This window comes from Actinophytocola sp., from assembly GCF_036378875.1.
Classification (GTDB): Bacteria; Actinomycetota; Actinomycetes; order Mycobacteriales; family Pseudonocardiaceae; genus Actinophytocola.
Genome location: NZ_DASUVO010000102.1, coordinates 1 through 45,145, shown reverse-complemented (window position 1 = coordinate 45,145; position 45,145 = coordinate 1). Strand labels below are relative to the sequence as shown.

Genomic DNA, 45,145 nt, shown 5'->3' with positions numbered 1-45,145 from the left:
ATCTACCAGAACTGCCCCATCTTCAACGACGGCGCCTTCGACGTACTGAAGGAACCCGGCGAGAAAGAGCAGAGGCTCATCCCGCTGGAGGACGGCAAACCCATCCGCTTCGGACCCGACGGCGAATACGGCGTCGTCCGCCCCGAACTCGGCGGACTCGAGGTGGGGCCGTACGACCCGGACCGCGTGGTCGTCCACGACGAGTCCATTGCGGACCCGTCCTACGCGTTCGCACTGTCCCGCCTGTCGACGCAGGACCTGTCCCACACGGTCACCGGTGTCTACCGCAAGGTCAGCCGCCCCGCCTACGACGACCTGGCCCGCGAACAGCTCGCTGCGGCCACGGCTCCCGCGGATCTGCGGTCACTGCTTCGGGGGAGCGACACCTGGACCGTCGGCTGAACAGCGCAGCCACACCGGACTCCGGGCACCCGACTCCCACTCGCGGTACGCGCGGACGACCAGCAAGTGGAAGCGGACCGGTGCCAAGGGGCCCGCGTCCACCGTGACCACCGTCGGTGTGTGGCATCTCGGAACCGTCGACATGCCCGCCTCCTCCCCGGCGCCACCTCCTCCGCAGCAGGCGCGAAGGACCAACGGTAGCCACCTCTGTACTCGGCGTCGCCGGGCTGAAACAACTGTCGAGCACGACACGAGCCGGTCTCCAGTGGCGGTGAGGAAACTCACAGAAGGTTCGTTATGTCGGACCCGCCGGGTCCCGTTCGGACAAACAGTTGTCGAGGAACGCCATGACACATATTGACTTACCAGTAGGTTCCGCGGATGTCCTTCCTCGCCTGGCAGCCACGGCGTGGCCGGACCGTGCGGCACTCCGCACCGGCACCAGCGCGGTGACGTTCGCCGAACTGGACCGAGCGGTCTCCCGGCTCGCGTTCGGGCTACGGCAGCACCTCGGCGGCGAGGGCCTCACCGTGGCCGTGTCGGCGTTGCCAGGCCTCGACTTCCCGACGGCGTTCTACGCGATCGTGCGCAGCGGCAACGTGGCGGCCCCGGTGGACCCGAGGATGCCGGCGGACGAGTTCGCCGACTTCCTGACCGCCACCAAGACAAGCGCGGTCATCCTGGGCCGCGCCATGTACGAACGGGTCCGCCCCGCACTGGGCACATCGCTGGAACTGGTGCTGCTGCTGGACGCCCCAGCCGAGGTCGGAATACTGACCTGCGCGGAGCTGGCGACGACCGGCACACTGCTGGTGGACCCCCGCGACCGCGACGAACGCGCCCCGGCCGCGATCCTGTCCGGCCTGATCACGCACCACACCCTGAAGGCACGGGCGGCGTCGGTCGGCCTGACACCCGAAACGGTGGTGCTGAACGCGACCCCGGTGTACGACGTGACCCAGCTCAGCGCCGGCATCCTGAGCGGCGCGAAGCAACTCCTGTCCCGCGACCGCTCCCTGGAACAGAACGCGACACACCTGCTGACCGAACAAGGCCTGGCAGCGTTGCGCGCCTCGTAGGGCCAGGTTGCCCACAGGTCTGCGGAGTTGTCCACAGCCTGTGGGCCAACCGGCGGTTCTTGTCGGTGCGCCTCGGTACGCTGGATTTCGGGGGCCGGAGGCCGGCCCCCGACGACTACGGCTGCAGGATGTCCTCACCCGGCGTGTCGGCGAACAGCGAGTCGATCTCGTGGGCGTACTTCTCCGTGATCGGCTTGCGGCGCAGCTTCATCGTCGGCGTCAGCTCGTCACCGCCCGGTTCCCAGGCCGACGCCAGCAAGCGGATGCGCTTCACCTGTTCGACGCGGGCGAGCTTCTCGTTGCCCGCCTTGACGCCGGCGAGCACCGCCGCCCGGATCTCCGGGTGCGCCACCAGCTCCGCCGCGGACGCACCGCCGAAACCGTGCTGCTGAGCGAAAGCCGCGGCCGCGTCCGGGTCGAGTGTCGCGATCGCCGCCACGTACGGCCGGTTGTCGCCGATCGCGACCACCTGGCCGACCAGTGAGGTCGCCGCCTTGATCGCGTTCTCGATGTTCGACGGCGACATGTTCTTACCGGACGCGTTGATGATCAGTTCTTTCTTGCGGTCCACGATCTTCACGTAGCCGTCGGCGTCGATCTCCGCGATGTCGCCCGTGTGCAGCCAGCCGTCGGCGTCGAAGGTCTCCGCGGTCTTGTCCGGGGCGTTGCGGTAGCCGCGCATCACTGTCGGGCCGCGGGTCAGCAGCTCGCCGTCCTCGGCCAGCTTGACCTCCATGTCCTTCATGGCCCGCCCGACCGTGCCGAGCTTCGTCCGGCCCGGCGCGTTCGCCGTGGTCGCGCCGCCGGTCTCGGACATGCCCCAGACCTCGTAGATGGGGATGCCGATGCCCCAGAAGAACTCCAGCAGGTCCGGGGAGATCGCCGAAGCGCCGGACGCCGGGGCCTTCGCCTGGTCCAGGCCGAGCTTGTGCCGCAGCTTCGACAGCACGAGCTTGTCGGCGACCCGGTGCTGCGCGGCCAGCACCGGTGGCACCGGCCTGCCAGCCAGCTCGTGCCGGACCGTCTTGATGCCCGTCTCGATCGCCCAGGCGGCGATCTTGCGCTTGACCGGGCTCTGCTCGGCCGCCAGCCCCATGTCGATCGCCGCCTTGAACTTCTGCCACACCCTCGGCACGGCGAAGAACGAGTGCGGCCGGGTGTCCCCGAGCGCCTCGGCCAGCTTCGTCAGGTCCGCGACACATGTGACCTGGATGCCGAACAGGATCGCGAAGTACTGCGCGGTGACGCGGTCCGCGATGTGCGCGGCCGGCAGGTACGACAGGATCCGGTCACCCGGTTCGGCGCGGAACAGGACCTTGGTGGCGTCGGCCTGCGCGATCACGTTGGCGTGCGTCAGCTCGACGCCCTTCGGCGGGCCGGTGGTGCCGGACGTGTAGATGATCGTCGCGAGGTCGCTCGGCTCAACGGCCTGCCACGCGGCGTCGAAGTCGAAGTCGGGGTCGCCCTTCGCCTCGAGGTCGGCGAACGTCAGCACACCGTCCACATCGGACACGTCGTCGGCGCACACGATGTGCTCGACCGCGCCGCGCACCTCCTGGATGCGGGGGAGGAACCGCTCGTCGCAGAACACCACCGTGTTGCCGGCGTTGCCGAACAGGTACGCGATCTGCTCCGGCGGCGAGGTGTTGTAGATCGAGAACGGGGTGGCGCCGAGGTGCAGGGCGGCGGCGTCGGCGAGGTGGAACTCGGGCCGGTTCGAGAGCATCAGCCCGACGGTGTCGCCTCTCTTCACGCCGAGCGCCGCCAGTCCCGCGGCCAGCTTGCGTACCCGCTGGTCCCACTCGCGCCAGGTGATCTCCGTCGCGCCGCCCGGCGTGCGGATGATCACCGCGTCCGGGCTCGTCTTGGCGAACTCCTGGAACGCCGCGCACAGCGTGGCGTACGAAGAGGGTGACTTGTTCATGTGTGCACGCTCCGATGCGCCGGGTCGGCCCCGTGGTTGGCCGTGATCGTAAGCATCCGTGTCCTACCCCGTCCATGCCGAACAGGGCATTTGCGGCATTCGGACGACGCTACCGGCACGCTTCGTGAGCGGTCAACGACGCTGCTGAGGTGTGGTTTCGATTCGGTACTGCTCGATCAACTCCTCGTGGTCGGCCGGTGCACCCTCGGTCATCGTCACGGGGTGCGGAAGTGAGCGCGCGGGTGGTTCTCGTCCGGGCGCAACATTCACGCGCCCCGCTCCTTCAGCGCCTCGTCTCCGCCGGCGATCCTGACCTCGTATACCTGCACGGGTCTCAGGCCAGGGCCATGGTGAGCAGGTCGCGGCACGCGGCGCTGATCTCCCGGCGGTCCAGCTCTGTCGGGGCGACCCTCGTCAGCTGGTGCAGGAGGAGTCCGTCGAGGTGGGCGACCAGCGTGCCCGCGCGTCGCTTGGGTTCGCTCGCGCCAGCCGCGGCGATGGTCTGTTCCGCCATCACCCGGAACGCCGCGCCGTGCGTCATCAACCTCATGCGCAGCGCCGGGCGCCGTGTCGACTCGAGTGTCAGCTCGTAGCGCGCCAGCGTGCGTTCCCGCGAGTCCGTCAGCCACCGCCACACCAGGGCCGTGACCAGCGAGGTAAGCGCATCCATGTCGACCTCGCCGCCGCGTTCGAGCGGTTCGCCGATGTCGAGGGCATCCAGCTCGGCCATCCTGGCGAGCGCGGCGAACATCAGCGCCTCGCGGGTGCGGAAGTAGTACGACGTGGAGCCCTCCGCCAGTGACGCCGCCCGGTCCACCGCGCGGTGTGTGAACCCGCGCAGGCCCTCGCGCGCGATGGTCGTTATCGCTGCGTCCGCGATCACAGTCCGACGGTCTGCCACACCGGCACTCTACGGGTGTAGAGTTACTACAGCTGTAGAGGAGGGGGTTGGCATGGAAGCCATCGTCGCGGGTGGAGGCATTGGTGGACTGGCCGTCGCGGCCGGGTTGCACCGGCGTGGCTGGACGGTCCGGGTGCTGGAGCAGACCGAGGAGTTCAGCGTGGTCGGCGCGGCGATCTCGTTGTGGCCCAACGCGTTCCGCGCGCTGGCGGCGGTCGGCGCCGAGGTCGACGGTGAGCGGTTGGCCGAGTCCGGCGGCCTGCGGGACTGGCGCGGCCGCTGGATCGCGCACATGGATCCGGCGGTCGTCGACGCCCACGCGGCCCGGGCCGCGATCGTGCACCGGCACGACCTGCGGACCGCGTTGCTCGCGCGGGTGCCGCAGGAGTGCCGGATGAACGGGGTCCGCGTGCGCGGCGCCCGGGTCGACGGGGACCGTGCGGTCGTCGAGTACGACGGTGGCGAGCTCACGGCCGACCTGCTCGTCGGCGCTGACGGGGTGCGCAGCGTCGTGCGTGAAGCACTGTGGCCCGCGGCCGCCCCACCTCGGTACTCGGGGACCACGGCGTGGCGGATCGTCCTGCCCAGGCCGAAGGGACTGGCCGGGGTCTGGGCCGAGACCTGGGGACCGGGTTCGGTGTTCGGCATGTTCCCGATGCCGCACGACCTCGTGTACTGCTACGCCACGGCATCCGTGCCACCCGGCGGGCGCGGTGCCGACGGTGAGCTGGCCGAGCTGCGTCGCCGGTTCGCTGACTGGTGTGAACCGATCCCGTCCGTGCTCGCCGCCGCGACCGAGGACCAGGTGTTGCGGCACGACCTGTATGCGCTTCCACCGCTGCCGACCTACGTGCGTGGCCCGGTCGCGCTGCTCGGCGACGCCGCGCACGCGATGACTCCGTTCCTCGGCCAGGGCGGCTGCCAGGCACTCGAGGACGCGGCCACCCTCAGCGTCGCGGTCGAGACACAGCCCGACCTGGTCACCGCGCTGCGCCGCTACGACGAGCTGCGCCGGCCGCGCACGCAGGCGATGGTCAGGAAGTCGCGGATGACCGGGGCGGTCGGCCACCTGTCCTGGGGGCCGGCGCGGGTGGTCCGCAACGCGTTGCTGCGTGCGCTGCCGATGTCGGTGTTCGCGCGGAACCTCGCGCGACCGTTCAGCTGGCGGCCGGAGGACGGGTTGGACGTAACACCGATCCGACCAGGTGTGTGATCAGCTACCCGCGTGGACTTGTTCGGCGGCCAGGGTGACCCACCGGCCACCATGGTGCTGGTGACGGCTGTCGTCGCACTGGTCGTGGTGGCCTTCAACGAGCTGTGGCGACCGGCCCGCAACGTGATCACGATCGTGCACGAGGCCGGGCACGCGCTGGCGGCGGTACTGGTCGGCCGGCGGCTGTCCGGCATCCGGCTGCACTCGGACACGTCCGGGCTGACGCTGACGAGAGGCAAGCCGTACGGGCCGGGCATGGTGATGACCGCGTTCGGCGGGTACGTCGCGCCGTCGCTGCTCGGACTGGGGTTCGCCGGTCTCGTCGGCGCGGACCGCATCACCGCGGTGCTGGTGGTCTGCGCGGTGCTGCTGCTCGGCGTGCTCGTGATGGTGCGCAACGTGTACGGGTTCTTCTCGGTGCTGCTCACCGGCGCCGTGCTGTTCGGCATCGCGTGGTGGACGAGCCCGCTGGTGCAGGCCGCGTTCGCGCACGTCATCACGTGGTTCCTGCTGCTCGGCGGTGTGCGGCCGGTCGGTGAGCTGCAGAGCAAGCGCCGGCGCGGGCGGGCGCGGGACTCCGACGCCGACCAGCTCGCGCGGCTCACCGGCGCGCCGGGTTGGCTGTGGATCGGCATGTTCTTCTTCATCAACCTCGGTTCGCTGGTGCTCGCGGCGGCGTGGCTGTTGGGGTGAGGCAGACTTACCGCATGACTGTGGTGTCTGAGTCCGTGTCGTCGGCCGTCTCCGCGTGCGCGCAAGCCGCCTACCGGGCCGCACCGACGCTGGCGGCGGCTCCCGACTCGGCGATCGACGGCGCGCTGTCGGCGATGGCGTCCCGTCTGCGTGCCTCGTCGGCTTCTCTGTTGGAGGCGAACGAGGCGGACGTCGCCGCCGCGACCGCCGACGGCATGAGCGCCGGCCTGCTGGACCGGCTGCGCCTGTCACCGGAACGCCTCGACACGATGGCGTCGGCGCTGGAACTGCTGGCCTCGACCCCACACCCGCCGCGGTCCGCCTTCGTGCGCGACCTGCCGGACGGGCTCAAGCTGTACGAGCGCCGCCGCCCGGTCGGCGTGATCGGCGCCAACTACGAGGCCCGGCCGAACGTGACCGTCGACGTCGCGTCACAGCTCGTGAAGTCCCGCAACGCCGGCGTACTTAGGACGGGTGGCGCGGCACTCGGTTCAGCGACGGCGTTGCTGCGCTCGGTCATCGCCCCGGCGCTGGAAGAGGCGTCTCTGGACCCGGCCGCGATCCAGCTGGTGCCCACCCCCGACCGTGCCGCCGCCTCGGCGCTGGTGTCGCAGCCGGCGCACATCCCGTTGGTGATCCTGCGGGGGAGCGGCGAGACCACGCGGACGCTCGGCCAGGAAGCCGCCCGGCACGGGGTCCGCACACTGGCCCACGCGGACGGCGGTGGCGTGCTGTACGTCGACGTCGAGGCGGACGTGTCGGTCGCCATCGACCTGGTGCGCAACAGCGTGGACCGGCTGGGCGTGTGCAACCGGCTGAACCTGCTGCTGATTCACTCGGACGTGTACGAGTCCTTCCTGCCCTCGGCGCGGTCGCTGCTGACCGACCTGGGGATCACGCTGTCGCTACCACCCCACAACCACCCGATCGGGTACGAATGGGCGCTGGACTCGTCCCGCGAGGCGACAGTGACCGTGCTGCCGGTGTCCTCGGCAGTGGAGGCCGCGTCGGTCGCGAACACGGAAACCTCGGGCCTGGCCGCGTCGATCGTGACCACGTCCCAGGCTACGGCGGAAGCGTTCATGGACGCCTACACCGGCACCGGCGTCTTCTGGAACGCGACGACCCGCCTACTCGACGGCTTCAAACTGCTCGCGGTCCCGGAGACCGGCATCAACATCGACAAGGTCCCAGGCCCCCGAGGCCCGGTCACCTACCCAGACCTGTGCCTGCGCCAGTACGCAATCCTCCCGGCCTAACCACTTGCCTTCAACATAAACTGTAAGCGTGACGTTTGAGCGGATCACCATAGATCCGGATGTGATGGGTGGTGCACCCTGCATCCGGGGGTACCGCATTCCCGTAGCCACGGTGGTGGCGATGTTCGCTGACGGAATGACCGCCGACGAGATCGTCGCTGACCTACCCGATCTCACACCCGAGGACATCACAGAGGCCCTCCGATACGCGGCGGAGGCCGTTCGAGAGCGGACGTTGCCACTGCGGCACACTGCGTGACGTGAAGTTCCTGATCGACAACAACTTGTCGCCTCAGGTTGCCGTGTTGCTCCGCGAGGCCGGGCACGACGCTGCCCATGTCCGTGACTACGGCATGCAGGCAGCACCTGATGATCAGGTGCTTGTTCGAGCGTCCGACGAAGGCCGGGTTCTGATCTCCGCCGACACGGACTTCGGGTTGCTGCTGTCCCGCCTGCACGCCACGGCGCCGTCCGTGGTTCTGGTCCGGCGACTCGTCGGCCGCCGCGCCAAAGGACATGACGGACGTGATCCTCGCGAACCTGGCGCCGGTCGCCGAGGATCTGGCGGCCGGCGCGGTCGTGGTGCTCGGCGAGGAATCGGTGCGGGTGCGGCGGTTACCGATCTAGCCGCAGGCGGCTCTCATGGCTTGGGGCGTCTCGCTGTTCCCGAAAACGTAACTCGTGGGGGCCGAACGCGAGACTCGCGGATCGTCAGGCCCGTGTGTAGGGCACCCGTTGGTTTTACCCACACCGAGTGCGGGATCTTCGACGGGTTGTGCACGATTTCCGTGTAGTACTCGCGACCCTGGCTGATCACCCAGTACGCGACGTCCTCGCGGCCGTCCTCTGACTCCTCCATGTGGTCGGCCCACGGGTAGTCGTGTGTCAGGCTCTGGGCGGTGTCCAGCAGTTCCTCATGGAAACGCACCAGCGCGTCGAGCGGCATGGCGTGCAGTGCGGCCACCGGGTCAGCGGACTCGACCACCGACCAGAACTCGTCACTCGGCTCGGGGGGCCGCGAGAGACTCACGGTGGATCACTTCTGCCGCTGCTTCCTCCACGCGCGGGGAATGCTGTGGGGCCTCCAGTGCGAGGGTGATCGCTCGGGCGCCGATCTCAACCAGTGGGAGGCGGACCGTGGTCAGGCGTGGGGTGACGTCGCGGGCGATGGGCATGTCGTCGAAGCCCACTACCGAAACATCGGATGGGACGGACAGGCCGCGGTCCCGCAAGGTCGACAGTGCGCCTATCGCCATGGAGTCGTTGAGGGCCACGATCGCGGTCAGTTTGGGGTCCGCGTCCAGTAGCGCGGCCGTCGCCGCGGCGCCGCCGTCCCGGTCGAACTCCGCGTAGGCGATGCGCCGTGCCGGGAGGCTGCGGCGGTGGTCGCGGGCCGCTCGCCGGAGGCCGGCAAGGCGGTCGGTCGTCGTGGTCAGCTGGCGCGGGGCCGCCACCACGCCGACGTGGCGGTGCCCGAGGGAGAACACCGCGGAGCCGATCAGGTAGCCGCCCTCCTCGTTGGCCGGCATCACCGCGTCGCCGGCCAGTTTGTGGCGGCCCACCACCGACACCCGGCCCCCGGTTGCCATGTACGCGGCCAGTTTCGCGTTCAGCGACTTCGTGAACGCGGGGTCGTGGTAGCCGGAGCCCGCCAGGATGATCGCCTCGACCTGGTGTGCCCGCAGCAGTTCCACGTACTCCAGCTCGCGATCCGGATCGCGGTAGGAGTTGCAGATGATCACCAGGCGGCCCTGCTCCGAGGCGACCCGTTGCAGCCCACGCGTGATCTCCGCGAAATAGGGGTCCGACACGTCGTGCACGATCACGCCGACGGTGGTGCGATGGGAGCGGGCCAACAGTTGCGCGTGCGCGTTGGGCACGTACTGCAACTCTTGTACCGCGCGTAGCACCCGTTCGCGTAGTTCGTCCGACACGATCTTCGGGCTACCGTTCACGATGCGTGACACGGTTGCCGCCGACACGCCAGCCCGACGCGCGACATCGGCAAGCGTCGCCATGCCAGACCTCCGATGTTTGACACCAAATACTTGCCCGCCTAGCGTCAGGCTACAAGGAAAGCCCTTTCCTTCGCCTGAAGGCGTGATTACCGCCAGTGTCCATTGTGCGGCCCCGCAACAGCAAGGCCGCCACGCCGAGGGGTACCGATGCGTGATCCACTGCCGGGCGCGGTAGGCGTCTCGAAACTCTCCGTGTACGACACCGCGACCCCCGACGGCCTGCCCGGTGGCACGCCACACCTACACCTCTGCTGCAGCGAGGCGTACGTGGTGACCGCCGGCGCGGGACAGGTCCAAACTCTGTCCGGCCAGGACGGGTTCCAAGAGCACGACCTCAAGCCCGGAGCCGTCCTCTGGTTCACCCCGGGCACGATCCACCGCCTGATCAACCGAGGCGGCCTGGAGATCACGGTGCTCATGAGCAACACGGGACTGCCGGAGGCCGGCGACGCCGTCCTCACCTTCCCGCTCGACATCGTGCGCGACCCCGACCGCTACGCCGAGGCCGTCGCGCTCCCGAACGGCGGCGCGCCCGGCACCGACATCACCTCCGCCTACCGCCGCCGCGACCTCGCCGTACAGGGCTTCCACGAACTCCGGGAGCACGGCACCCTCGACGAGTTCTACGCCGCCGCCATGCGACTCAAGCAGCCGCTCCTCGACGGCTGGCGCGAGCGGTGGGAGCGGGGCGCGCGACGGGCCGCTGAAAGTACCGGGCGGCAGATCGACGCGTTGGCCGGCAACGACCCCAGCCATCTGCGGGAATCCCGGGTCAGCGGCAAGCCGGGGCCCGACGAGGAGGGTCGGCTCGGGATGTGCGGACTTCTCGACACATACCGTTACGACCCATAACGGGAAAGCCCTTGCCGCGACCAGGTTCGGACAAATAGAGTCCTGGGAAAGCGCTTGCCTGGCAGTGACGCCCACGGCGGGAGGACTTTCGTTGAGAACCCGGAGCTACGTCATAGCGTTCTGTTTGTCCCTGGTCATCGGCACCATGGTGGCGCCGCTCGCCGCCGCGCAGGCTCGTTTCTCCATCCTCGTCTTCTCCAAGGTCAACGGCTACTACCACGACTCGATCCCCGCGGCCCAGCAGGCGATCACCGAACTGGGGCAGGAACACGACTTCGACGTCACGGTCTCCGACGACGCGAACCTGTTCACCGACGCCGGCCTCGCCCCGTTCGACGCGGTCGTCTTCAGCAACACCAACAGCCGCGACGGCGCGATCCTCAACGCCGCCCAACGCGCCGCCTTCGAGCGCTACATCCGCGCGGGCGGCGGCTACGCGGGCATCCACTCCGCGAGCGGCACCGAGTACGACTGGACCTGGTACGGCCAGCTGATGGGGGCCTTCTTCGACAAGCACCCGGCGATCCAGCCGCTCAAGGTGCAGGTCGACGACCGCGCCCACCCGTCGACGAAGGGCCTCCCGCAGGTGTGGGAGCGCACCGAGGAGCCGTACGACTTCCGCGTCAACCCGCGCGGCTCGGTCCACGTCCTCGCGAGCTACGACACGAACAGCTACACCGGCCACACGATGGGTCCCGACCACCCGATCTCGTGGTGCCAGAACTTCGAGGGCGGCCGCTCCTGGTACACCGGCCTCGGCCACGACGCGGCCACCTACAGCGACGAGAACTTCCGCGGCCACATCCTCGGCGGCATCCAGTGGGCGGCCGGGGCGGTCAAGGGTGACTGCGGCGCCACCGAGGACAGCCGCTGGCAGAAGACCCTCCTCGAAGGCGACACCGACGACCCGCTGCAGATAGAGGTCGACCACAAGGGCCGCGTGTTCTACATCCAGCGCGGCGGCCGGCTGAACGTGTACGACCCGAAGGTCGGCTACAGCCACGAGGCAGGCCAGTTCGACGCGTTCGTCCTGCACACGCACGGCATGCACGGTTTCGTCCTCGATCCGAACTTCGCGCAGAACGGCTACATCTACGTCTACTACTCGCCACGCACCAAGGGCGTGAACCGGCTGTCCCGTGTCCGGTTCGACGAGTTCACCAACACGGTCCGGGACGAGAAGGTCCTGCTGGAGTTCTTCTCCCAGCGCGAGATCAACGCCCACGAGGGCGGCGGCATGGCCTTCGACAAGAACGGCAACCTCTACCTCGCCACCGGTGACAACGTCGATCCGTGCTGCCAGGGCTACGCGCCGATCGACGAGCGCCCCGGCCGCCAGAACCAGGACGCGCAGGGCACCTCGGCCAACACCAACGACCTGCGCGGCAAGGTCCTCCGCATCCACCCGGAGTCCAACGGCACCTACACGATCCCCGAGGGCAACCTGTTCCCGCCGGGCACCGACAAGACCCGCGCCGAGATCTGGGCGATGGGCCTGCGCAACCCGTACCGGCTGCACATCGACCCCGACACCGGGTGGGTCTACTGGGGCGAGGTCGGTCCGGACGCCCGCGAGGACAACCCGACCCGCGGCCCGATGGGCTACGACGAGTTCAACGTCGCCAAGGGACCCGGCAACTTCGGGTGGCCGCTGTGCATCGGTAAGAACCGCGCGTACGTGGAGTACGACTTCACGACCGGCGTGTCCGGCCAGCCGTACGACTGCGACGGCGGCCCGGTCAACAACTCGCCCAACAACACCGGCCTCACCCAGCTCCCGCCGGTCCAGCCGGCGTGGCTGCCCTACCCGTACAGCGTCAGCCCCGAGTGGCCGGAGCTGGGCACCGGCGGCCGGCTCGCGGTCGGCGGCCCGACCTACCACTACGACGCGGACCTCGACTCGGAGAACAAGCTCCCGCAGTACTACGACGACACCACGTTCATCGCGGACTGGACCCGCAACGCGATGTTCGAGGTGAAGTCGGACGCCGCCGGAAACGTCTTGTCCGTCAACAGGTTCCTGCCCAACGCCGGGTTCCTCCGCCCGATCGACATGGAGATCGGCCCGGACGGCGCGCTCTACGTCATCGAGTGGGGCACCAACTACGGCGGCTCGGGCCGCGGCGACCCCAACTGGGACTCGGGCATCTACCGCCTCGACTACCTGCGGCCCGGTGAGCGCGCGCCGATCGCGAAGGCCACGGCGACCCCGTCGTCCGGGCGCGGGCCGCTGACCGTCCGGTTCACCAACCAGTCCACCGACCCGGACACCGGCCAGACCCTGACCCACGCATGGGACTTCGACGGCGACGGCACCACCGACTCGACGAGCGCCAACCCGACCCACACGTTCACCACGAACGGCACCCACCGGGCCCGTCTGGTCGTCACCGACCCGACCGGCCGCCGGACACCGGTCACCGTCGCCGTGACGGTCGGCAACTCCGCGCCGAAGGTCGAGCTGACGGGGCCGGTCGACGGCCAGGTCTTCGACTGGGGCGTGCCGATCCCGTACGAGCTGGCGGCGACCGACCCGGACGGCACGGTCGACTGCGAGCTGCCGCTCACCAAGGGCGGCGTCGGGCACGCCCGACAGGTGCACCCGGTCAGCCAGAACCGGGGCTGCGCGGGCGAACTCACCCCGAGCATGGTCGCCGGCCACACGCCGAAGGACAACCTGACCTACGTGCTCGACGCCGGCTACACCGACACCGGCAGCCCGTCCCTGTCCGCCAGCGACCGCCTCACCCTGCAGCCGAGGCACAAGGAAGCCGAGCACTACAGCCGGCAGAGCGGCACCCGTGTCCTCAACAACAGCGAGGGCGGCGGCGCCGGCCTGGTCGGCGGTGTCTCCAACGGAGACTGGCTCAGCGTCGCGCCGGTGAACCTGAAAGGCGTGACCAGCCTGAACTTCCGGGTCGCCAGCAGTGCCAACGGCGGCACCATCGAGATACGGCAAGGAAATCCGGACGGACCGTTGCTCGGCAGCGTGGCGGTACCGGTGACCGGAGGTGGCCAGACGTGGACCGTCGTCACGGCGGCGGTCACCGACCCTGGCGTCACGCACGAGCTGTTCCTGGTCGCCAGGAACCCGGGTGTGACAGGCGATCTGTTCAACGTCGACTGGTTCGAGTTCGGCTGAGAGGTCGACAAAAAGAAGGTGGCGACATTAGGTGTCAAGCATGGTGACCTCGAACGAAGCACGAGCTGAACCGAAGCGGTCGAAGCCGGCGCTCGAGCCGCTGCCCAAGGTCACGGTCGGCGCGCGGTTGGCTCGGTTCGCCCGCGCGGCGTGGCCGCCGGCGCTGCTGCTTGTGTTCATCTGGTTCGTGTGGTGGTTCGCCACCGCGCAGGGCTGGGTGAAGCCCTATCTCGTGCCGACACCTGGCCAGGTGTGGGACCGGTTGATCCAGGACTGGTCATCGCTGATGTACCACTCCTACGTCACTCTGTACGAGACGGTCGTCGGCTTCCTGCTGGCGAGTGTGCTCGGTCTCGCGACCGCACTGGCGATCGCGAGCTCCAAGGCAGTGGAGAAGACGCTCTATCCGATCGTCCTGTTCGCACAGGTGATCCCGAAGATCGCGATCGCGCCGCTGATCGTGGTGTGGGCCGGCAACGACCTCGCCCCGAAGATCATCCTGGCGGTGCTGATCGCGTTCTTCCCGGTGGTCGTCTCGGGGGTCGCCGGCCTCCGGTCGACCGATCCTGAGCTGCTGGACCTGTCCGCCACCATGGGTGCCAGCCGGTGGCAGACCTTCCGCAAGATCCGCTTTCCCAACGCGTTGCCCCACCTCATGGCCGGAGAGAAAGTGGCGGTGACGCTGGCCGTGGTCGGTGCCGTGGTCGGCGAGTTCGTCGGCGCGAGCGAGGGCCTCGGCTACCAGTTGATGGTCGCCAACGGAAACCTCGACGCGCCGCTGCTGTTCGCGGCACTGATCCTGATGTCGATCATCGGCATCGTGCTGTTCGTGATCGTCGAGGTGCTGGAGGCGCTGCTCATCCCGTGGCACGCCAGCCGCCGGTCCGCCATGCCGCTCACCACGTCCTGAAAGGTCAAACTCAATGAAGCGTTTACTCACAGGCATAGCCGCCGCCGCGCTCCTGGTCGGCTGCGCGCCGAGCGGACAGAACAACGAGAGCAGCGGCAACCAGGGATCCGACAGCACCGCGTCCGGTCCGAAAGAGACGGTCACCTTCACCCTCAACTGGGTGCCCTACGGCGAGCACGCCCCGTTCTACTACGGCATCCAGCAGGGCTACTACGCCGACGAGGGCATCGACCTGAAGATCGAGCCGGGCAGCGGTTCCGGCAACACGATCAAGGCCGTCGCACAGGGCCAGACGCAGTTCGGCTGGGCGGACACCCCGCCGCTGCTCAACGCGATCACCACCGGCATGCCGGTGAAGAGCGTCGGTGTGTTCCTGCAGAAGGGCCCGGCGTCCATCGAGTTCCTGGCCGACAAGAACATCAAGTCCATCAAGGACCTCAAGGGCAAGACGGTCGGCGGCACCCCGGGTGACGCGATGTACGCGACGTTCCCGGCGCTGCTCGCCGCGAACGGCATGCAGCCCTCCGACGTGACGGTCGTGAACATGGACGCGGCCAACAAGATCGCGCAGCTGGCCGAGGGACAGGTCGACGCGATCATGGGCTTCTTCCACGACCAAGGCCCGACCATCGAGTCCAAGACCGGCAAGAAGGTCGACCACCTGCTGTTCGCGGACAACGGCCTGAACCTGATGGGTCTCGGGATCGTGGCAAGCGACGAGACGCTGTCGTCCAAGAAGGACCTCGTCGGCAAGTTCGTGCGGGCGACGCAGAAGTCGTGGGCCGAGGCCGTGAAGAACCCGGAGGACGCGGCGAAGGCCATGGCCGAGCTGGCCGAGAACGAGCCGCCGGAGGAGGTGCTCGTCAAGCAGCTCACGCTGGCGGAGCCGTTGCTGGAACTGGACACCGCGAAGTCGCCTGGCGTCAACACCGAGGACCAGTGGAGCGAGACGATCGAGATCATGTCGACGAACGCCGGTCTCAAGGACGCCGGTGAGCCGTCGAAGTACTGGGACAGCAGCTTCGCCAAGGCCGACGGGTCATGACGAATCTCATGACCGGTACGGCCGTCGACATCGAGAACGTGTCGATCCGGTTCCGCTCCAAGCGGTCCACGACGACCGCGCTCGACGACGTCAGCATGCGGATCGAGGCCGGCGAGTTCATCTCGATCGTCGGCCCGTCCGGGTGTGGTAAGTCCACCTTGCTCAAGGCCGTGGCGGGCCTGGTGAAGCCGACCGACGGCACGGTGTCGCTGTTCGGGCAGAAGGTCACCAAGCCGCAGCAGAACATCGGCTTCGCGTTCCAGCGCGCCGCGCTGCTCGAGTGGCGGGGGGTTCGCAAGAACATCCTGCTGCAGGCCGAGATGCGTGGCATGGACAAGGCGAAGGCCGCGCGGCGTGCCGACGAGCTGATCGAGCTGACCGGGCTCACCGGGTTCGAGAAGGCGTTGCCGCACGAGCTTTCCGGTGGCATGCAGCAGCGGGTGGCGCTGTGCCGCGCGCTGCTGCACGAGCCGCCCGTCCTGCTCATGGACGAGCCGTTCGGTGCGCTCGACGCGCTCACCCGCGAGCAGCTCAACGCGGAGCTGAACAAGATCTGGCGCGAGACCGGCACCACGATCCTGCTGGTCACCCACTCGATCGCCGAGGCCGTGTTCCTCGGCACCCGGGTGGAGGTGATGAGCCCGCGGCCGGGCCGTCTGATGCGCACGTTCCACGTCGACCTGCCGGCCGAGCGCGACTACGCGCAGGTGATGACCGACACCCGGTTCGGTTCGCTCACCCGCGAGATCCGCGAACTGCTCGGCGCACACGAGTCCCACTGAGTTCACAAAAGGGTGAAGCGACATGTCCCGAAGGTCGATCGGCATCGTGCTCAACGGCGTGACCGGACGCATGGGCTACCGACAGCATCTGGTCCGTTCGATCCTGGCCATCCGTGACGACGGCGGTCTCCCGCTGCCGGACGGCACGGTGCTCTGGCCGGAGCCGGTGCTGGTCGGCCGCAACGAGAGAAAACTCGCCGAGATCGCGGCACGGCACGGTCTCACCGACTGGACGACCGACCTGCACGCCGCGCTCGCCCGTGACGACGTCGAGATCTACTTCGACGCGCTCACCACACAGCGGCGGGAGAAGGCGATCAAGACGGCGATCGACGCCGGCAAGCACATCTACACCGAGAAGCCTCTCGCCATGGACGTCGCGGGCGCCCTGGATCTGTCGCGCGCGGCGGCCACGGCGGGGGTGTGCAACGGTGTGGTGGCCGACAAGATCTTCCTGCCCGGCCTGCGCAAGCTGAAGCGGCTGATCGACGGCGGCTTCTTCGGCCAGGTGCTGTCCGTGCGGGCCGAGTTCGGCTACTGGGTGTTCGAGGGCGACTGGCAGAAGGCGCAGCGTCCGTCGTGGAACTACCGAGCAGAGGACGGCGGCGGTGTCGTGCTGGACATGTTCCCGCACTGGCACTACGTGCTGGAGAACCTGTTCGGCCCGGTGCGTGCGGTCCAGGCCACGATCCGCACGCACATCCCGAAGCGCTGGGACGAGAACGGCGAGGAGTACACGGCGACCGCCGACGACGCGGCGTACGCGATCTTCGAGCTGGACGGCGGGATGATCGCCCAGTTCAACTCGTCCTGGTGCGTGCGGGTGTTCCGGGACGAGCTGGTCGAGTTCCAGGTGGACGGTACGCACGGCAGCGCGGTCGCCGGCCTGCGGCGCTGCCGCGCCCAGTCCCGCGCGGCCACGCCGATGCCGGTGTGGAACCCGGACGCACCACCCAATGTGGACGCCCGGGGCGACTGGGCCGAGGTGCCGGACAACGAGCACTTCGACAACGGTTTCCGTGTGCAGTGGGAGCACTTCCTGCGGCACGTCTACGCAGGCGAGCCGTTCCCGTGGGACTTCGCCGCCGCCGCACGCGGTGTTCAGCTGGCCGAGCTGGGACTCAAGGCAGCGCGTGAGGGCCGGCGGATCGAGATTCCGGAGCTGTCGTGACGTCGATAGTGCTCCCAGGCGGGGAGCGGTACGAACTCCGGGGTGGCGCTGTGTCCAGTGCCGGCGCCGCCCCGGCTCGAACGAGGATCGCCTACGCGGCCGCACACGTGGTGGCGGATCCGCTGGCGGAGAACGTGCCCGGTGCGCCGGCAACCCTCGACTGGGACGGCACGCTGGCGTTCCGGCATCACCTGTGGCGGCACGGGCTCGGGGTGGCCGAGGCGATGGACACCGCCCAGCGCGGCATGGGGTTGGACTACCCGGCCGTGCGGGAACTGGTGCGGCGCAGCGCGTCCGAGGCCAGGTCGGTCGGTGGGCGGATCGTCGCAGGCGTGGCGACGGACCAGCTGGACGGTCCGGCCACGGTGCCGCGGGTGCTCGAGGCGTACCGGGAGCAGCTGGCGGACGTCGTCGAGGCGGGCGCGGTGCCGGTGATCATGTGCAGCCGGCACCTGGCCGCGGCGGCCAAGGGGCCGGACGACTACCTGTCCGTGTACTCGACGCTGTTGTCCGAGGTGGACTCTCCGGTGCTGCTGCACTGGCTGGGTTCCATGTTCGACCCGGCGCTCGCGGGCTACTGGGGCACGCTGGACGTGGCGGCGGCCGCGGACACCGTGCTCGCGCTGCTGAAGGACCATTCGGCCAAAGTGGACGGCATCAAGATGTCGTTGCTGGACATGGACTTCGAGGTCGACGTCCGGCGCAAGCTGCCGGCCGGCGTGCGGATGTACACCGGCGACGACTTCAACTACCCGTCGCTGATCGCGGGTGACGAACAGGGCTACTCGGACGCGCTGCTGGGGGTGTTCGCGGCCATCGCTCCCGCGGTCGGCCCGGCGCTCGCGGAGCTGGACAAGGGCGACGAGAAGGCCTTCCACGCGCTGCTGGACCCGACCGTGCCGCTGGCCCGCCACCTGTTCGGCGCGCCCACCCAGTACTACAAGACGGGCATCGTGTTCCTGGCCTGGCTTTCCGGCCACCAGCAGCATTTCACGATGGTGGGTGGCCTGCAGTCGGGCCGTTCGGTCACGCACCTGGCGAAGCTGCTGGTGCTGGCGGACGAGGCCGGTCTGCTGCCGCACGCCGACCTTGCCGCCTCGCGCGCTCGGGCGTTCCTGTCCGTGGCGGGGGTTCCCCAGTGAAAGAGTTCTCGTTCAACCAGGCCACGGCCAAGTACTGGCCGCTGGTCGACGTGGTCAAGGGTTGTGCGGCGGCCGGTGTCCGGCACGTGGGTCTGTGGCGGGAACCCGTCGCGGAGTACGGTCTGTCGCGGTCCGCCGCCCTCGTCAAGGACGCGGGCCTGTCGGTGACCTCGTTGTGCCGCGGCGGTTTCTTCGGCGAGGACGACTGGTACGACGACAACCGCCGAGCACTCGACGAGGCGGCCGAGTTGGGTGCGCCCGCTTTGGTGCTGGTGTGTGGCGGGTTGTTCGGTCGTCCGCTTGCCGAAGCCCGCGACCGGGTGGCTGGGGGCCTGGAAGCGTTGGCCCCGCACGCACTGGACGTCGGCGTGACCCTCGCGGTCGAACCCATGCACCCGATGTTCTGCGCGGACCGGAGCGTGGTCGCGTCGTTCGCCGGCGCACTCGAACTGTGCGCGCCGTACCCGGCGGCGGCGGTGGGCATCACGCTCGACACCTACCACGTGTGGTGGGACGAGCGGGTGTTCGAGCTGATCGCCCAGGCCGGCGACCGGATCGCGTCCTTCCAGCTCGCTGACTGGGTGGTGCCGCTGCCGGCGGACGTCCTGGTGGGCCGGGGACTGCCGGGCTCGGGACATGTCGACTTCGGACCGCTGATCGAGGCCGTGCTCGCCACGGGCTACGACCGCCCGATCGAGGTCGAGGTGTTCAACGCCGAGCTGTGGGCGCGGCCCGGCGAGGAGATCCTGCGGGACACGATCGCCGCCTACCAGTCGGTCATGGTGTGAAAGGGCGCCCGGGGAGTCCCCGGGCGCCCTTTTCCCGTTACTTCTTCAGGGCGTAGGCCCGGATGATCGTCTGGCGCTGTGAGTTGCCGTCGGTGTCGGAGACCGACGAGCGCAGCGAGACGAACTCCGCGTCCGCCGGGTGGTCGACGGTGGCCGTCCACTGACCGCGGTGCCGCTTGACGGTCGTCGGCTTCCACGTCCTGCCGTCGTCATAGGACACCTCGACGGTCGGGTTGGAGACCTGGGCCGGGTCGTCGCTTCCGTTGCGCTCCCCCGAGAACGGGATCGTGAACCGCTTGCCGCGGAGTGTGGCGTTGTGGTCGTCCAGCTTCGGCGCGTACCGCACCCCGAGCATCCCCAGCTCCGGGGATGAGGTGGGATCCTCGCTCCGCTGTGAGGCGAACGTCCACTCGATGTCGAACTTCGTCGACAGTCGGGAGTAGTCCGACCGGTCAGCGGTGGTGCGCATGGTGTACACCGCGCGCTCCGGTCCGACCTCGAACACTCCCTCGCCCGCAGTGTCGGACTCGCCGATGACCTCGCCGTCGCGCAGCAGCTGGGTCTTCCCGGGCAGGGGGACCATCCCCCAGCGGCCTTGACCCTGGTCGGACACCAGCGCTTGCTGGAACCACAGCAGGTCCCCACGACGGAACGACGCGGCGCCGAGCCGCGAACTCGCCATGGCGGGCCCGAACACCGCGTTGTTCCAGCGCACGGTGGTGGTCCTGCCGCGGGGGAACACCACCGGATCGAGCTGCAGGAAGTAGGTGCGGATCTCGCCGCCGATCACCTCACTGAAGGAGCGGAAGGCCCATGGCACGTCCGGGGTGTACAGCTCGTCCAGGGTGCCGGGCAACGCGATGGCCACGGTCCGTTCGCGGATCCCCGTCGAGCCGGGTGTGCTCGTCGCGTGCTCGGACCGGACGCGGGCGAGGTCCCGTCGCCGGTCGTGCCAGCCGGGCGTCTGCGGCACACGGGGGTTTCCCGTCGGGGTTGCTCGGCCAGGAGATCCGGCGTTCATCCGTATCCTCGGGTGGGTGAGCTACCAGCTACCCCATGAGTTCCGGATGGCCGGCGGCGGTTTCGGCCGGATGGTGAAGCCGTTCGTGGCCGTGCTCGTGTTCTTCGCCGTGATCATGCTGCTGCTGTTCTGGATCTTCACGGGTCCGGTCGGCGGCATCCTCGCGGCGATCCTCGGCCCGCTGGCGCTGCTCGGCGTGCTGTACGGCAAGTTCACGAAGCTGCAGGACGGTTCGGTGGTCCGGTTTTCCGAGTACGGAGTGGAGCTGTTCGACAAGATGGGTTTCCACATCCGGTTGGGGTGGCGGGACATCACGCGGATCGGCGAGGTGGACAGCCAGATGGCGCGGCCGACCCCGGTCGGCTTCCGCGGCGGCAGCGTCCGTGTCGGCGTCGGCCCGATGAAGTCGCTGGGGATCATCGGCTGGGGCGATCGCGTGATCCCGCCGAACGCGCCGGGCTGGATGCGCCAGAACCTCGCCGCCCAACCGGTGAACCCGGCGGACGGCCGTCCCGAGGTCGCCATTCCGCTCGGTGGGGTCGACCCGAACTGGATGCAGGGACCCATGGGGCAGTGGGTCCGCCAGTACCGACCGGACCTGCTGGGTGGTCCGGGTTACCAGCAGCCCCACCCGCCCCGGTGACCGTCAAGGCCGCCGGGCTCGGGATGCGTGCCGGCGAGCAGTGGCTCTTCCGCGAACTGGAACTGGACGTCGGGGCCGGTGAGTGCCTCGTGCTTTCCGGGCACAACGGCAGCGGGAAGTCCACGATCCTGAACGTCCTCTACGGCACACGCGAACCCACCGAAGGCACTGTCGAGGTCGCCGGCAGGAGCCCGGACGAGCGGGACGTCGGTTTCCGGCGCCAGGTGGCGGTCCTCCTCGACGACTCCGAGCTCTTCGTCGAGCTGTCGCCCCGCCAACACCTCGAACTCCTGCTCGGCACGTTCGACGAGAACCCCGCCGCCGCGGACGCCTGGCTCGAGCACGCGGGGCTCGCCGAGCGCGCCGACGTGCACGCCTACTACCTCTCCGCGGGGCAGCGCCGCCGCCTCCTGCTCCTCGGCGCCCTCGCACGCCCGCACGACGTGCTTCTCCTTGACGAACCCGAGCGCGCGCTGGACACCCAGGGCAAGGAGTGGCTCGCGGAGGTCGTCGCCCAGGAGAAGGAGCACGGGCGCACGATCGTCGTCGCCACCCACCACCCGCCGCTGCTGGACCTCGCCGACCAGGTGGTGCGCCTGGGATGAGGCGCTGGTTCTCCGGAGACGAGCGAACCCTCGCCGTCTTCCTGGTCGGTGGCGTGTTGACCATGGCGTTCTTCCGGCTGGACCTTCTCCGCACGAAGCTCGGGATCACCGACGAGCCGGGCATGCTGCTGCTGGTCGTCACGGCCCTTGCGTGGTGGTCGCTGCTGCCGCGCTCGTTCGTGTGGCTGGACCCGGCCGACCTGACGTGGCGTGACTTCGGCGGCGTCGACCGGGTGGCGCTCATCGGCCGGCGGTTGACGACAGGCTGGCTCGTCCGCCTCCTCGCCCTCGGCTACGTCCTCGCGCTGTTCGCCGCTCTCGCCGCGGCGCCATGGGTGTGGATCACCGCAGGTGCCGCGGTCCTCGTGGGAGCAGGCGTGCTCGCGCTGGCGGTCGTCCGCCGGCCCCGAACCGCGCCGACGGCCGAGGCACTGACCGTGCTCGCGCTCGCCGTGGTCGTCCCCGCTCCGCCCGCCCTGTTCGCGGTGGGCGCGGTCCTGGCTCTGGCCGGCATCGCCCTCATCCGGCCCGGACCACCGCCGGTCGCGGACGTCGGCCGCCCGGGGTTGGTCGACGGCTGGCGGGAACGCGTCCTGCGGGTCAGCGGCGTCCAGTTCCTCGACCTCGCACTGTTGCTCCCGCCCGCGCGCCCGACCCGTGCCGGCCCGCTCACCGGCGGCGTCCGACTCGCCGTGCTCGGGGTCGCGGGCCGGGTCCGCCACGTCCCGACCGCCGCCCTGCTCGGCATCGCGGCGGTGGCCACGCACCGCGCCTTCCCCGCGCTGCCGGAGATCGTCGTGTTCGGGATCTTCGGTTACCTCGCGCTCGTGCCGTTGACCGCGGGTCTGGGAGAGCTGTGGCGCTCACCCGGCCGTCGCCGCTGGGTCGGAGCCAGCGACACGGCACTGCGCTGGCACCACTTCGTCGTGGCCACCCTGCTGGCCGTCGTGTGGGGCGTGCCCGTGTGGCTCCTCGGCGGCTGGGACCCGAACGTGCTGGTCGCGGCCCCCGTACTGGCCGCGTGCGCGGTGCGCACCATGACCAGGAAGACACCGACCTACGACAACCTCGTCCCGGTCGACACGCCCATGGGCACGATGCCGGTCCGGCTGATCATGCAGACCCTCCGCGGCCCGGACCTGGGCCTGCTCGCGTGGGTGCTCACGTTCGGCTTACCACCGTGGGGTGTCGCCCTCGTGGCCGGCGCCGCGGTGTCGCTGGCCCTGTTCCGCTAAAAGCCCGCAAGCCAGGCCGCGAGCTTCTCCTCGGCCTCGGCCCGCCTGTCGGGGAAGCGCTGAGCGACCACGAACCGCCAGCAGACACCGAACATCTCCCGCAGCTCGACGCAGGTCGCCAGCTCCTCGGTCGACACCGACCCGGGGTAGGCCGCCACGGCCGCGGCCCCGTCCACCAGTGTCGACGAGGCCAGGCACGCCAGGTCCCAGCCGAGCGGCCCCCGCCACGCGTCCTCGAAGTCGTTCCACATCAGGCCCGTCGACGTGGCCAGCAGGTTCCCCGGATGGGCGTCCCCGTGCACCGGCTGCGCCGGGAGGTCGGCCAGCGCACGGCCCAGCCGCTCGTTCTCGGCCCGCATGAGGGCCTGCACCGACGCGGGCACAGTGCCCGTGAGCAGGTCGATCCCCCGCTCCATGTCGTCACACGGGCCAAGCCGGGGCAGGTCGCCGTCGAAGTCCGCCAGCGCCATGTGCAGGTCGAACAGCCGGGCGGCGATGTCGCCGGGAGCCACCACGTGATCGGGATCATGCGGCTCGTGGTGCCACAACCCCACCACGAACCCGTCCACATGGACTGCCGGAGAGATGGGACGGGTCGCCAAAACGCCACGTGCCGCCGCGTGCCGGGCCACCTGGGCGTCACGGCGGAACCAGCTCTCGATCCCCGGGCGAACACTCGCAGTGAGGGTCGCGACCCGGGCAACGACCGGTGCCGGTCGCAGGTGGACGACCACATTGGAGCCGTCATGGAGGACGACCGGGGCGTCACAGGTGACCCCCAGCGACGTGGCGGCCGTCACCGCGGCACCGACTGGGGACACGGTCGACATGGTGGCACCCGCCGGACCAGCGGCGCTTCTCATTTCCCCCAGCAGCCCAGCCGCGCCGGCCGGTTCCACGAGGGCTACGATCGCCTCGAATCGTGCTCACCCGCAGGAGGCATGGAGTGACGGCAGTAGCCCCTAAGCCGATCGCCACGCGGCCGTACCCGGCCCGTCCGGCTGCGAAGGGTTCATACCTGCTGCAGCTGTTCCGGGAGACCGACCCGAAGAAGATCGGCGTGATGTACCTGGTCACGGCGTTCGCCTTCTTCATGATCGGCGGCGCGATGGCGATGCTCATCCGCTCCGAGCTGGCGTTCCCCGGACAGCAGTTCCTGTCGCAGGAGCAGTACAACCAGCTGTTCACCATGCACGGCACGATCATGCTGCTGCTGTACGCGACGCCGATCCTCTTCGGCTTCGCGAACTTCGTGCTGCCGCTCCAGATCGGCGCCCCTGACGTGGCGTTCCCCCGCCTGAACGCGTTCAGCTACTGGCTGTTCCTGTTCGGCGGCCTGATCGTGATCTCGGGCTTCCTGACGCCGGGTGGCGCCGCCGACTTCGGCTGGTTCGCCTACACCCCGCTGTCGGACAAGATCCACTCGCCCGGTGTGGGCGGTGACCTGTGGATCGTCGGCCTGATCCTGTCCGGTCTCGGCACGATCCTCGGTGGCGTGAACATGCTGACCACCGTGGTCTGCCTGCGCGCGCCCGGCATGACGATGTTCCGGATGCCGATCTTCACCTGGAACATCTTCATCACCTCGATCCTGATCCTGATCGCGTTCCCGATCCTGACCGCGGCGCTGTTCGGCCTGCTGGCGGACCGCCAGCTTGGCGCGCACGTGTTCGACCCGGCCAACGGCGGCGTGATCCTCTGGCAGCACCTGTTCTGGTTCTTCGGCCATCCGGAGGTCTATATCGTCGCGCTGCCGTTCTTCGGCATCGTGAGTGAGATCTTCCCGGTGTTCAGCCGCAAGCCGCTGTTCGGCTACCGCGGCCTGGTGTACGCGACGCTGGGCATCGCGGCACTGTCCGTGGCCGTGTGGGCGCACCACATGTACGCGACCGGCGCCGTCCTGCTGCCGTTCTTCTCCTTCATGACGTTCCTCATCGCGGTCCCGACCGGGGTGAAGTTCTTCAACTGGATCGGCACCATGTGGAAGGGGTCGCTGACCTTCGAGACGCCGATGCTGTTCTCGGTCGGCTTCCTGGTCACGTTCCTCTTCGGCGGCCTCACCGGCATCCTGCTGGCCGCGCCCGCCATCGACTTCCACGTGTCGGACACCTACTTCGTGGTCGCGCACTTCCACTACGTGCTCTACGGCACGATCGCGTTCGCGACCTTCGCCGGCATCTACTTCTGGTTCCCGAAGATCACCGGCCGGTACCTCGACGAGGGCCTCGGCAAGCTGCACTTCTGGACCACGTTCATCGGCTTCCACGGCACCTTCCTCGTCCAGCACTGGCTGGGCAACGAGGGCATGCCGCGCCGGTACGCCGACTACCTGGCGTCCGACGGCTTCACCACGCTGAACACGATCTCGACGATCGGCGCGTACATCCTGGGCGCGTCCACGCTGCCGTTCATCTGGAACGTGTTCAAGAGCTACCGCTACGGCGAGACCACCACCGCGGACGACCCGTGGGGCTACGGCAACTCCCTGGAGTGGGCGACGACGACCCCGCCGCCGCGGCACAACTTCCTGGAGCTGCCGCGGATCCGGTCCGAACGGCCCGCGTTCGACCTGCACTATCCGCACGCCGTCGACGACGCGCACCGCGACAAGTACATCGGGCCGTTCAGCGGGAAGCACAAGGTGACCGTGCCGGCCGCCCCGTCGGAGAAGCTGTCCGAAGCGACCGGCGCGGACGACGTCAACAAGGATGACTGACTGAGCATGTCACCTCAGCCGACCCCCACACCGGTCCTTATCACCGTGACGGGGCCGGACAAGCCGGGTGTCTCGTCGGTGTTGTTCGCGGTGCTGACGAGACACGGCGTCGAGATCCTGGACGTCGAGCAGGTGACCATCCGCGGCCAGCTGGTCCTCGGGGTCCTGGTCAGCACCGACCACGACCCGGAGGACCTGCAGGAAGCCGTCGAGCAGGCCATGGCGACGGTCACCATGCACGTCACCGTCGAGATCGGCGCCGACCCGCTGACCCCGGCACGGCTGGGCTCCAGCCACGTGCTGGTGGTGCTGGGGCGGCCGATGCCGGCGCGTGCTTTCGCGGAGGTGGCCCGCCGGCTGGCGGCACTGGACGTCAACATCGACGCGATCCGCCGGGTCGCCGACTACCCGGTCACCGGTCTCGAGCTGCGGGTGTCGGTCGCGCAGGACACCCCGGAGGCGGACGCCGCGCTGCGGTCCGCGCTGGCCGAGGTGTCCGTCCGGGTCGGCCTGGACGTCGCGGTCGAACGCGAGGGCCTCACCCGCCGCGCCAAGCGCCTGGTGGTGTTCGACGTCGACTCGACCCTGATCCAGGGCGAGGTCATCGAGATGCTGGCGGCGCACGCCGGCTGCGAGGACGAGGTCCGCGAGATCACCGAGTCCGCCATGCGCGGCGAGATCGACTTCACGGAGTCGCTGGAGCGGCGGGTCGCGTGCCTGGCCGGGCTGTCGGAGTCGGTGTTGGACGAGGTCGCGGACGCGCTCACGCTGACCCCGGGCGCCCGCACGACCATCCGCACGCTCAAGCGCATCGGCTTCCGCTGCGGCGTGGTGTCCGGCGGCTTCACCCGGATCATCGAACCGCTCGCGGCGGACCTTGGCCTGGACTTCCACGTGGCCAACGACCTGGAGGTCGTCGACGGCAAGCTGACCGGCCGCGTCGAAGGCGACGTCATCGACCGCGAGGGCAAGGCGGCCGCGCTGCGGAAGTTCGCCGCCCAGTTCGACGTCCCGCTGTCGCAGTGCGTGGCCATCGGCGACGGCGCCAACGACATCGACATGCTGGGCACCGCTGGTCTCGGCGTGGCGTTCAACGCGAAACCGGCACTGCGCGAGGTGGCCGACACGGCGTTGTCGCACCCGTACCTGGACGTGGTGCTGTTCGTGCTTGGCGTGACGAGGGCCGAGGTGGAGGCCGCCGACGCCGCCGACGGCCTACCGCTGCCGCGTCAATGAGCGGAGCTTGCGGAGCGAATCGTCGACATCCAGGACGGCATCTCGACCACGGAGGGCGCCGGAGGAGCGGAGCTTGCGGAGCGTTCCGGTGCCACGTAGTGGGCGAGGGGCCGGCATGACCGCGGAGGTACTCGACTCACTGGCCGCGCGTTACATCACCTGGCTGGGTCTGCCAGCGGCGGCGACGAACGACGTGAGCGACGAGGACCCGTCGCAGGTGCGGGCAATGCCCGTGGTCCTCCACATCGAGCGCACGGAACCGCCGTCCCGCACGGGGTTGCTGGAGGCGGCGGCCGCCGCGGCGGTCGCGGTGTGCCTGGACCCACGGGCCGAACCGGACGGCGAGTGGCACGAGCCTGTCAAGGCGTGGGTCGACGGTCGCATCAGGAAGGTGGCCCGCCGGGCCCGCGGCGCACACTGGGCGGCGGTTCAGTCGCTGCCGGGCGTGACGGTGACGGTGGACGGCGCGTCCGCCCGCGCGCTGGTGCCGGGCCGGGTGGCCGAGATGCCGAAAGAGGTCACCCGCCTGCAGATCTCGGGCAGCGAGCTGCCGACCGACGACCCCGGCCCGCTCCCGGACGGCGTCCCGGTGCTGTGGCTGAACCCGGTCGTGCCGATGACCGCGGGCAAGGCGGCCGCCCAGGTCGGCCACGCGTCGATGCTGCTGGCCGCGGCCCTGCGAGCGGACGGCCGAGAGGACTTCTTCGCGGACTGGAAGGACTTCCGCTGCGCGGTCCGCATCCCCACCCGAGACGAGTGGGCCGCCCTGCACCCCGGCGACGATCCACTGAACGCGTGGCGTCGCCGCCAGGTCGTGGCCGTCCGGGACGCGGGCTTCACCGAGGTGGAGCCGGGCACGGTAACCGTGCTGGCACAACTGCCCTGACGTGGACATGGCTGATGTCATGAAAGACGCGTTGGGGACGTTCAGCGACATGAGCGCGTCTTTCGAGACATCGCCCGGAGCCCGCCGGGCCGAACCCTGAGCCACCAAGACCATCGATGGATCTGGGCTCAACGCCAGGAAAGCGCCGTTCGGGACTTCGCCGGTTGCTCAACGTCCCGAGAGTGCCCTTCAGGACACCAGCCAGCTGCAGTCCACTATGGATACTCAGTGTATTCTTGTCGTGACAATTAGTGGTTGATTCAATACCCTCACTGCATGACGTCCACAGAGCCGTGGCCACTTGACAACCTCCCGCTCGTTGGTGGACCGGACTTCCCGATCGGGATCTTCTGGCCGCCGCACCCCTATGCGACCAACCCGCAGCGGTACCAGGAGATCGCCGACGCGGGGATGACGTTCCTGATCACGGGCAACTACATGTTCGACCAGCACATCAACCGGCGGGCGCTCGCCCTCGCCGGTCAGGTGGGGTTGAAAGTGCTGGTGGGCGCACCGGAGCCGCGGCTGTCGGCCATCACGCACACGTTGTCGGTCACCGACGACTCCTCCGTGCCGCTGCGGATCAGCACCGTCGACACCCGGCGGCTCGTGCAGCAGATGCTCGACGAGTACCGGCCGTTCCCCGCGTTCGCCGGGTTCGACGTCTTCGACGAGCCGGCGCCGCCGAAGTTCCCGACGGTGGGCGCGGTGACCGCGGCGATCCGGGACCTGGGTCCCACGCTCCTGCCGTACTCGAACCTGGTGCCGGGCAACGGGTCCGGCTACCAGGCGTTCGTGCAGAGCTTCCTCGACACCGTCCGTCCACCCGTGCTGTCGTTCGACCGCTACCCGATCCTCTCCAGCGGCCTGGACATCAACTACTTCGACAACTGGGCGATCATCCGCCGCCTGGGGCTCGCGGCGGGCATCCCGACCTGGGTGTACATCCAGTCGGTCAAGTTCAGCGGACGCGTGATCCCCAACGAGGCGCAGTTACGCTGGCAGATCAACATGAGCCTGGCCTACGGCGCCAAGGGCATCCTGTACTTCACGTGGTGGACGCCGGAGGTGGCGCGCGGCGAGGAGTTCGAGTCGGCCATCATCGCCCTCGACGGTCAGCGCACGCCGCTGTACGACGCCGCGCGAAGAGTCAACCTCAACTGGCTCAGACCGATCGGGAGGGAACTGAAGCCGCTGGTGTCGGTTTCCGTCACGCACGCCAACGACACACCATTGCCCCCTGGCACGGAGGCGTTCCAGCCGGACGAATACATCTCCCGGGTCGAAGGCGGCCCCGTGGTGCTCGGCCAGTTCCGCGCCGAACCGGACGACGGTTCCCGCTGGGTGCTGGTGGTCAACCGCTCCGACCGGAACGACACCACAGTGCGGATCGTCCTCGGCTCGTCCGCCAAGAAGGCGGAGGAGTTCCGCGCGAACCCCCGCAGGGACTTCGTCGTGATCCCGGGTCCGGTCTCGACGCAACTGTCCGCAGGCGGCGCCATCCTGCTCCGCATCGCCCGGAACTGAGCTACCGGCGGGCCTGGTCCAGCAGGGAGTCCCAGGCGACGGCGGGAACGACGAGCACCGGCCCTGCGGCGTTCTTCGAGTCCCGCACCGCCGCGACCTGACCGGCAAGGGCGACCTCGACGCAGTTGGTGTCACCGCTTCCGGAGCTGAAGCTGCTCTTTCGCCACGGCGCGCCTGTCAAGTCCACAGTGGACACCTCTTTCTCGGCTCAGTCACAGCCCGTCTGCCACCTGCTCGATCAGCCCGACAGATTCGGCAGGCGCTAGCGCCAGCGAACGGAGGTGGGCGAACAACAGTCTAGCCGGTTCCACGTATTCGGATTTGTCTTGCCGCTCCTCGCCGAGAGGATGACTGACGTAGCTGATGCTCGGCAGTCCAATGCTGGGAAAGTCCAAGATCGAGAACGGACCGATCATCGCTTCTGTTGACACCACGGCCGAGGGTATGACCCGCAAGGTCACCGTCGGCAGTTCGTTGATCAGTGCCAGGTGTTGGAGTTGGTTGCGCATGACCGACGGCTTGCCCACCGGCCGTCGAAGTGCGATTTCGTGTACCACGGCGTCCAACTCGAGAGGGTTCTCCTCGTCGGTGAGCCGTTCCTGGCGAGTGAGCCGTACGGCGAGCCTGTTGGTGATCCACTCCTCGGTGCGTGCCTTCCAGCTCGACTCGAAGAGGGCCTGTGCGTAGTCGGCGGTCTGGAGCAGACCGGGCACGAAGGTGACCTCGTAGTTGCTGATCCGGCTGGCGCCGGTCTCCAGCGCGACGAAGTCATGGTCCGAGATGCCGTACTGCTTCCACCATCCGGTCTTCCGAGCTTGGCGGATCAGGTCGAGCACGTCGTCCATGCGCTCGTCGTAGACGTCCATCATCGAGCGGAGCAGGTGCACGGTGATGCGGCTGATCCCGTTCTCGAGGCGGCTCAGCGCGCTTCTCGTCAGCTCCAACCGCTCCGCGGCCTCGACGACGGTCAACTCCGCGTTCTGCCTGGCCTGGCGGATCCGCCGGCCGACCTCCTGGCGCAGCACGACCGGACTGATGTGTGTGGCCACGTGTCCCTCCACCGCGACTCTCATGGCCACAACTCTGCACTCGCACACCGCGCGGATGGGATCTCACCACCCGATCGAGCGACCGGGTGGTGAGATCCCGTGGTGCTACTTCAGTTTGTAGACGCGGATCACGGTCTGGGTGACCGTGTTGCCGTCCCGGTCAGTCGCTGACGCGCGCAGCGACACGGACGGCGCACCCGCCGGGTGCTGCAGTACGGCCGACGCGTTCAGCACGACCGGCACCCGTTGCCAGGACTTGCCTTCGTCGTAGGACACCTCCACCGACAGGCGCTTCGGTCGAACGGACGCGCCGGTCTTGTCCTGCACGGTCAGCGGGACGAGGAACGGCTTGCCGGCCGGGGCGCTGCCGTCCTCGGCCAGCTTCGGGGCGAAGCGGACCACGTTCAGCGGCAGGGCCGCCGGCGTCGTACCGTCCACATGGGACGACCGGAACGTCCACTCGGCATTGACCGAGGTGGTCAGGTCGAACTGGGCCGAACGGGTCGACTCCGTGGTGAGCCGGTAGTTCCCCCGTGCCGCTGGCAGGTTGTCGAAGAAGCCGAAGCCGCCGAAGGGGGACTCACCCACCAACTGGTCGTTCCGGAACAGCTTCGTCGACGCCGTCTCCTCCGCCGAGAAGCCCGCGTTGTCCAAGCTGTCGGTGTACAGCGGGATGTTCACGTCGATCCTGTCGCCCACCCGGGAGGCCCACGGCGTCTCCCGCGCGGGCAGCCCCGGGCCGAACGACGGGAAGTTGAACCGCTCGTGGTACGTACGGCCCTGGCGGTAGGTCCTCAGCGGGCCGTCGTGCGCGGCGATGATGTCGAACTCGCCCGCCACCTGCCACAAGGAGTTCTGCCACCGCAGGCCCTGCGTGTTCACGAACGCCGTGTCCGAGCCGGGCAGCGGAAGCTCGTACCCGATCGCGCCCGTGAAGGCCGAGCCGGTCGTGGGCTGAGGGGACAGGAACGCCACGCCACGGGCATCGGTGGCGCCAGGACCGAAGTCCCTGCGCACCGTCGCGAGCTCACGCTGCTTCACCACCTTGGTGAACCCGGTCGGGTACCGGTCGAGGAACCAGGCCAGCCCGTACACCGACCCCTCGCCGCCGAACCAGAAGCTGTTCACCCAGTTCTTCTGCGTCAGGCCGGACGGCACGTCGCCGATCTGCGCGGTCGACACGCTGGCGAAGTCGACGGTCAACAGGCCGCCGGCGAAGGCGAAGAGCCCGCCCTCCACCTGGTAACCGATGTCGGCCAAACCCAGCGTCGCCGACTCCGGCGCGGTGATGTCGATGGACTTGGCGATCCTGGGATCGACGTCGACCGTCTTGTCACCGTCGAGCACCAGACCCGGCTGCACGATCAGGTTCGTGTGCTCGTCGTTCGCCGTGAGGACCAGGTGGTCGATCAGGTACCGGCCCTTGGGCAGACGGACCGTCACGGAGCCGTCGGCGTCGTACGGCAACGCGAAGACGTCCGAGTCCAGCCCGACGATCAGCGGGAACCCGGCGTCCGACGGTTGGCCGTTCTCGTCGACGTAGTTCAGCGTGAGGTTGTAGCTCTCCGCCTCACGCACGATGCCCACCGGCGTGCGGGTCACCGAGTCACCATTGCTGGCCACGACGGTGGCGGAGTAGCCGCCGTCGACGGTGCCGAGGTCGGTGTCGCCGGTGACGTCCACCGACGCGGTGCCGCCGGCCGGGACCGTGATCTGGTTGGCGCTCAACGAGAACACGTTCGCCGGGGCCGCTTCCTCCAGCGCGAGGTCGAGTGTCACGTCGGCCGTGCCGAGGTTGCGGTAGGTGACGGACTTCGTCACCGGATCGTCGTCGTCGTGCGGCCAGGCCACCACGCCGAGGCCGACGTTGGCCGGTTCGCTGACGACGGTCTGGTCCAGCGCCTTCGCTACGTCCACCCGGCCGGCGCCCTGCTCGAACGCGGTGGCGTTCGGCGTCGGGGTGGCCGAGCCGGACAGCGCCGACTTGAGTTGCTGGCCGGTCCAGTCCGGGTGCTGCTGGGCGATCAGTGCCGCGGCACCGGCCACGTGCGGCGTGGCCATCGAGGTGCCGGACAGTGCGGTGTAGCCGTCCTCCACCGGGGCGTTGATGGTGCCCGCCGAGTGCAGTGCGGCCACGATCTCCACGCCGGGCGCGGTGATGTCCGGCTTGATCGCGCCGGTGCCGACCGCGGGACCACGGCTGGAGAAGGGCGCCAGCGCGTTGTCGCGGTCCACCGCGCCGACCGTGAGCGCCGACGGCGCGCTGCCCGGCGAGCCGACCGACTGCGCGCCAGGGCCGGAGTTACCGGCGGCGATCACGAACAGCGTCCCGTACTCGGCGGACAGCGACTCGACCGCCTGCTCCATCGGGTCGATCGCCGCGGCGTCGAACCCGCCAAGGCTCAGGTTGGCGACGTCAGCACCCTGCTCGGCCGCCCACTCCATGCCCGCGATGATCCACGAGTCGAGGCCGAAACCGCCGCTGTTCAGCACCTTTCCGTCCAGGATGTCGGCGCCGGGCGCGACGCCGCGGTACTTGCCGCCGGACTTCGCGCCGGTGCCCGCCGCGATCGACGCGACGTGCGTGCCGTGCCCGAAGGTGTCGACGTTGTCCGCGTCGTCGGTGAAGTTCTGCTCGGCGACCTCCTGGTCGGCGAGGTCGGGGTGGGTCTGGTCGACGCCGGTGTCGAGCACGGCGATCTTCACGCCGGTCCCGGTGAAGCCGGCTTCCCACGCGGCGGGCGCCCCGATCTGCGGCACACTGTGGTCCAAAGTGGACTTGCGCTTGCCGTCGAGCCACACCTTCGAGACGCCGGCGGCCGCGGTACGGGTCGTCCCGCCGTCGGTCAGCGCCTCCCACACCGCGCCGGCGTCGTCCTTGTCCGCCGCGATCGCGACGCCGTTGATGCTGGGCAGCTCACGGGACACCGCCGCCGCTGTCCGAGGTGCCCGCTGCCCTTCCTGGTGGGTGACGATCAACGGCACCGAGTCCCGGTGCGCGTCGTCGTAGCCGAACTCGACCAGCGTGGTGAGGTCGAAGAGCCGCTGGTCCAGCTGACCCGTCGAGACGAGCTTCCTGGCGTCGTGCGGGAGGACGTAGGTGTGTCCTCCCGCGTTGAACCGCGAGAACTTCATCTGTTCGCGGCCTTCGGCCGGCCGCACCATGACGGTGCCGCCGTGCATGACCACCCGATCTCCGGTGATCAAAGTAATCGTATTGGCACTGCCGGATCTTTTTTCGCCAGCAGGAGCGGCGTTCGCCGCCTGGGTGGTGCTGAGCACCATCCCCAGGACGGCCACGCCGATCCCGATCTTTCCGCCGATACGCACCTGCGCCTCCCATTTCGTGGTTGACGGTGGCGGCGGAGCCGGGCAAAACCGTGCGTGAGTACGCAGAGCTTGCGAACGGGCCCCAGTCCTCCGTTGCGCAGCCGAAAGTAGCGGCACTCACCGGGAACGACAACCCCCCGGGTACCGGAATATTTCTCTATAACGAAATCATTTCAGGGAGAACCGGATCCCCCTGCCGATGCTGCTACTTGTTGCGCTGCCAGACCACGAAAAGGCCGTCCTCCATCGTCGTCATCGCTTCGATGAAAGTGTCGTTGTCGAAGTCCGGCAACGACTGGAGGCGCGACATGAGGTCATCGGCCGACGGGTCGCCCGCCGGCACCGCGCACCCACCGCCTCCCTCGGCCATCAGCAGGAAGAACACGTCCTCCTTCCATGGGCCCTCCGGGGTGGTCCGGATGGCCACCTCGGACAGCTTCGCCCACGTCACCGACTCCTCGGTGCCGTCGGCCAGCTGCCGGCGGACGCCCTCGTCGTCGATTGTGATGCTGGTGGTCACGAACTCTCCATTCGATCAGCTACGTCCAGGCGGCGCAGTGCCGCCCGCACGACCTCCGGGTCGCTCGTCGTCCAGTAACTCGGTAGGGACGAGCGCAGGAAGCCGCCGTAGCGAGCAGTTGCCAGACGTGGGTCGAGGATCGCCACCACGCCTCGGTCGGTGTCGCTGCGCAGCAGGCGTCCCGTGCCCTGTGCCAGCAGTAGTGCGGCATGGGTGGCCGCCACCGACAGGAAACCATTGCCGCCGCGTGCCTCCACCGCGCGCTGGCGGGCCGAGGCCAGAGGGTCGTCCGGCCTGGGGAACGGGATGCGGTCGACGATCACGAGCTGCAGCGACGGGCCGGGCACGTCCACGCCCTGCCACAGGGACAGCGTCCCGAACAGGCAGCTCGCCTCGTCCTCGGCGAACTTGCGCACCAGCAACCCGGTCGAGTCCTCGCCCTGGCACAGGATCGGCAGGTCCGTGCGCTTGCGCAGCTCCTCGGTGGCCTGCTTCGCCGCCCGCATCGACGAGAACAGCCCGAGCGTGCGGCCGCCGGCAGCGCGCATCAGCTCGTTGATCTCGTCCAAATAGGACGGTGGAAGTCCGTCGCGGCCCGGCGGGGGCAGGTGCTTGGCCAGGTACAGGATGCCCTTGCGTGCGTGGTCGAACGGCGAGCCGACGTCGAGCGCGGTCCAACGTGGACCCTCGATCGACTTCTCCGTCGCCGCGCCCTCCGTCGGCGTGCTCGGGCCCTGCAGCTCCGGTGGCAGGCCCCAGGACCGGGCCATCGCCTCGAAGTTGCCGCCCAGCGTGAGCGTCGCGGACGTCAGGACCGTCGTGGTCTGCCCGAACAGCCGCTCCCGCAGCAACCCGGCCACACCGAGCGGCGCCACGCTGATCGTCGAGGGCCGGTTGCCCACGGACTCGCTGCGCCACACGACGTCCCGGCGGTTCGCGTCGTCGGCGTCCCACGCGCCGAGCAGCCGCACCGCCGTGTCGTGGACCTCCTCGAGTTGGGACAGCGCGAGCTTCTTGGCGGTCTGCACGTCGACGTCGCCGGACTTCTCCGAGCCCAGCCCGGAAATGCACGCGTGCGCGGCGTCCCGCAGCGCGGTGAGCGTGCCGGCGAGCGGTTTCGGCATCTCGTCGAGCCGGCCGGTCGGCAGGTCCTCCATGATCAGCGCGAGCCCGTCGCCTGCCTCCAACAGCCGGTCGGCGAGGTCCTGGTCGACCACCCGCCCGGCACGTCGCGCGGCCGTGGTGACCGTGCCGGCCGTCAGCTCGGACGTCGCCACCGAGGTGACCCGGTCGACCAGGTCGTGGGCCTCGTCGACGATCACCAGGTCGTGCTCGGGCAGCACCTGGTAGCCCTGCAGGGCGTCGATGGCGAGCAACGCGTGGTTGGTGACCACCAGGTCGGCCCGGCCTGCCTCGCCACGGGCCCGCTCGGCGAAGCAGTCGGTGCCCATCGGACAGCGGGCCGCGCCGAGACACTCCCGTGCGGACACCGACACCTGCCGCCACGCCTGCTCGCTGACGCCGGGCACCAGCTCGTCCCGGTCACCGGTCTCGGTGTCCGACACCCATTCCCGGATCCGGGTGACCTCCCGCCCGATCCGCGAGATGGCGAACGGGTCGAACAGCGCCGCGTCGTCCGGCTCGTCCTCCATACCGCTGTCGATCTTGTGGAGGCAGAGATAGTTGCGGCGGCCCTTGAGGATCGCGAACGTCGGTTTGCGACCCAGCGGCTTGGCGAGTGCCTTCTCCAACCGCGGCAGGTCACGGTCGATGAGCTGCCGCTGCAACGCGATCGTGGCCGTGGAGACGACGACCGTCGACTCGGTGGCCACCGCGTGCCGCAGCGCGGGGACGAGGTAGGCGAGCGACTTGCCGGTGCCGGTGCCGGCCTGCACGGCGAGGTGGTCGCCGGTGCGGACCGCCCGCGCGACGGCCTCGGCCATAGCCACCTGACCAGGGCGTTCGGCGCCGCCGACCGCGTCGACCGCGGTCGCGAGCAGCTCGTTGACGCCTGGGAGATCGGTGGTTGACGGCACAGTCAGACGGTACCTTCGACCACCGACGTAGCCCGACCGGGTTGTCTGTGTGCACGACCGGGTGGCGGAACTTGGCATGTCCGGTTGATCACGAGTCTCCTCGTGCCATGACACTCCGAAGAGTATTCATCGTGCTGTCCCTGGTGCTGGTGTCGACGGGCGTGGCCGTCCCCGCACAGGCGCAGTCCGGTCCCGGCGACGCGGTGGCATGGGGCCACGCCGGCATGGTCACCGGACAGACGGTCGTCGCCCCCGTCGCCCCGTGCCACACTGAGCGCAGGCTGACCGCGAGCAACACCCTGACGTCCGTGCCGAACGTGGTGACGTTCAGGAACAGCAAGAGCGTCTGCACCATCGACGCGCTGGGCGAGGAGGCGTCGGTGACGGTCACCGGCGGCCGCTTCGTGTTCGACTGGCTGCGCAGGTGGGGCGGCCCGAGCATCCGCCTGGCCAGCTACCTGGCGAAGTGCGATGCCGTGCCGGAGGGCAGCGAGTCGGCGTTCCAGTTCTCGGGGCTGTCCGGAGTGCCAGGCGTGCTGCCCCAGCCGGTCCCGGCGAACCACAAGGTCACGATCGCCGGTGGCCCGAACGGCAGGCCGTGGGCGACGGTCACCTTCAACGAGGTGCACGCCCCCACCCCGCAGAACGGCAGCCAGACCGTGCACCTGATGCACATCAAGATCTTCCCGCAGGGCGGCCCCGCCAGGGGTGACGCCTACATCGGCACGGTCTTCTGTTCCCCGGTGAGCTGAGCACGCGGGTGGCACTCGGCCTCTGACGGCCGGGTGCCACCCCTTCTGGGGACCGCGTCGCGAGCCACACGAACAACACGAGCACGGCGACGCCGCCGATCACGCTGACGAGCGACCCGAACATGCTGTGCCCCAGCAGGTAGCCGCGGTAGGCGCCGAACGAGTTGACCGTGCCGACCAGCACCAGCATCCGCAGTTGGTTGAGCAGCACCAGCAACACCGTGGCGATCCCGAGCGCGCCGAGCACCCGCCTGGTGACCGCCGGTCGTCGCGCGATCATCCCGGCGCCGATGACCAGCAGCGGCAGCAGCACGAACGCCGAGGTGCACTCCGGGGACATGCGCAGCCCGAACGGCCGCTCGCCGCCGAGTCCGAGGTAGACCGACTGGCGCTCGGCGGCCACGTACACGCTGTCCGAGGTGTACAGCCGGATGAGCGCGCCGGCCAGGACCGACTCGACCGTCCGGTACGCGCCGTGCCACACGGCGAGCGCGCCCGCCGCGAGCAGCAGCGTCCCGGCCAGAAGCCTTCTCGACATGTGTTCGATCTTCCGGCCGGGAACGGGTTTTCCCCATCGCTGGATCAGGTGACTGTGGACAGATCCGGCTTTGCCGCCGAGTCCAGGAGGAACCCGGATGCGCATGCGACACCTGTGCGGTGTGGTCGTGGCCGCGTCACTCGTGCTCGGCGCGTCGCCCGCGCCGGGCGATGGCTCCGCGGTGGCGGCCGAGGTGACCGTGACGTTGCGCGACGCCCCCGCCGTGCGCGTCGGTCCGCTCGCGCTGGCCAGCACCAGCGGCACGACCAACGCCGACATCGCGGGCGTCAACGCGAGTGGGCTCGTCATGGCGGGCATGGCGACCAGCTACGCGACGCGCGACGAGGACACCGGTGACGTCCACGCACAGGCGGACGTCAACGACGTGGACATCAGGCTCCCCGCGCTCACGGGCACGTTCGGCTCCGTGATCGCGACGTGCGAAGCGACCCAGACCGGCGCGAAGGGCGTCAGTATGCTCGGGAACGGCCGGATCGCCGGTCTTCTGGTTGGGGCGAACCCGGCACCGAACACCACAGTGGACCTGGCGGCCGCGAAGGTCGTGTTCAACGAGCAGATCCAGCAGGCGGACGGCAGCCTGACCGTCAACGCCGTCCACATCTACCTGAAGGCGCGGATCGGGGCAGGCCATGTCGTCCTCGCCAAGGCCACGTGTGGTCTCGCCGCGCACCCGGTGCCGCTGGCCACGGGGCCCGGCCTGTGGCTGGGGCTCGGACTGGTCGCGCTGGTCGCCGGCGCGCTCCTGATCCGCCGCCAAACGCGAATAACGCGAATCCCGCGATAGACCTCTTAGGACTGTGGCAAGCTGTCCCCAGTTGTCACATCGAGAAGGGGGTGGCGTGGACGCGCGGATCGAGGAGCTGGAACGCGTCAGGCACGACGTGGACGCGAAGCTCGCCGAGGTGGAGGAGCTGACCGCCGAGCTGGCGCGGCGGCGGTTCGAGTCGGTCGCCGGGAACGTGCGTGCGGTCGTCGACGGCCAGGGCGGGCTGGTCGACCTGTGGATCGACGACGACGCCGTCGGGCCGAGAGTGGCCCACCCCGGACAGCTGGGCGGCGACATCGTCACGGCGGTCGCGGGCGCACGCCAGGCCGCGGCGGAGGAGAACGCCCGCCGCTTCCACACGCTCCTGCCGGGGATGTACCCGCAACCGGCGGCGGCCGCGCCTGCTCAGGACGAGGACGACTGGGATCCCTTCTACCAGGGCGAGGACTGACATGACCGACGAGATCGGCGCGCTCGTCGCGCAGATCGAGAACGACGTGGCGAAGGCGCGGGAGCGGGCGGCGGCGCGGGCGAACGCACGGCACGTCGAACCGATCGAACCGGGACTCGGCACGGTGACCGTCGCCGGCACCGGCGAGCTGACCGCCGTCGACCTGGACAGGGCCGGGCTGAAGCGGTCAACGGGATCGGCACTGGCGGCCGCGGTGCTCGCCGCCGTACGGAAAGCGGAGGAGAAGGCGAATGGTTGACTTCCGGGTGGTGCCTGCGGCGTTGCGGCGCAACGTGACCGAGCTGGACCAGGTCGCGGATGCCTGGCAGGGCGCACAGTTCAAGCTGACCGGCGTGTGGATGGCGGAGGACGACCTCGGCACGGTCGGCAGCAGCGGCCCGGCCCGGCACAACGCGGCCATCACCGAGATCGTGGCGCGGCTCGGCGCCGGCTTCACCGCGCTCAACAACGCCGCGGAGGCACTGAAGGCGGTCGCCGACATGTACGCGGCCAAGGACGAGGAGTACTACCGGACGTTCGGCTACCACGACGAGAGCCTGAGGAGGCCGCGATGACGGGGGTGGACCCGTGGGGGACCGGGCAGTGGACCGGGCGGGCGGAGCCGCTGCCCACGTGGCCGGAGGACGCCGCCAGGACGGTCAAGGAGTGGGCCGGCAAGGCACACCAGTGGGCCGTGGCGACGACGATCGACGCGATCCGCGACATCCTCGGCCACCCCGAGAACGTCATGGCGATCGCCACCACGTGGAGCCCGGACGCGAGCCGGTTCATCTCGGACGCCAAGGAAGGCATCAGCAGTGCCAAGACCGACCTGAAAGCGTACTGGGAAGGCACGGCGTTCGACGCGTTCAACACCTACATCGACGAGGTGGGCAAGACCATCGACGCCACCTACAAGGTGATGACCGACATGTCCGACCACGTGCTGGAGATGCGCAAACTGATCACGGACACCTACAAGTCCGCGATCGAGTTCATCGGCAGGTGCGCCGCGTCGATCTACGAGGAGGCCGGCTCCGTCGCACAGAACCTCAAGAACATCTGGGGCGGCGTGTGCGCCGCGATCCTCCGCGCACTGGCGACCTTCCTCCGCGAGTACACGGACATGATGAGCAAGGCCGCCACCACGATGACCGAGTACCAGACGAAGGGCGCGCTACTACAGCGCCGCGCCAGCGAGCTGCGCATCCCCGACCCGTTGCCGGCCTCGGTCGCGGAACCAGGCAACTGGCGCGTCCGCAAGGCAGCAGGCTAGCCGCGAGTCTCGCGTTCGGCCCCCGCGAGTTGCGTTTTCGGGAACGGCCTGGACGCTCAGCCGAGGCGGGGTGTGCCCGTCATAGCGATGCCCGCTGCCGCCAGTTCCGTTAGTGCTTTGTCCATTGTGGGCTGTGCGACGGATGCGGTCAGGTCGAGCAGAACCCGTGTGGTGAAGCCGTTCCTGGCCGCGTCCAGTGCGGTGGCCCGGACACAGTGGTCGGTGGCGATGCCGACGACGTCCACTTCGGACACGTCGTGGGCGTGGAGCCAGTCGGCCAGTGGCGTGCCGTCGGGGGCGAACCCCTCGAAGCCGGAGTACGCCGCCGCGTGCGCGCCTTTCGAGAACACGGCCTGGATTCCGCTCACGTCCAGTGCTGGGTGGAACGACGCGCCCGGGGTGCCGGCCCTGCAGTGCGCGGGCCACGTGTCGACGAAGTCGGGCGTCTCCGAGAAGTGGGCACCCGGGTCGATGTGGTAGTCGCGGGTCGCGACCACGTGTGTGTAGTTCCCATAGATATCACTGATCGCCGCCGCGACCGCCGCGCCGCCGGCCACCGGAAGGGAGCCGCCCTCGCAGAAGTCGTTCTGCACGTCGACCACTATCAGCGCTGTCATCACTTCTCCACGTTGACTGTCTGGATCGCGGGTTCGCCATGCGACAGTTTGAGACCTTCCCACGGAAGGCTCACCAAACCCTCGCGGACGCGCTGGCGGCTGGACTCGAGGGTGGGCAGGTCGTCGACCGGTTGTCCATCACGCATCAGGGGCACCTGCAGCTGACGGTCGTGCGGGCCCTCCGGTATCTCCGAGCCGACCACGTACACGACCTCCTCCAGCGCCGTCCCCGTCGGCTTGTGCCGGCGCAGCGCGGACTTGCGGCCGGCCCGCGACTCCTTGTGCGAGCTGCGTTTCGCCACCGGCCGGCCCTCCACCTCGACCAGCTTGTACACCATCCCGGCGGTCGGCGAGCCGGAGCCGGTGACGAGCGACGTGCCGACCCCGTAGGCGTCCACCGGTTCGGCCCGCAGCGCGGCGATCGCATACTCGTCCAGGTCGCCCGACACGACGATCCGCGTGTTGCGGGCGCCCAGTGAGTCCAGTTGCGCCCGTGCCTGCCTGGCCAGCACACCCACGTCGCCGGAGTCGATGCGGATGGCCCCCAGCGACGGGCCGGCCACCTCGATCGCCGTCTGTATTCCCGCCGTGATGTCGTAGGTGTCGACCAGCAACGTCGTTTCGACGCCCAGCGCCTGGACCTGCGCCGTGAACGCCGCGTGCTCGCTGTCGTGCAGCAGCGTGAACGCGTGCGCACACGTACCGGCGGTCGGTATCCCGTACCGGCGGCCCGCCTCCAGGTTGGACGTCGTCGCGAAACCGGCCAGGTAGGCGGCCCTGGCGGACGCCACGGCGGCCTCCTCGTGAGTGCGCCTGCCGCCCATCTCGATGATCGGCCGCCCGTTCGCGGCGCTCACCATCCGGGCGCCGGCGGACACGATCGCGCTGTCGTGGTTGAGGATCGACAGCACGAGCGTCTCCAGCACGACCGCCTCGGCGAACGTGCCGCGCACGGTGAACAGCGGTGACCCCGGGAAGTACAGCTCGCCCTCGGGGTAGCCGTCGACGTCGCCGGTGAACCGGTAGTTGGCCAGCCAGTCGATCGTGGCGCCGTCGAGCACCCCCGACAACTGCGCGAGTTCGGCGTCGCCGAAGGTGAACCTGCTGATGGCGTCGATCACCCTGGCGGTGCCGCCGACGATGCCGTAACGCCGCCCGTTCGGCAGCCGGCGGGCGAAGGTCTCGAACACGCACTGGCGTGCCGCGGTGCCGTCGGCGAGGGCCGCGGCGACCATGGTCAGCTCGTAGTGGTCGGTGAGCAACGCGGTGCTGGTACCGGTCATGACCAGTGAGCCTAGACATGCCACCATGGACTTATGTCGGTTTCCATGTCGACACCCGTCGAGCGGGTCGAACCGGTCACCTCCGAGTTCACGGTCGAGGACAAGCCGTGGCAGACCGTCGTGTGGAACGACCCCGTGAACCTGATGTCGTATGTGACCTACGTGTTCCAGAAGCTCTTCGGCTACTCCCGTGAACAGGCCACGAAACTGATGCTGGACGTGCACCACAAGGGCAGAGCGATCGTCTCCTCTGGCTCCAAGGAGAAGGTGGAGGGCGACGTCGCGAAACTGCACGCGGCCGGCCTCTGGGCGACCATGCAGCACGAGTCGTGATCCCCTGGGAGCGCGTCGGCGACACCGTCACCACCAAGGTCGACCGGCAGGAAGCGGCCGTCCTGCGTGGCCTGGTCACGCAGATGGAGGAGATGCTGAAGTCCCGGCAGGGCGAGGCGCCGGAGGACGAGCTGACGGCACTGACCGGCATCCGGACCGGCCCGTCGACCGCGCCGGACGACCCGATCCTGTCTCGGCTGCTGCCGGACTTCCACCGGCTGGACGGCGACGAGGCGACCAAAGAGGACCGCGACTCCGCGGCCGCTCTGCGGTCACTGCACGAGCCGGAGCTGCTCGACGTCAAGACCGGCGTGGCCGCGGTGCTGCTGGACACCTGCCCGCCGGGCGGCGGGCTCGTGAAGCTGTCCGTCGATCACGCCGAGGCGTGGCTGTCCGCGATCAACGACGTGCGCCTGGCGCTCGGCACGACGCTCGGGGTCAGTGAGGACATGCCGGACGACCTGCCGGACGACGATCCGCGGGCCCCGCACCTCGGGGTCTACCACTGGCTGACCTGGATGCAGGAGAGCCTGGTCACCGCGCTGGCCGGCGAGTGACGAACTCGATCACCGACGTCGCCGGCGTGCTCGTCGGGCACCACCAGCGCGTCGACGACGGCTGGGCCACGGGCAGCACGGTCGTCCTCCTGCCCGCCGGGACCACCGGCGCGGTCGACGGCCGAGGCGGCGCGCCTGGCACGCGGGAGACCGACCTGCTCCTCCCGGAGAACCTGGTGCAGCAGGTCGACGCGATCTGCCTGTCCGGCGGGTCCGCGTACGGGCTGGCCGCGGCGGACGGCGTGATGCGCTGGCTGTCGGAGCGCAAGCGGGGCTACCGCGTCGGGGCCGCGGAACACGAGGTCGTGCCGATCGTGCCGGCGGCCGTGATCTTCGACCTGCCGGTGAGCGAGTGGGGCAACCGGCCGGACGCCTCGTTCGGCTACACGGCGTGCGCGAACGCGGCCGAGGAGTTCCCGCTCGGCTCGGTGGGCGCCGGGACCGGCGCCAGGGTCGGCCGGCTCAAGGGCGGGATCGGCACCGCGTCCGTCGAGGTCGACGGCTTCACGGTCGGGGCGCTGGCCGTGGTGAACGCGGCCGGCTCGGCGGTCGACCTGGCCACGGGGGTGCCGTACGCGGCGGACCACGAGGTGGCCGGCGAGTTCGGGAGGTCGTGGCCGAACACGCCGGGGGCGTTCCCGCCCGCCGAGCCAAGCGGTCTGAACACCACCATCGGCGTCGTCGCGGTGGACGCCGACCTGACGAAGACCGAGTGCCGACGTCTGGCCGTCGCCGCCCAGGACGGCCTGGCCAGGGCGATCCGCCCGGCCCACACCATGTTCGACGGGGACACGGTGTTCGCCGTCGCCACCCGGGCCCGCTCGCTGGGCGTCGAGGACGGCCCGTTCGGCCCGGTCGCGCGGGCGGGCGTGCTGGACCGCCTGTGCACGGCCGCGGCGGAGGCGTTCGCGCGGGCCATCGTGCACGGCGTGCTGTCCGCCACGTCGCTGGCCGGTCTCCCCAGCTACGGGGACGTGTGGCCCGTCTCAACAGGTGGGCGGACTCCGCCCAGCCCGTAAGATCGGGCTCGTGCTTCGGATACGTCGTGACCTGGTCGACGCGATGGTCGCGCATGCCCGCCGGGACCACCCGGACGAGGCGTGCGGCGTCATCGCGGGCGCCGAGGGGTCGGATCGGCCGGAGCGCTTCATCCCCATGCTGAACGCGGCCCGCTCGCCGACGTTCTACGAGTTCGACTCGGCCGACCTGCTCAAGCTGTACCGCGAGATGGACGCGAACGACGAGGTCCCCGTCGTGGTCTACCACTCGCACACCGCGACCGAGGCCTACCCGTCCCGCACGGACGTGTCGTACGCCTCCGAGCCGGACGCCCACTACGTGCTGGTCTCCACCCGTGACCCGGACACCGACGAGGTGCGGTCGTTCCGGATCGTGGACGGTGAGATCGCCGAGGAGCCGGTCGAGATCGTGCCGGAATACGAGCCATCGGCAAACGTGTTGCCTGAGTAGCAAGTCCCTGTAACGGAGGTTTCCATGGCGGTCACCGTCTCCATCCCGACCATCCTGCGCACCCACACCGGTGGCGAGAAGACGGTCGAGGCGAGCGGCACCACGCTGTCCGAGGTGATCGACAACCTCGACGCGAACCACGGCGGCATCAAGGCCCGTCTGGTCAAGGAGGGCACGCTCCACCGGTTCGTCAACGTGTACGTCAACGACGAGGACGTGCGGTTCGCCGGCGGCCTCGAGGCGGCCGTGTCCGACGGTGACAACGTGACCATCCTCCCGGCGGTCGCTGGGGGTTGAGTTGGCCCGCTACGACTCGCTGCTCGACGCGCTCGGCAACACGCCGCTCGTCGGTCTCCCGCGCCTGTCCCCCGGGAACGGCGTGCGGTTGTGGGCCAAGCTCGAGGACCGCAACCCGACCGGCTCGGTGAAGGACCGGCCGGCGCTGTGGATGGTCGAGCAGGCCGAGAAGTCGGGCCAGCTGCGGCCCGGCTGCACGATCCTCGAGCCGACATCGGGCAACACGGGCATCTCGCTGGCGATGGTGGCCCGGCTCAAGGGTTACCGGCTGGTCTGCGTGATGCCCGCGAACACCTCCGTCGAGCGGCGCCAGCTGCTCGAGATGTGGGGCGCGGAGATCGTGACCTCGTCCGCCGAGGGGGGCTCGAACGAAGCGGTCCGGGTCGCGAAGCTGCTGGCGGGGGAGCACCCCGACTGGGTGATGCTCTACCAGTACGGCAACCCGGCTAACGCCGCGTCGCACTACGACGCCACCGGCCCCGAGATCCTCGCGGACCTGCCGTCGATCACCCACTTCGTGGCCGGGCTCGGCACGACGGGGACCCTCATGGGCGTCGGCCGGTTCCTGCGCGAGCACGTGCCCGGGGTCGAGATCATCGCCGCCGAGCCCCGCTACGGGGAGCTCGTCTACGGGCTGCGCAACCTCGACGAGGGGTTCG

At 69.4% G+C, this 45,145-nt stretch carries 46 protein-coding genes and 2 pseudogenes; 34 read left to right on the top strand and 14 right to left on the bottom strand.

Annotation, left to right across the window (positions count from 1 at the left end; translation table 11 throughout):
• Positions 1-402: pseudogene (locus tag VF106_RS31200) on the top strand (2-oxoacid:ferredoxin oxidoreductase subunit beta); the annotation flags it as partial.
• A gap of 347 nt (positions 403-749) precedes the next feature.
• Entirely contained in the window at positions 750-1,481 is a 732-nt protein-coding gene (locus VF106_RS31195; protein WP_330843472.1) for an AMP-binding protein, read from the top strand.
• A 115-nt stretch (positions 1,482-1,596) separates the two neighbouring features.
• Here the strand turns inward: VF106_RS31195 and VF106_RS31190 are convergent, their stop codons facing one another.
• Entirely contained in the window at positions 1,597-3,405 is a 1,809-nt protein-coding gene (locus VF106_RS31190; protein WP_330843471.1) for an AMP-dependent synthetase/ligase, read from the bottom strand.
• A 334-nt stretch (positions 3,406-3,739) separates the two neighbouring features.
• Positions 3,740-4,288, bottom strand: a complete 549-nt coding sequence (locus VF106_RS31185; RefSeq protein WP_330843470.1) for a TetR/AcrR family transcriptional regulator — start codon at positions 4,286-4,288, stop codon at positions 3,740-3,742.
• Between the two features lie 70 nt (positions 4,289-4,358).
• Between VF106_RS31185 and VF106_RS31180 the strand changes: the two genes are divergently transcribed.
• The 5 genes and pseudogenes from VF106_RS31180 to VF106_RS51030 form a co-directional block, all read left to right on the top strand.
• Positions 4,359-5,519: an FAD-dependent monooxygenase gene (locus VF106_RS31180; RefSeq protein ID WP_330843469.1), complete on the top strand. Its 1,161-nt coding sequence runs from the start codon at positions 4,359-4,361 to the stop codon at positions 5,517-5,519.
• A gap of 51 nt (positions 5,520-5,570) precedes the next feature.
• A complete protein-coding gene (locus tag VF106_RS31175; protein WP_330843475.1) occupies positions 5,571-6,212 on the top strand; it encodes a M50 family metallopeptidase in 642 nt (213 codons plus the stop codon).
• A 14-nt stretch (positions 6,213-6,226) separates the two neighbouring features.
• Complete coding sequence (locus tag VF106_RS31170) at positions 6,227-7,471, top strand: aldehyde dehydrogenase family protein (RefSeq protein ID WP_330843468.1); 1,245 nt, start codon at positions 6,227-6,229, stop codon at positions 7,469-7,471.
• A gap of 28 nt (positions 7,472-7,499) precedes the next feature.
• The gene (locus VF106_RS31165; protein ID WP_330843467.1) at positions 7,500-7,730 is read left to right on the top strand and encodes a DUF433 domain-containing protein; all 231 of its coding nucleotides are present in this window, start codon (positions 7,500-7,502) and stop codon (positions 7,728-7,730) included.
• 1 nt (position 7,731) lies between these two features.
• Positions 7,732-7,953 (top strand): annotated as a pseudogene (locus tag VF106_RS51030) (DUF5615 family PIN-like protein); the annotation flags it as partial.
• A 158-nt stretch (positions 7,954-8,111) separates the two neighbouring features.
• Here VF106_RS51030 and VF106_RS31160 read toward each other — a convergent pair.
• Both VF106_RS31160 and VF106_RS31155 read right to left on the bottom strand, forming a co-directional pair.
• Complete coding sequence (locus VF106_RS31160) at positions 8,112-8,501, bottom strand: DUF4240 domain-containing protein (protein WP_330843466.1); 390 nt, start codon at positions 8,499-8,501, stop codon at positions 8,112-8,114.
• Positions 8,470-9,489, bottom strand: a complete 1,020-nt coding sequence (locus VF106_RS31155) for a LacI family DNA-binding transcriptional regulator (protein ID WP_330843465.1) — start codon at positions 9,487-9,489, stop codon at positions 8,470-8,472. The genes VF106_RS31160 and VF106_RS31155 overlap by 32 nt, the downstream gene beginning before the upstream one ends.
• Positions 9,490-9,636: 147 nt before the next feature.
• Between VF106_RS31155 and VF106_RS31150 the strand changes: the two genes are divergently transcribed.
• The 8 genes from VF106_RS31150 (at position 9,637) to VF106_RS31115 (ending at position 19,321) form a co-directional block, all read left to right on the top strand.
• Positions 9,637-10,341, top strand: a complete 705-nt coding sequence (locus VF106_RS31150) for a cupin domain-containing protein (RefSeq protein WP_330843464.1) — start codon at positions 9,637-9,639, stop codon at positions 10,339-10,341.
• A gap of 91 nt (positions 10,342-10,432) precedes the next feature.
• Positions 10,433-13,483: a ThuA domain-containing protein gene (locus VF106_RS31145; RefSeq protein WP_330843463.1), complete on the top strand. Its 3,051-nt coding sequence runs from the start codon at positions 10,433-10,435 to the stop codon at positions 13,481-13,483.
• 40 nt (positions 13,484-13,523) lie between these two features.
• On the top strand, positions 13,524-14,393 hold the full coding sequence (locus tag VF106_RS31140) for an ABC transporter permease (RefSeq protein ID WP_330843462.1): 870 nt from the start codon (positions 13,524-13,526) through the stop codon (positions 14,391-14,393).
• Between the two features lie 13 nt (positions 14,394-14,406).
• Positions 14,407-15,438, top strand: coding sequence for an ABC transporter substrate-binding protein (locus tag VF106_RS31135; RefSeq protein WP_330843461.1), 1,032 nt, complete (start codon positions 14,407-14,409; stop codon positions 15,436-15,438).
• Positions 15,439-15,446: 8 nt separating this feature from the next.
• Entirely contained in the window at positions 15,447-16,220 is a 774-nt protein-coding gene (locus VF106_RS31130; protein ID WP_330843460.1) for an ABC transporter ATP-binding protein, read from the top strand.
• Positions 16,221-16,242: 22 nt separating this feature from the next.
• The gene (locus VF106_RS31125; protein WP_330843459.1) at positions 16,243-17,391 is read left to right on the top strand and encodes a Gfo/Idh/MocA family protein; all 1,149 of its coding nucleotides are present in this window, start codon (positions 16,243-16,245) and stop codon (positions 17,389-17,391) included.
• Positions 17,388-18,533, top strand: a complete 1,146-nt coding sequence (locus VF106_RS31120) for a dihydrodipicolinate synthase family protein (protein WP_414639105.1) — start codon at positions 17,388-17,390, stop codon at positions 18,531-18,533. The genes VF106_RS31125 and VF106_RS31120 overlap by 4 nt, the downstream gene beginning before the upstream one ends.
• Positions 18,530-19,321 carry a sugar phosphate isomerase/epimerase family protein gene (locus VF106_RS31115; protein WP_330843458.1) on the top strand — a complete coding sequence of 264 codons (792 nt, stop codon included), beginning with the start codon at positions 18,530-18,532 and terminating at the stop codon, positions 19,319-19,321. Before VF106_RS31120 ends, VF106_RS31115 begins: the two co-directional genes overlap by 4 nt.
• Before the next feature lie 37 nt (positions 19,322-19,358).
• On the opposite strand, the gene VF106_RS31110 is transcribed toward VF106_RS31115, so the two are convergent.
• Positions 19,359-20,294, bottom strand: a complete 936-nt coding sequence (locus tag VF106_RS31110) for a hypothetical protein (protein WP_330843457.1) — start codon at positions 20,292-20,294, stop codon at positions 19,359-19,361.
• A gap of 64 nt (positions 20,295-20,358) precedes the next feature.
• Between VF106_RS31110 and VF106_RS31105 the strand changes: the two genes are divergently transcribed.
• From VF106_RS31105 to VF106_RS31095, 3 genes are read left to right on the top strand one after another with little or no spacing between them, the layout of a single operon-like run.
• The gene (locus VF106_RS31105; RefSeq protein WP_330843456.1) at positions 20,359-20,985 is read left to right on the top strand and encodes a hypothetical protein; all 627 of its coding nucleotides are present in this window, start codon (positions 20,359-20,361) and stop codon (positions 20,983-20,985) included.
• Positions 20,982-21,590 carry an ABC transporter ATP-binding protein gene (locus VF106_RS31100; protein WP_330843455.1) on the top strand — a complete coding sequence of 203 codons (609 nt, stop codon included), beginning with the start codon at positions 20,982-20,984 and terminating at the stop codon, positions 21,588-21,590. The genes VF106_RS31105 and VF106_RS31100 overlap by 4 nt, the downstream gene beginning before the upstream one ends.
• Positions 21,587-22,825, top strand: coding sequence for a hypothetical protein (locus tag VF106_RS31095; RefSeq protein ID WP_330843454.1), 1,239 nt, complete (start codon positions 21,587-21,589; stop codon positions 22,823-22,825). Before VF106_RS31100 ends, VF106_RS31095 begins: the two co-directional genes overlap by 4 nt.
• On the opposite strand, the gene VF106_RS31090 is transcribed toward VF106_RS31095, so the two are convergent.
• The gene (locus VF106_RS31090) at positions 22,822-23,646 is read right to left on the bottom strand and encodes a phosphotransferase (protein WP_330843453.1); all 825 of its coding nucleotides are present in this window, start codon (positions 23,644-23,646) and stop codon (positions 22,822-22,824) included. The genes VF106_RS31095 and VF106_RS31090 overlap by 4 nt on opposite strands.
• Positions 23,647-23,771: 125 nt before the next feature.
• On the opposite strand from VF106_RS31090, the gene ctaD reads away from it, so the two are divergent.
• The 4 genes from ctaD (at position 23,772) to VF106_RS31070 (ending at position 29,190) form a co-directional block, all read left to right on the top strand.
• Positions 23,772-25,541 (top strand): aa3-type cytochrome oxidase subunit I, encoded by a 1,770-nt coding sequence (gene ctaD, locus VF106_RS31085; RefSeq protein ID WP_330843452.1) that lies wholly within the window; start codon positions 23,772-23,774, stop codon positions 25,539-25,541.
• A 6-nt stretch (positions 25,542-25,547) separates the two neighbouring features.
• A complete protein-coding gene (serB, locus tag VF106_RS31080) occupies positions 25,548-26,777 on the top strand; it encodes a phosphoserine phosphatase SerB (RefSeq protein ID WP_330843451.1) in 1,230 nt (409 codons plus the stop codon).
• Positions 26,778-26,892: 115 nt separating this feature from the next.
• Entirely contained in the window at positions 26,893-27,663 is a 771-nt protein-coding gene (locus tag VF106_RS31075) for a peptidyl-tRNA hydrolase (RefSeq protein ID WP_330843450.1), read from the top strand.
• A 276-nt stretch (positions 27,664-27,939) separates the two neighbouring features.
• Complete coding sequence (locus VF106_RS31070) at positions 27,940-29,190, top strand: hypothetical protein (protein WP_330843449.1); 1,251 nt, start codon at positions 27,940-27,942, stop codon at positions 29,188-29,190.
• A gap of 1 nt (position 29,191) precedes the next feature.
• On the opposite strand, the gene VF106_RS31065 is transcribed toward VF106_RS31070, so the two are convergent.
• From VF106_RS31065 to VF106_RS31045, 5 genes are all read right to left on the bottom strand, one after another.
• A complete protein-coding gene (locus VF106_RS31065; RefSeq protein ID WP_330843448.1) occupies positions 29,192-29,377 on the bottom strand; it encodes a DUF397 domain-containing protein in 186 nt (61 codons plus the stop codon).
• A 25-nt stretch (positions 29,378-29,402) separates the two neighbouring features.
• Positions 29,403-30,263: a helix-turn-helix domain-containing protein gene (locus tag VF106_RS31060; RefSeq protein WP_330843447.1), complete on the bottom strand. Its 861-nt coding sequence runs from the start codon at positions 30,261-30,263 to the stop codon at positions 29,403-29,405.
• A gap of 81 nt (positions 30,264-30,344) precedes the next feature.
• Positions 30,345-33,569, bottom strand: coding sequence for a S8 family serine peptidase (locus VF106_RS31055; protein WP_330843446.1), 3,225 nt, complete (start codon positions 33,567-33,569; stop codon positions 30,345-30,347).
• Positions 33,570-33,774: 205 nt separating this feature from the next.
• Positions 33,775-34,089, bottom strand: coding sequence for a hypothetical protein (locus VF106_RS31050; protein WP_330843445.1), 315 nt, complete (start codon positions 34,087-34,089; stop codon positions 33,775-33,777).
• A complete protein-coding gene (locus VF106_RS31045) occupies positions 34,086-36,125 on the bottom strand; it encodes an ATP-dependent DNA helicase (protein ID WP_330843444.1) in 2,040 nt (679 codons plus the stop codon). The genes VF106_RS31050 and VF106_RS31045 overlap by 4 nt, the downstream gene beginning before the upstream one ends.
• 107 nt (positions 36,126-36,232) lie before the next feature.
• Here VF106_RS31045 and VF106_RS31040 point away from each other — a divergent pair, with 107 nt between their 5' ends.
• Positions 36,233-36,877 (top strand): hypothetical protein, encoded by a 645-nt coding sequence (locus VF106_RS31040; protein WP_330843443.1) that lies wholly within the window; start codon positions 36,233-36,235, stop codon positions 36,875-36,877.
• On the opposite strand, the gene VF106_RS31035 is transcribed toward VF106_RS31040, so the two are convergent.
• The gene (locus tag VF106_RS31035) at positions 36,801-37,415 is read right to left on the bottom strand and encodes an exosortase/archaeosortase family protein (protein WP_330843442.1); all 615 of its coding nucleotides are present in this window, start codon (positions 37,413-37,415) and stop codon (positions 36,801-36,803) included. The two genes, VF106_RS31040 and VF106_RS31035, sit on opposite strands and share 77 nt — an antisense overlap.
• Positions 37,416-37,512: 97 nt before the next feature.
• On the opposite strand from VF106_RS31035, the gene VF106_RS31030 reads away from it, so the two are divergent.
• From VF106_RS31030 to VF106_RS31010, 5 genes are read left to right on the top strand one after another with little or no spacing between them, the layout of a single operon-like run.
• Positions 37,513-38,220, top strand: a complete 708-nt coding sequence (locus tag VF106_RS31030) for a choice-of-anchor protein CoaP (RefSeq protein ID WP_330843441.1) — start codon at positions 37,513-37,515, stop codon at positions 38,218-38,220.
• A 55-nt stretch (positions 38,221-38,275) separates the two neighbouring features.
• Positions 38,276-38,653 (top strand): YbaB/EbfC family nucleoid-associated protein, encoded by a 378-nt coding sequence (locus VF106_RS31025; RefSeq protein ID WP_330843440.1) that lies wholly within the window; start codon positions 38,276-38,278, stop codon positions 38,651-38,653.
• A 1-nt stretch (position 38,654) separates the two neighbouring features.
• Complete coding sequence (locus VF106_RS31020) at positions 38,655-38,912, top strand: YbaB/EbfC family nucleoid-associated protein (protein ID WP_330843439.1); 258 nt, start codon at positions 38,655-38,657, stop codon at positions 38,910-38,912.
• Positions 38,905-39,228: a hypothetical protein gene (locus VF106_RS31015; protein WP_330843438.1), complete on the top strand. Its 324-nt coding sequence runs from the start codon at positions 38,905-38,907 to the stop codon at positions 39,226-39,228. The genes VF106_RS31020 and VF106_RS31015 overlap by 8 nt, the downstream gene beginning before the upstream one ends.
• Positions 39,225-39,929 carry a hypothetical protein gene (locus VF106_RS31010; RefSeq protein WP_330843437.1) on the top strand — a complete coding sequence of 235 codons (705 nt, stop codon included), beginning with the start codon at positions 39,225-39,227 and terminating at the stop codon, positions 39,927-39,929. Before VF106_RS31015 ends, VF106_RS31010 begins: the two co-directional genes overlap by 4 nt.
• A 56-nt stretch (positions 39,930-39,985) precedes the next feature.
• Here the strand turns inward: VF106_RS31010 and VF106_RS31005 are convergent, their stop codons facing one another.
• Together VF106_RS31005 and VF106_RS31000 are read right to left on the bottom strand one after the other, a co-directional pair.
• Positions 39,986-40,549, bottom strand: coding sequence for an isochorismatase family protein (locus VF106_RS31005; protein ID WP_330843436.1), 564 nt, complete (start codon positions 40,547-40,549; stop codon positions 39,986-39,988).
• Entirely contained in the window at positions 40,546-41,829 is a 1,284-nt protein-coding gene (locus tag VF106_RS31000; protein ID WP_330843435.1) for a nicotinate phosphoribosyltransferase, read from the bottom strand. The genes VF106_RS31005 and VF106_RS31000 overlap by 4 nt, the downstream gene beginning before the upstream one ends.
• Positions 41,830-41,874: 45 nt before the next feature.
• Between VF106_RS31000 and clpS the strand changes: the two genes are divergently transcribed.
• From clpS to VF106_RS30970, 6 genes are all read left to right on the top strand, one after another.
• Entirely contained in the window at positions 41,875-42,162 is a 288-nt protein-coding gene (gene clpS / locus VF106_RS30995) for an ATP-dependent Clp protease adapter ClpS (RefSeq protein ID WP_330843473.1), read from the top strand.
• On the top strand, positions 42,159-42,719 hold the full coding sequence (locus VF106_RS30990) for a DUF2017 domain-containing protein (protein ID WP_330843434.1): 561 nt from the start codon (positions 42,159-42,161) through the stop codon (positions 42,717-42,719). Before clpS ends, VF106_RS30990 begins: the two co-directional genes overlap by 4 nt.
• A complete protein-coding gene (locus VF106_RS30985) occupies positions 42,716-43,738 on the top strand; it encodes a P1 family peptidase (RefSeq protein WP_330843433.1) in 1,023 nt (340 codons plus the stop codon). Before VF106_RS30990 ends, VF106_RS30985 begins: the two co-directional genes overlap by 4 nt.
• A 10-nt stretch (positions 43,739-43,748) precedes the next feature.
• Entirely contained in the window at positions 43,749-44,189 is a 441-nt protein-coding gene (locus VF106_RS30980; protein WP_330843432.1) for a M67 family metallopeptidase, read from the top strand.
• Between the two features lie 24 nt (positions 44,190-44,213).
• A complete protein-coding gene (locus tag VF106_RS30975) occupies positions 44,214-44,486 on the top strand; it encodes a MoaD/ThiS family protein (protein WP_330843431.1) in 273 nt (90 codons plus the stop codon).
• 1 nt (position 44,487) lies between these two features.
• Positions 44,488-45,145 (top strand): PLP-dependent cysteine synthase family protein (locus tag VF106_RS30970; protein ID WP_330843430.1); only part of this gene is annotated, 658 nt, incomplete at its 3' end.

Bases quoted from the DNA above. Each gene is read 5' to 3' on its own strand.
- VF106_RS31195 (WP_330843472.1), top strand. From the start codon at position 750: ATGACACATATTGACTTACCAGTAGGTTCCGCGGATGTCCTTCCTCGC.
- VF106_RS31190 (WP_330843471.1), bottom strand. From the start codon at position 3,405: ATGAACAAGTCACCCTCTTCGTACGCCACGCTGTGCGCGGCGTTCCAG.
- VF106_RS31180 (WP_330843469.1), top strand. From the start codon at position 4,359: ATGGAAGCCATCGTCGCGGGTGGAGGCATTGGTGGACTGGCCGTCGCG.
- VF106_RS31175 (WP_330843475.1), top strand. From the start codon at position 5,571: ATGGTGCTGGTGACGGCTGTCGTCGCACTGGTCGTGGTGGCCTTCAAC.
- VF106_RS31170 (WP_330843468.1), top strand. From the start codon at position 6,227: ATGACTGTGGTGTCTGAGTCCGTGTCGTCGGCCGTCTCCGCGTGCGCG.
- VF106_RS31155 (WP_330843465.1), bottom strand. From the start codon at position 9,489: ATGGCGACGCTTGCCGATGTCGCGCGTCGGGCTGGCGTGTCGGCGGCA.
- VF106_RS31150 (WP_330843464.1), top strand. From the start codon at position 9,637: ATGCGTGATCCACTGCCGGGCGCGGTAGGCGTCTCGAAACTCTCCGTG.
- VF106_RS31140 (WP_330843462.1), top strand. From the start codon at position 13,524: ATGGTGACCTCGAACGAAGCACGAGCTGAACCGAAGCGGTCGAAGCCG.
- VF106_RS31135 (WP_330843461.1), top strand. From the start codon at position 14,407: ATGAAGCGTTTACTCACAGGCATAGCCGCCGCCGCGCTCCTGGTCGGC.
- VF106_RS31130 (WP_330843460.1), top strand. From the start codon at position 15,447: ATGACCGGTACGGCCGTCGACATCGAGAACGTGTCGATCCGGTTCCGC.
- VF106_RS31125 (WP_330843459.1), top strand. From the start codon at position 16,243: ATGTCCCGAAGGTCGATCGGCATCGTGCTCAACGGCGTGACCGGACGC.
- VF106_RS31095 (WP_330843454.1), top strand. From the start codon at position 21,587: ATGAGGCGCTGGTTCTCCGGAGACGAGCGAACCCTCGCCGTCTTCCTG.
- serB (WP_330843451.1), top strand. From the start codon at position 25,548: ATGTCACCTCAGCCGACCCCCACACCGGTCCTTATCACCGTGACGGGG.
- VF106_RS31075 (WP_330843450.1), top strand. From the start codon at position 26,893: ATGACCGCGGAGGTACTCGACTCACTGGCCGCGCGTTACATCACCTGG.
- VF106_RS31070 (WP_330843449.1), top strand. From the start codon at position 27,940: ATGACGTCCACAGAGCCGTGGCCACTTGACAACCTCCCGCTCGTTGGT.
- VF106_RS31060 (WP_330843447.1), bottom strand. From the start codon at position 30,263: ATGAGAGTCGCGGTGGAGGGACACGTGGCCACACACATCAGTCCGGTC.
- VF106_RS31040 (WP_330843443.1), top strand. From the start codon at position 36,233: ATGACACTCCGAAGAGTATTCATCGTGCTGTCCCTGGTGCTGGTGTCG.
- VF106_RS31035 (WP_330843442.1), bottom strand. From the start codon at position 37,415: ATGTCGAGAAGGCTTCTGGCCGGGACGCTGCTGCTCGCGGCGGGCGCG.
- VF106_RS31030 (WP_330843441.1), top strand. From the start codon at position 37,513: ATGCGCATGCGACACCTGTGCGGTGTGGTCGTGGCCGCGTCACTCGTG.
- VF106_RS31020 (WP_330843439.1), top strand. From the start codon at position 38,655: ATGACCGACGAGATCGGCGCGCTCGTCGCGCAGATCGAGAACGACGTG.
- VF106_RS31015 (WP_330843438.1), top strand. From the start codon at position 38,905: ATGGTTGACTTCCGGGTGGTGCCTGCGGCGTTGCGGCGCAACGTGACC.
- VF106_RS31010 (WP_330843437.1), top strand. From the start codon at position 39,225: ATGACGGGGGTGGACCCGTGGGGGACCGGGCAGTGGACCGGGCGGGCG.
- VF106_RS31000 (WP_330843435.1), bottom strand. From the start codon at position 41,829: ATGACCGGTACCAGCACCGCGTTGCTCACCGACCACTACGAGCTGACC.
- clpS (WP_330843473.1), top strand. From the start codon at position 41,875: ATGTCGACACCCGTCGAGCGGGTCGAACCGGTCACCTCCGAGTTCACG.
- VF106_RS30975 (WP_330843431.1), top strand. From the start codon at position 44,214: ATGGCGGTCACCGTCTCCATCCCGACCATCCTGCGCACCCACACCGGT.